Here is a 52,622-nt window from a genome sequence, read left to right on the forward strand (position 1 = left end):
CGCCGCCACAGCCATATTGGCGGCGTCAGTCCCGAGGCGTTTGAAAGCGCCGCGGCGTGAGGCTGGGAAATGTCTGCCAAACCGGGGGCAGTCCAGTTTTGGGAACCGGAGAGTTTTGATGGAGAGACGCAAGTTCAGCCGGGAGTTCAAGCTCGAGGCTGTCAGGCTGGTCAGGGAACGAGGGTTGCGGTGGCGTAGGCGGCCCGTGATCTGGACCTGCATCTTAACGTGTTGCGCAATGGGTGCGTGAACAGTCCGCCGATCCGCAGCAGCCCTTTCCCGGCCACGGGCAGATTAAGCCTCAGCAGCTCGAGATCGAGAAGCTGCGTCGCGAGGTTCCAAGTCGTTGCTGCCAATCACGACATGGGTAAACACGCTTCTTCTCCAAAACGGCTGGTTGCACACGTCAAAAACGAGTAGCACCGCGTAAACGCTCGAACGGACGGCCCGCGCCCTTTGGGTGTACAACTTGAATGACAGGCAAAATGCCGCACATTGACTGCGCTTTCCCGTGACCCCAGGGGAGGCAGACGGCTGATAAAGGGCGCAAGGCCGACTCCTATCCAATGCTAACTGATCCCTTAGGCGAAAATCAAGTCGCCTTCAGCAGCTCAGTAGAGCGGCGTAGGTGCACTCAGCTCTGGGTAGCCACGCGTCCCCGAACGGCGTGGGCACGACCCTCGTAAACTAACTCGCCCGAAGTGTGAGAGCCGCGAACGGTATCACGGATATTACTCAGTTGCCCGGCACTGAGCTTGGCAATGGGCTGCCCGATGCCTGGCGCGGAAATGGCCCTCTCCCAGTAGTTATCGAAAGATGGAAACACGCGCTGCGCTACAATTGTGCGGGTTGCGACCTCGACCAACCCCGCATCTGTCCAAAGTCGCTCAAGGGCGTCGAGATTCGCAACTTCGGACTGCGGTGGCAATATGGGGTCTACGCCCACGTTGCGCATGGCAACATGGACATCCTCGTACGGGAAACCGCCTCCCTCAATATCCCAGGCATAAGCGGCAACGGTGCCGCCGGGCCGAACGACGCGCCGCAGTTCCGCGACCCCTTTAGCCGGATCGGGAACGAAGAAAATGACAAGCGCCATGATGGCTACTTCAAATGCATCGGCTGGATACGGGAGCTGCAATGCGGAACCTAAGGTGAAGTTTGCCACACCCGAGCGATGGCGGCTTCGGGCAAACTCTAGCTGTGCTGGTGACGGGTCGATCGCTTCGACTGAAGTCGGCCTCGAACGCTCAGCAATTAACTCGGTGGAGGCACCATTTCCGCACCCTATGTCAGCCCACCGAGCGCCGCCCGGAACATTCAACCAATCGAGGAAGTCCGCTCCGATCAAGGCACTCCAGATGCCCATCATCGCCTCGTAGCCTTCGCCGTCGCTAAACCTCATTGTATCTGCCATGAGTGCCTCCTGTAGGCCTGGAGCTTAGCGCGATGGTAGGTTCGCCGGTAGTCAGGACCGTCGTTTTGGGACCGTAATGTCCTCTCGTTCGGCTTTCATCTTCGTGAGCGGGCACGCGCTCGTCTGGACCCTCGCGGGATATCGGATCTCGCCGCTGCCCGGCATGGTCGAAGGACTACTCACACCGCCCTCGACTCTAGCGGTCCTGAGGGGCGGCTACCGTCGATTCTGCACCACACGGATTCCCCCTCGTATACGGATGACCCCGATGACAAGTGACCTATTTCATGGATTTGAACCTCCCGCACCCCGCCGCGAGGACATGGCCGAAGGAGCCGTCCTGCTGCGCGGGAAAGCGCTTGAGACCGAAGACGAGCTTCTCGGGGCCTTGGCGGCCATTGAGGAAAAGGCGCCATTTCGCCACATGGTCACCCCCGGCGGCTTCGTAATGTCGGTGGCGATGACCAATTGTGGAGAAGCCGGCTGGGTGACCGATTTGAGCGGTTATCGTTACGACCGCACTGATCCACTGAGTGGAAGGTGCTGGCCGCCGATGCCGGCACCTTTCATGTCTCTTGCGGTCGAAGCGGCAACGGAAGCCGGCTATCCCGACTTCCGCCCCGATGCCTGCCTCATCAATCGCTATGAACCGGGTGCTCGTCTGTCGTTGCACCAGGATAAGAACGAGCGCGACTTCGCCAACCCGATCGTCTCCGTGTCGCTCGGCCTTCCCGCGATTTTTCAGTTCGGCGGCCTCAAGCGCACGGACCCGGTCAGAAAGTATGCTCTGCACCACGGGGACGTTGCCGTCTGGGGCGGCCCTTCCAGGCTCTTTTATCATGGAATTCCCGCCTTGAAGGAGGGCGTGCATCCCAAAGCCGGAGCCGCACGGATAAACCTGACTTTCCGAGGAGCTCTCTGAGCCTGGATCGATACTTTGTCGGTTTGAAAGCAATAACCCGAGTGCCAAACCGTCGCCAACGAGTGGAATGACCCGATGGGTATCGAGCAAGATATCCTGATCGCCACGCAGAATTTCAGAACCAGTGTCACGAGGCAGGCCGAATCCGTCCGACGCCGCTCTTGCTCAAGTACGTGCCGGGCGACTTTAATTGCCTGCATCAGGACCTCTATGGCGAACTTTCATTTCCGTTGCAGGTAGCCGTTCTACTCTCGGCCCCTGGTGAGGACTTCACCGGCGGCGAGTTCGTACTGACTGAGCAACGCCCCAGGATGCGGAGCCGGGATGAGGTCGTTCCCCTCAAGCAAGGCGACGCGGTCGCATTCGCTGTCCACAATCCCCGTCAAAGGCAGCAAGGGTAACCGATTTTCGCCGCTGTCGAGATCATCAACCTTTACAGCGCTGCGCACGATGTCGGAGGGAACAGCCGTGGATTTTCCTAGTCTTTCTGCGCTGCCCCCCTGGGCCATCGCCGCCTTCGTCATCGCGCTTGCTGTCATCTTCGCCTTCGATCGCTTTGGCGCTCGGAAAGGCCCGCGTCTGCGGTCGCGCCGACGGGAGCTGCGCAGGTCGCAGCCGTCATCATGGACTCAACGGCCCTGAACCACGCCACGGCCGCCGTAGAGGGGTGACGATGGCGGTGACAAGAAGCAACGTCATCGCACGCCAGCACGCGCTGGCCACCGATCGTTGGCCGAACAGGTCGAGCATTTGGGTGAGGGCCTGGATCGCCTGCGCGGTGAGGTCATCCGGTCGGCGGCGAAGAGCTAGAGCGGAAGGGCCATTGCCACCCACCATTTGTCGGCCTACCCATTGGCGACTCGGCGGGGGCAAAACTTCGTCGGGTCCCCTCCAAAGAACAGCCCGCTTTCTGCTCGAAGGCGAGCCCGGCCCCTAACCGCTCAAGCGGTTGGGGGCTCTTTTTTTGCGTTTGTGGATGTGATCCTTGTTCTAATTCTGTTCACGGTGCTAGAACCGGGCTCCCTTTGCCAGAGGAACCCGTCATGAACATCGCCATCAAGCCCGTCGCTGCGAACCAAATCCGTGCCATGGCGGAACGCTATCCCGATCTCAGTGCCAATGAGTTGGCAAAGAAGGGTGCGTGGACTTATGGACAGGTCACGTCAGCGTTGAGCAAGAGACGGCCCGACAAGCCGAAGTCGCGGGCGAGCTAGGTGGGCAATGAAACCGCCGGCACGGCTCAAATGGCGCAAAGTAGGATGGCCGGTTCAAGCCGACCCCGGCTGGCTGGAACCTAGCGGGGCGCTATGCGGCGATCTGGAAATCCGGTTCCGGCATCGCCACCGACGTCACACCGCACCGGCCTTATGAACACTGGGCCTTGCGTGAACTGAGGGGTAGTTTTCCAGAAGCGGCTTTGCGGAGACCAAGCAACTTGCAGCCGATCGGGCGACCGAAGAGTGGTGGAGGGCCATAGACACGGAACCCCGCGCGACGTCGATTTAGAAGCTGCGATGATCGCGGCGCGGGTCCTGGTCCGACCGATCGCTAATAGCCTTCTGGGTAAGGACGTGAAGTTCCTGCGGACGTCCTGTGGAACCTCAACAATATCTATGGTGAAGAGATCAACCGTGGCAACTGCCCGAAGCCGGCGCTGGTGGTCGTCGCTCGGCTTTCCAAGAGCTGTTTCGGCGTCGGGAAGCCGGTGAATATAAAGAGCGTGTGCCGATGGTTCCCCCAAACATGCGCCGGCGCCGGCGTTAGTTCGGCGCTGGCTGGCCGGTCGGGACGAAGTCCGCCGGCTCGACCATCAGGAACTCCGCTAGCCCGCTTACCAGGCTGGCCGCGCCTATGCGATTGAGCGTGACTAGTAGTGGGCCGTCTTTGGTTTCCATCCGCAAAACGCCTTGGAGCGGCAAAATGCTGGTGACGGTCATCGTCGTAGTTTCCAGCGAAGCGGGTAGGGGCTCATCAAGTGGAAAAGCTGTAGGTTCGTCGACCATCGCATCCTCACAACGGGTTGATTATCCGCATAGTTGTACCGTGCCCCACGCGGCATTCCGTCGTCGATACCGATCCGTAAAAGTGCTGACATTAAGGTGAATGCGAGGTTCTGCTGGCGTTCATGTGAGGTGTGCCCCAGTAATTGCCGGAGCCCAGTTCCATCTGGGAACGACCACCAGGGAAGCGGCACCCCGCCGCACGGTGTAACGCTTCCCTGCGTCGTCCTCCCCGCCCGAGAGATGCAGACTATAAAACCCCAGCCATTCCGCTAGTCGGGGCTCGAGTCGTATGCAGTGACCATGTCGTTCTCGTGCTGGACGGACACCCGTGCCGCGCGGCCGCCCGTGAACTCGCCGCCGTAACGGCGCTGTCGATGGCGACCTGCCGGCTGACATAGGGTCCCGTGCGTTGGCCGTCGACCAGAACCCACCAGCGCTTCTGGCGTTCGAAGACGAGGTATTCCGCCTTTGTCACTACAGCCTCCTGTTACCGGCGAGGTCGAACCCGCTAGAAAAAGGATAGTTGCTTAAATTTTTTCGGAGCCGCAGCAGCTGGCGGAGTTCCCTCCCAAGAACTCCGCCAGCCGGCGATGGTCCATCTAGTCCCGGACGGAACCCCTTTTCAAATCACTTTGCGGGACTGCCTCGGCCGCGGCATCGGCTCCTGGCCGGTCACCGCCGTATTGGTCCAGAATTTCGCGGGCTACTTGGACTCTCAGGCAGTGCTTCCGGGCGAACATAAACCGCTCATATGGCTGCCCGCCGGTTTGCCGACCGGCCGCTTCCGGCCCCCATTGCCGCCGATCCGGTCAACTTGGCCAGGTCCCGAAAGCAGACCTTACGGCTAGTGGCTATCCAACCTCGATATCGCGACCAAATTGTTTGCGACCTTTGGCGAAAGCCTACCGCGGGCCATAAGTTGAGCTATTTGCTCTGATGTGATTCAGAGCGGGGTCATTGAGCCCAGTGGAAAGCAATCGATGCGTGGGACGGTTGAATGAAGGGCATGCCGCAACAGATCAATGCCAAGCTCGTCCAGGCATTGCTGCATGAGCAGCACCCAGACTTGGCCGAGTTGCCAATCACCTTTGGTGCTTTCGGCTGGGACAATCAGATGTGGCGCCTCGGTGAAGATCTTGCTGTGCGACTTCCGTGGTCAACCGAGGGCGCCGACGAGCTACTTCTCAAGGAGTATGTAGTCCTTCCAGCCATGGCGTTGCGCCTCCCGCTCCCCATACCTGTTCCGGAGCGGCTGGGAAGCCCAAGCGTTTTGTTTCCTCGCACTTGGATCGTGACAAGCTGGGTCCATGGTGAACCTGCCGACCGGGCACCTGTGACGCGGGGCATCGAAGCTGCTGCCATGCTGGCCGCTTTTCTTGCCGCCCTCCATCAGGCTGCACCTGGCGATGCACCTATCAGCAGGGACCGGCGAGGCGGATCACTGGCAGCTATTCAAGAAGGCTTTTTGCGTTCCCTGCAGGAGGCGGTTGACCGCCAACTAATCCCCGACGCCGACGAAGTTCGTAGAGTCTGGGATGATGCGGTCGCCGCTCCTGCCTGGGCAGGACCACTCGTTTGGCTGCATGCGGATCTGCACCCAGCGAATGTCCTAACGAAAGAGGGCAACTTTTGCGGGATTATCGACTTCGGAGATATGTGTGCCGGTGACCCATCTTGTGATCTGAGTGCCGCGTGGCTGTTGCTGCCAGATGGCATGATGGATCATTTCCATGCGCGATACGCGCCAGCGCTCGACGCGGCCACTATACGCCGCGCTCGGGGTTGGGCACTCAGCAAGGCCCTAGTTTGTCTAGTTATCGGCGACAATGGCGTACAAGGTAAGCCGGGTGGGAAAGCTACATGGGGACCGCCTGGAAAAGCCGCAATACAGAGGCTCATTAGGTCTCAGATTTGAACCGGGGCCCGCCCAAAGGCCCTCCAGACAGCAACCATCTGTGGACGCCCCGTAAGACGCAAGCGGTATTTTGAAGGATTGCACGTGGTCGGATGCTGCCATCTGTCCGGCCTCTGATGCACCACCAGAGGCTGCGGGCCCGTAGGGGAGTTCGCGGACCCCGATCCATATCACCCACAGCGTGCTCAAAGCACAGTGGATTGCCCTAGTTTCCGACCCCGTCTCGCCGACTGTTGCGCCAAGCTGGCGGCGCACCTACTGGTGGTGAGGTGCTCAACGCCAACCTTGACGTTGCGGTCTGCTGCTAACCATTAAGCTCGTTGGGATGAGGCAAGGTCTTTCCGTCGGGGCTGTCGAGGCCAGCAATTTCCGACATGTCTTCCTCCGTCAGGGCGAAGTTCCAGACATCGAGGTTCTCAACTGCGCGTTCGGGTTTGCTCGATTTCGGCAAGACGACGAGATCTAGCTGAAGGTGCCATCGAACGATGACCTGCGCCGGTGACTTCCCGTGACGCTTGGCTATTCGGTCGATGATCGCGTCCTGCAGTAGCGCAGTGCCCTGTCCCCCAAGCGGGCTGTAGCTTTCCGTCACGATTCCGTGCTGTTTGTGCCAGTCACGACTTGCACCCTGTTGAAAGCGTGGGTGGAGCTCGATCTGGTTGACCGCAGGGGTAACGCCTGTCTCCCCGATGATGCGCTCCAAGTGCTCGGGCAGGAAATTCGATACGCCGATTGAACGGATACGGCCCTGCTGCTGCAGTTCGATGAACGCCTTCCAGGTTTCGACATATTTGCCGCGGGCCGGCGCTGGCCAATGGACGAGAAACAAGTCGAGTTGATCGAGCTCGAGCTTCTTAATGGTTTGATCGAAAGCGCGAAGGGCGCTGTCATAGCCCTGCAAGCTCGTTTGCAGTTTCGACGTTATCCAGATGTCGCGCCGGCGTATCTTGGCGAGCTTAACGCCTTTACCGACCCCTGCTTCATTTTGATATGCTTGGGCGGTATCGATGTGGCGATATCCTGCATCGATCGCTTCGCTGACCAGTCGCGGCGCTTCGCCGTCCGCAAGGCGCCAGACGCCGAGACCGACGCGGGGAATGGCGTTGCCATCGTTGAGGGCGATATGGGATGTCAATGTCACAGAAATCTCCTTGGCGCGTAACCCTCAACGAACATCGAGACGATTGGCTGCCACGCGGTCTCACCAAGCCGGCGCCGATCGGCTTATTCTCGACTGCTACACGCGTTGTGTCCATTGCGAGGGAGAGACTTATGTTTGGCTTCCGAAACAAGCGAGCGGAGGCAACGGATGAAGCCGCCTCATATCTGAGGTCAATGTTCGGTGGACTGCTCTAGATCAGGGAGGAGGGCCTGCCGGATCAGGTGTTCAGTGACCCTTACGTTGCAGGGTTTCTTCAAGTTCCAACAACCCACGCAGTTGCCACCGTTTATCCGTGGCGAATGCCAGACGCCACCACGATCAGCAAAATATTGGAAGACATCGGTTGGTGCCCGCGTGCGGAGCAACTGTCCGCAGAACTATCGAACAATATAGTGTTCCAACCCATATTCAGGACGCGAAGTATCTAGACGGTCGCCGTGACGGGTCTGAGCACATTCGGACCCTGCTCACCACTGACGACATCGTGCGGAACGCGCCATATCAATCATTCCAAAACTACGTGAGGAGACACCTTCTCTCAGCTTCTCCTTCGGCCCGATGGGCTGCTCGAAGCGGAACACGACGGCAGCATTTGGGGAATACCCTCGGCTGGCTAAATGGCCGAATGGGGCGCTAACGCTCCTGCCTGGACAAGTGATGCTGGTGCGTGGGCTGCGCAGGTCGCCGATTTAGCATACTGAGCTGATGCCGGTTTTGAGGACACCGAGTTAAGGTGTTTTTGGAACTGGAGCTTTGCCGCGGCCGGACCCGCCCCGGCATCAACCCTTTCATCTCTGTCTGGCACGAGGCCAAAGCGTCGTCAGAAACGCTGCAACTCGGTCCAGCGCGGCTTTTGCGCTGGGCAGTTCGTCCACCGAACGCTGGAACACGTGGTGCAAATCATCATAGATTTCTAACTTCACCAATCCGCCTTTGGCTGCGGCGCGCTCGGCATACCGCCGCGCATCGTCTAGCAGCAATTCGTCCGATCCAACCTGGATCAGCAATGGCGGGAGTTCGACTGGAATGGAATAGAGCGGGGAAGCTCGGCCATCGCGCGGATCGGCTCCGGCCAGATGAAGCGATGCGGCTGTTGCCAAAATTTCCGGCTGAAAGATTGGGTCGTGGGTTTCGGGATTAGAGAATGACGAACCGGCAAGTGCAAGATCGATCCAAGGTGAAAAGGTGACCACGCCGGCGACGCGATCCGCCTGTGTTTTGGCGAGCAGCGACAGCACGAGCCCCCCACCCGCAGAATCGCCGATCAGCGCCACCCGCCCTGCCTGCTGGTTCAGTAGCCAGTGATAGGCGGCCTCGACTCCATCCTGCGCGGCTGGAAACGGTTGCTCAGGCGCTAAAGGATAATCGGGCACAAAGGCGGCGACACCGGCCCTCACCACGATCTGGCTGGCAAGGCCGCGATAGGCCGATGCCGTACCCAACATATAGGCGCCCCCATGGACGAAGAGGATTGCCCGGTTAGCCAGGGCGATTTGTGGCCGAACCCACCAGCCGCGGACGCCATCGCGATCCACCTGCTGAACCGTCACGCCATCAGCGATTGGCGTCTGCGCGATCAGTGCGTCATAGGCTTCGCGCTGCGAGCCGGCAAAGCTGGCAAAGTGCGCACCGCTCGCGGCCAGCACCGCCTCTTCGGCCGCACGCTCGCTGGCGTCCAATGCATAGTGAAACGTGAATTCGGCATTGGTCACTTGGGGTGAAACATTGGGACTCATCGGTATTCTCCATCATGGTACGAACTAACTATCCATTCCATTTTGCCTTTTAAATGTGGCTCACTAGACTATTATCTATTCCATAATGGAAGTTTTGGAGAACGAGATGGACCGCGTTGATGCCATGCGCCTTTTTACTCGTGCAGTTGACATGGGCAGCTTTGCCGCCGCTGCACGCGATGCAGGCATTGGACAGCCGGCCGTAAGCAAGCAAATTGCCGGGCTCGAGCAGCATTTTGGCGCCCAGTTGATAAGACGGACGTCGCGCAGCATGGCGCTGACCGAAGCGGGTTTGCGCTTCTATGAAGCCGCGCTTCGCCTTATCGATGAATTCGATTCCCTCGAAGCCTCCATCAACTCCCAACAAGCTTCGCCTGTTGGTGTTGTCCGCCTCAGTACCGCGCCCGTCTTCGGCCGGTTGCGCATCGTGCCGCACCTGCCAGCGCTATTTGTCAGGTATCCCCGCATTGTCGTCGAAATTTCAGCGTCTGAGCGGCCGGTCAACCTGATTGAAGAAGGGCTCGATCTAGCGATCCGCGTAGGCGAGGTAGCCGATTCAACGATGACGGTGCGAAAACTCGGCAAGGCACCATTCGTTACCGTTGCCACCCCGGATTATCTGCGCACCCATGGCACTCCGACGACCGTGGCTGACCTTACCGACCATGTTTGCATAACTTTCATCAGCCGCGGTGAAATCCGGGCATGGGCGTTTGCAGACGCGACAGGCCCGATCCTACACCACCCCAATGGCAATTTCCGCAGCGCCGATGCCGAACAGATCCTCGCGGCCGTAGTGGCTGGTATCGGTGTTGCCCATGGTCCGGAATATATGTTCGCCGACGACATCGCGGTCGGCCGGCTGAACGTCTTTCTGGCGAACCTTCAACCGCCGCCCCTCGCCATCAGCGCCATCCACCCCGCCGGGCGCTTGCTCTCCGCCCGTGTGCGAGTCCTGATCGATTATCTGGCGGATATTTTGCGCGAGCCATAAAGGGGGCCGGAGAGCAAAAGATACCGCCGCTATCTGGCGGCGGCGTCGCGAGAAGATGGCTTTTGGGGCGGCCCGAGCGTAGGCGCTATCATCCGGCGCCAGACTGGCGAACAGCTCAGGCAGATTGAACGCCGCATCGTCGCATCCAGACCGAGAGCATCGTCCGCATCGCGGCACCCCTCGGCCGACCGCGCCGCTTCGCCATCCCTGGTATCCGTTCCCTGGGTCTTCCCCCTCACCGCCACCGCGCTTATCATCGACATGCACGAACTCGGATCACTCGAATACGGGCAGGCGGCTTCACTGGCAGCCCGGCTCAAATTTCGAGGCAGTCCGAAAGCTGAACCGGTCGCGCCTTCGTTGCGGCGGGCGCTGGAGTCCGCCAAGCGCTCAGTCGCTAAATGCGTTCGCAACCGCCTCGCAGGACGGGCTTGCTGCCAGGATCGCAGCGCTCATCAAGATTCGCGCCTCACGGATCAACGGCTGCTCAAAGTGCCCACGCGGAAACCATCATGGTGATGCCGAACATGCCGCCGATGCACTGAACCATTGAGTAACTAACGCCTGCAGGACCGCGTCTGACCTAAGTATCACGACTGGCAAATTCTTGGAGTATTCAGTTCAACAAGGCTTCGGGCAACTCCTTTGCAAGGAGATCCACGGTCATCTTCAGCTTGGCGCTGGGGTGATCCGTCGATTTCCTCAGCAGGTAGGTATCGATGGTAAACGGAATTTGGTCAGGGAGCACCGATATAAGCGCGCCTTCAGCAAGGGCAGGAGCCAGCAACCATTGCGGCAGCCAAGCTATTCCCAATCCGTCGCAGGCCGCGTCAACGAGACATTCGATGTCGTCAGACATGAAGCTCGTGGGCGGATCAACCTGAATGAGGTCGCCGGCGACTGGAAAGAACCATCTCCTAGGCCTGCGATCGCGGGAGTAGCGGACGGTCCTGTGGTTGCTAAGATCCTTTAGGTTGGCCGGTTGGCCTGCGCTGGCGAGATAACCAGGTGAAGCCACCAGGATTAGACTTTGGCGTGCGATGACACGGGCGATCAAGCTGGATTCATTGCCTGTCAAAGGGCCATTCCGTACGGCGATATCGACACCAGAAATAACCAGATCTTCTGGGTCGTCTGACAATCTTAGCTCTATCGTGAGTTCCGGGTGGGTACGCGCGAGATCTCTCAGAATAGGTGCGACGCATCGACGGCCCAAGGCCAGCGGTGCGGAAATGTGCAGAGGTCCGGAGAACATTTCGGCTTTGTCACTGACCCGATCCAGGGCATCGATACCTGCAATGACCGATCTGGCCCGTGCGAGAACGTCCAGCCCCACATCGGTTAGTGCTTGGCGCCGTGTCGTGCGCACCAACAACGACGCATTAAGCCATACCTCTAGTGCGCGGATGTGATTGCCGACCATTGCGGGAGAGAGTCCTGTGTCTCGCGCCGCCGCAGCAAGGCTGCCGAGGTCCGCGACGCGTACGAAGACCGTCAGGGCCTTGAGCTTATCCATTAGACAGTTATCCTGATTTATGTACGCACGAATGGCGGACTAAAAGTGTTCTATCGCAGCGGCTACCCTCCAAGAAGGAAATTCGAAGGAGACTTAAGTGAAAGCCATCGTGATTAGAGAGTTCGGCGACGCCAGCAAGCTATTGCTCGACGATCTGCCGATCCCCAACCCGGCCGCAGGTGAGATCAGTATCGAAGTGGCATATGCGGGTGTCGGCTTCGTCGATACGCTCGTTCGAGCTGGCAAGTTTGATTTTGCCACCCTGCCGCTCATTCCGGGAATTGAGGTGTCAGGCTATGTACGAGCCTTGGGCGACGGCGTCTCCGGTTTCGTGGCCGGTCAACGGGTTGCCGCCCTGCTCACCGATTTTTCCACGGGAGGAATGGCCGGATACGCCGAAGTGGTGAACGCTAAGGCCGCGTTGTCAGTGGCGCTGGGACCTGAGGACGATTTGGCCACGGTCGCAGGGATAATCGCAAACGGTGCCACGGCCTTTATGGCAATGGAAGGAATGACGAATGGAGCAAGCATCGCGATCAGCGGCGCCTCAGGGGGACTTGGGCAAGCGCTTATCGCTGCAGCAGTAGCGGCTGGAGCGAGGGAAATTATTGCTTTTTCCAGCAACAGGGCACGTTACGGCGCTTTGCGGGCGGCGGGAGCAACAGAGGTCGTGACTGGCCTGGACTTTATTCGGAATGACCTCGACGCAGCATTCGATTGCGTCGGAGGGGCTTTCCGCTCCTTGTTGCTCGGTAGCGTTAAACCCGGCGGGCGATTGCTGCTGCTGGGCAACGCAAGCGGCGAAGATACGGCACTTTCAGGGGATCGGATCTGGCTGAGTTCTGTGCATGTAGAGGGCCTTTCAACGGGCGGACTTTCACACCTGACACCTGGTAGGATTGCCACGGCAGCTGGCGCAGCTCTGCGGGCTGCTAGGAGCAGACCCCGCGCTTTCCAAGTTCTAGAACTGTGCGACGCCGCCACAGCCCATCAACTGCTGGAGGATCGCGAGGGCCCAGGAAAATTCATACTGAGGGTGGGCGGCCAAAGGTCCGAACCCGCCACCAACGCCACAAATCTCGAACGGTAGCGAGCCGCCACGTTTGGGCCGGAGGCGAACGACCGCTTTCTAATCGGACCGTCTAGTAGCGGATGGCGCGCTTCCAGCCAAGAAACTGCCATTTGGTCTATGTCCGCTTCTCAGTGACATACTCCCAATAGCGGACAGAAAGGAGAGCAACAAACTTCTCTCTAGTCTCGCAGGAGCAACTCGACGCTGTCGCTTTGCGGCTCAACCAGAGACCGCGAAAAATCCCTGGACTTCGAAACGCCCACCAATAGGTTACAGAGGGTTGCAGTGACCGGTTGAACCTACCGCCTGATCTCGGTCGTTTAGCCTCCGTAAGCGTGATCTGATAAATCGGCCCAGTCGCCGTCCAATTGGCATTCGTGCTGTGGAATCATGAAGGTTGCGACAGATCGTGGCACTTTGCGCCGATCGAGAAATCGCCACGGGGGCAGCTTAGCTGGCCGATCTTTTGGAAACCGGCTCCCTCTTTCCTGACCGCCGTCGTGGAAATGGCGACGCCCGGCCTTTAGCGCGAGTGACCGGCTAGACCTTCCGCTGCACTAGTTGCTGACCCAGCGTGACGCAGGCGACACCGACGGCGAGCAGGATCGCGGCAGGAATGATGGCGGGCGGCAGGATTTCTCCAAACCAAATGACGGCTAGCGGGGCGCCAAAAATGGCAGAGACCGAGCCGATTTGGCTGAAATAGATGGTCCCTGCGTAAAGCTGCAGCACAAAATACATGATGTACAGCGCCGTCATCATGGCAATCTGAACGGCGAGCGACAAAGCCGCATACCCATTTGCGCCCCGTGGGATTAGGCTCGTGTGGTCAAACACAGCTAGGAACAGCCCGAGCCACAGCGCAGCACCGCCGAGCATCAAGGGGGCTAGTTGTAGCGCGGTGGCGCCAGTAGGCCAGGCGCGGGCGCGGAACAGGTTGGCGCAGGCAACTATGACGGGTACCAGGAGCGGCAGGAAGACCCAGACCGGTTCGGCGGTGGCGAGATCGAGCTTTGACCAGCCCAGAATGATGACGCCGGCCATGCCGACCAGCACGCCCAAGGCGCGCAGCCAATGGAAGCGCTCGAGTTTGAGCCCAACGGCCATGATGTAGGTTATAATGGGTGGCAATGCCCCCACCAGCGTGACGAAGCCCGTGCCAACATGCGGGATGGCGACAAACAGCAGGCCGAACGGCGCAGCAACCGTCAGCAGGCCCGCAACAAGCCCATAACGCAGATGGGCGGGGCGGATCTGAGGCATTTGCCCAGCGAGTGTGGCCACGATCCAAAGCATCACGGCGGTTAGGGTTGCCGCAACGAAAAGAAAAACGAGCGGCGTGAACCCCTGCGCATAGGCATACTTAGGCACGGCGAGAGTAAGAGTGAGCAGCCCGGCGGTAAGCGCGAGCAATAGCGCTGAAAACAAGGCGCGTGAAGGCGCGCTAGCGACGACTGAGGTATCGGCCATGCTTGGCATCCTGGAGACGTGAGACTACAAAGATCCATCTATCTTGACGCAAACTATCTTAATGTCAAGATTCTTAACGGAGAGATATATGGCGTTCATGAACCGAGCGGCGCAGGCGGCCCAAATGTGGCATCGGGAATGGCCGGAACTCGAAGCCGAAGGCATGGCGCTGGTTGGTCAATTGAGCGAGGTCGTTCACCTGGGCGCAACGCATCACGCGACGCCAATGCTGGCCCAGCTCGGGATCAAGACTGGAGAGTTCGACGTCCTTGCGACGCTGCGCCGATCGGGTCGGCCCTATGCGCTGACGCCCACCGATCTCTATGCGGCGACGATGGTGTCTTCGGGGGGGATGACAGCGCGCATCGACCGGCTGGCGGCGCTGGGATTGGTCGTACGGCAGCCCAATCCGCAGGATCGCCGCGGCACGCTGGTTAGCCTCACAGAAAAAGGGCTGGGCACCGTAAACCTGATGATGCCGCAACACGCCGCCAACAAGATGCGGCTGGTATCTGGACTATCGCCCGCCGACCGCAAGACGCTGGCGGAACTGCTTGCGAAGTTGATTTGCACCGTGGATCCGGCATCGCCGGATTATATCGGGGGACCGCTCGAGCCGCCCTAGTCGGCAAAATAAGCGCAGGATCGGCCAGTCAACACTTTGTCTCGAGTCCACAGTGTCGCGAGAAGCACCGCATCCGGCGTCAAGAACCTCAACAGGCGCCACGGTAGATAGGTAGAAATATGATTCAGAAAATGTTCTTGTAACGGGCGCATCTGGAAGAATAGGCACTGCTTTTCGCCTCTTGGCATCGGATCGGTTTAGTTTGCGGTTATCGGATCGCGACATATCCGGTCTAGAGGGTGTCACGGGGGCCGACACTCTTTCCTTGGACGTGAGCGATTTGGAGGCTTGCCGAGCCGCTTGCTGCGGGATCGACACCGTTCTCCATCTGGCGGCCGATCCTTCGCCGGATGCGGATTTCTATGACTCGCTGCTCGAAACCAACATCAAGGGCACCTTCAACATTTTTCGTGCTGCTTCGGATGCCGGTTGTCGGCGCGTAGTGCTCGCTAGTAGTGCACAAACCGTTGAAGCTTATCCGACAGACCAGCAGATATCAGTGCGCGACCCAATTATGCCCAAGAACCTCTATGGCGTCACAAAGTGTTTCGGCGAGGCTCTTGGATCGTACTTTGCAACTCAGGAAAATATGTCAGTCATCGCGGTGCGCATCGCCAACTTTACTGAGCTATTGCGTGGAGAAAACTACTCGGTCCGCGACGTTAGTGCTTTTCTCAGTCATCGGGACGCAGTCCAGTTGCTGACCAGGGCGATAGATGTTGAGGTGGTATCATATGCAATCGTAAACGGCGTTTCTAATAATCGATATAAGCGGCTGAGGTTGGACGAAAGCCGGGACTTGTTGGGATTTGTCCCCGAGGACGACGCTTTTGAAATCCTCGGCATTTAGAGAACAGACTTGGTCGGAAATCGAATGAAGCTGCGAAAGTCCCGCGCTTTAGCAATGCGACACTCTTCCTAGTGCTCTTAACTCAAAACGCCCACTATCCTGACCCGGCGTGGCCTTCCTCGACGCACGACATGGTAGAGCTCGGAAATTTCAAGCAAATGGATTTGGACGAAGTTGGGCAGCACCTTCCGGATTCTGGACGTTGGTGCCGTGCCCGCCGGCCCGGTCTGAGGATAAGGCCCCTCTGGCATTAAGTTCACGCGCCGCCATCACTCTGATGCAGTTGACGATCGCGGCGAGCCTCTGTCGTACCGGGCACAGAAGTAGCACAGTGTCGTTGATAGCGGAGGAAGCTCAACGCAATAGCGCCGCTCGATGCCACGTATAGAATGGCGCCGTTGCCGCGCGCAAATTCGACGTTAGATGCACAACCAGATCAGTAGACCAACCATCAGCGGCCCTGACCTAGGGAGTGCCCGCGTTCGCGAGAATATCTGCCAGACCCCGCAAGCCTTGCATCATTCCATCCGCCATCCCGAGCCGTTCCATCAGTTGCCGCTCTGCCACGGTTTCGAATTGCGTGCGCAAGTCGACCCGGGTACCGCCGTCGACCTCGGCGAAGACGACAGTGTGAATCGCGTCATGACGTTGCAAGCCGCTCCATTCAGGCAGGTCTGCGACTGGAACGTCGGAGAATTTCAACACCCGCGGCGCTTCAACTGCGAGGTAAATGCCCCCGCTATGAAAGACGCGACCCGACCTGGCCCGCATGGTGATGGACCAATGGCCACCAACGCGCAATTCGATGGTGCAATCAACCACTACCGAGCCCGCGACGCCCCACCAGGTGGAGAGTAGCTCCGGTTCGGTCCAGTAGGCAAACACGAGCGAGACGGGATGTGGATAGGGGTAACTCATGGACATGATTTTGGAGTCAGACATCGTTGCTGCCACGACCCTGGTTCTTGGATAGTTGACGATCTAGATTGCCAAGGCGCTCGAGCCACAGCAGGCGATATCTGTCCAGCCAGTCGTCAACAGCCCGCAGCGGTGCGAACTGGATGAGACTTGGCCGGCGCTGAGCGTCACGCCCCCTAGTGACCAGACCGGCGGCCTCCAGGACGGCGATGTGTTTGGAGATGGCCTGGGTCGACATATGGAAAGGCTCGGCCAGTTCCCCCACATTCGCTTCTCCCGTTGAGAGCCGTTCAAGGAGCGCACGACGGGTCGGGTCAGCAAGAGCAAAGAAAACTAGCGAGAGCGGGTCGTCATGCATTCACATTCTCTCACGGATTTTCGGCAAAATAGCTTCTACACAGCGGCTTGACTACGCAAGTGAAAAACCAATAGGTTGCGCAACCAGTTAGTTTAGCAATTGCGAGGTTGCTCATGATAGAACATGGCGGGCAAGCGGAATCCAGTGACGGCTGCGTAATTAGCTATTCTGAATCAGGCAACGGGCCCACGGTGATCTTGGTGGATGGCGCAATGTGCTGTCGAAGCCTGGGGCCAAGCGAGGGGATGAGCCGCGTGCTGGCCGCCGAAGGTTTTCGCGTCGTCCGTTACGACCGGCGCGGTCGTGGCAAAAGCGGTGATAAACCGCATTCAACTATTCAGCAGGAGGTGATGGATATCGCCGCTCTGGCTCGACAGGCGGATGGTCCAGTCAGTCTTTGGGGGATGTCGTCTGGTGGCATCCTGTCGCTCATGGCAGCGGCCCAACTCCCTAAAATCCGCCGTGTGGCGACTTACGAAGTACCGGTTCTGTTTGATCGCTCCCATGCCTCCATGGCCAAGGACTGGGATCAGATCGCGTCATGCGTTGAACGCGCTGATTTAAGCGGTGCCGTGGCCTCCTTTCTGGCCATGGTCGGCATGCCGGCACCCATCAGAACCGTATTGAGGATACTGCCCCTATGGGGCAAGCTTTGCGCGATCGCTCCGACCTTGCGTCACGACCGCGACTTAGCCGCTCCCTTCCTCACAGCGTCAGAAGATTCGCTGCGGCTCTTGCCGCGCGTAGCGTGCGAGCTCCTGGTTACAGCCGGGAATCGAAGCCCCGACTGGCTCGTCTCGAACAACCGTCGACTGGCGGGGCAATATTCCCAGGCGCAGTACGTATTAATCGACCGTGACGACCACATGGTACGGCCTAAACACCATCGCAACGTCCTCAGCAATTTTTTTGGAGAACCATCGTGAAGCTTGACCACATCATTTGAAGGTCTCCAACCAAGATGATGCTTTGGCATTTTACACATCCATAATCGGCCTGCAGGTGTGTGAGGACGTGGAAATGGGACAATTCCGTTGGCTCACCCTCATCAGCGCCGACGACGGAGTGAAGCTGCTCATTGAGCCTGCTTTTCCACTGCCCACTGCCCGTGCGCAGGCGGCACTGTATGACAGTAACTTCCCCGCTCTCATCCTGACCAGCGAAGACATTGAGGCCGATGTCGGCCGCCTTGAATCCAACAGGGTTCAACTGCTCGGCCCGATCGCCGACTTTCCGGGTGGTCGTACCGTGTTCTTTGATGACGGGCTCGGCAATGTCGTGAACTTGACGCAGCGGATCTTACGGCACGGCGGAACTTCGCAGAAACTGTACTGAACACTGGGCGCGGCTGTGCGACCTTTGTCATACCACTGACGGTAGGGACCCTATGAAAAAGCTCGTTCTTCAAATGCAGATGTCAGTCGATGGCTTTGTTGGCGATGCTGGCCAGCGGAGTTGGCAAATCTGGAATTGGGGCACGGGCTGTTTATGGGACGCGGAGCTCAAGCGTGATTTCAACGCGGTTATCGCATCGGTCGACACGATCCTCCTCAGCCGGAAAATGGTCGAGGAAGGATACCTTTCCCATTGGGCCAACGCCGCGAAAAACTTCCCTCTGAACGACTTCTACGCTTTTGCGCAGCGGATTACGGATGTTGGCAAGGTGGTGTTGACCAGCAAGCTCGAAACGTCGATCTGGGACAGGACGGTCCTCGCAAAGGGAGAGATTTCAACCGAAGTCAACGCGTTGAAGCGCGGCAAAGGCGGCGACATCGTAACCTTTGGTGGTGCTGGTTTGGCCTCTTCGCTGATCGCCGCGGGCTTGGTAGACGAGTACCAGTTCTTCATCAATCCCGCTGCGTTGGGCAATGGTGAAAGGATTTTTGCCGAAGCCGGTTTTTGCAACTTGAGTTTGCTAGGCTCAAAGTCCTACAGCTGCGGCATTATGGTCAACCGATACGCGCCGGCACGCTAGATTTGTTGCCCTATTCAGCCCAACAAAATCACTGTTGCCTGGCTCTGAATCGCCACTGTGGCTTTGGGCCCGGTCATCTACCACGACTAGTGAAGCAGGTTTCGCAGTCGCCCGTCAGAACTAATTTTTTGTTCCGGTGCTAATCATCTCGGTCTCCAGTCGCCGCGGCGTTTTTACGTGAGACAGACGTGCCTGGGCCAATGGTCAACGGGCGATAGGACGCCTCGATTTTCGCCGTTGGCTCCTGCCTTTTCGATCCTCCACCCCATCATTTCAACATCCAACATTAAGGTCGCCTATGCGGCTAGTCCTGTTGTTCGCTGTTATGTATCGCCAACAAATTGGCTACCGCCTGTTCCTGGATCGCCATGGCGTCGCTGAGCACCTTATCGACCATGCCCAGTTCGGCCATTGAATACTTTTCTAGCATCTTGGCGCCGGCTGCGCCCAGCGGCAGGTAGACCTGCGCGGTCAATTCATGGGCGGATTCGGCGGCCTCCACCATAACCTTGCGCCGGTCGGTTGGATCGGCTTTGCGCCGCACGTAGCCGCGCTTTTCCAACCGGTCCACCAGGGTAGTCACGGCCGCGGGCGTCAGCCGGATTTCGCGCGCGATTGCGCTGGCGGTCTGCGGTCCCGGCCACAAAAAGCTAAGGCATAGCCGCTCGGATGCCGAGAGCCCGTAGATATGGCCCACCAGTTCATCGAACTTCTGCGTCGCGTCCTGCCAGCGCATCACCGTGCGACCCAGCGTTTCGATCAAGGCGGCCTTGTCTTCGCTTGACATAATTAGTTCGTCCATCTAATTATTAAATAATCTAATCATAAGGTGTTCGTACAATGTCTCCTATCCCTTTCGTCGCCACAAGCGAAAATATCGCCCCCTGGCGCATTGCCATCTGCGGCGCCGGCATTGGCGGACTGGTGCTGGCCATTCAGTTGCGCCAGGCCGGGCTCGACCCCGTCGTTTTCGAGCGCCGCAATGAAGCGCAACTGCGCAGCGAAGGCGTCTTCCTGACGTTGGCGCCGAACGGCGTCAACGCCCTACGCGCGCTTGGCCTGGCCGATGCGGTGGTCGAGGCGGGTCTGCTGACGCGCGGCATCGCCATGTTCAACGAGCGTGGCAAAAAGCTGGGCCTGATCGATTATCGCACCCACAAAGCCCGCTTTGGCGCGCCCTCGGTAACCATCGGGCGCGGGGTATTGCTGGGCCTGCTGCTCGATGCCGCACGGCAGGCCGGCGCGGATCTCCGCCTGGAGCAGGACATTGACGGCATCGCGGAGGGCTCCGACGGGGTCGGCCTGCGCAGCGGGGGCGCCCTGATGAGCTTCGACATGGCGATCGGCTGCGATGGCCTGCGCTCGAGCGTGCGTCGCTTAATCTTTCCGGAGCTGCCGCAGCCGGTCTATTCCGGGCTGATCGGCACCGGTGGCATGGTTGAAGCCCCAGGCGTTGCCAGCACCGATGGCATCATGAACATGACTTTTGGCAAACGCGCCTTTTTCGGTTACCTGCGCCTGCCGGGTGCTCCGGTGATGTGGTTCAATACCTATCCGGCGCTCGAAGGCGCAGTGGGAGCAGTCGCCAGTCCCGCCGCCTATGCCCGCCAAATCGCTGCCATGCACCGCGACGACCCGTTGGACAATGCCGCGATCATGTCCGGCGTCACCGCCATCGACCGCCAATACGCGGTTTATGACATGCCCGAGTTGCCGCGCTGGCACAGCGGGCGCGTGCTGCTGATGGGCGATGCCGCCCATGCCGTGGCGCCGCATTCCGGCCAGGGCGCGTCGATGGCAATCGAGGACGGCCTGGTGCTGGCGGCCTGCCTCGCAGCACCAGGCAAGATTGCAGCGGCATTCGAGCGTTTCGTCGGGCTGCGAAAACAGCGCGTGCAGACGGCCATCCGGATCGGCCGCGCCGCCGGCTCACAGAAGCATGCGCAAAGCTGGCTGCAGTTGCGCATCCGCGACCTGCTGCTGCCGCTGTTCATCCCGATGGGCGTCAAGGCGCAGGAGCGCATGTTCGGTTTCCGCGCCGACCTCAACCCATTGGCGCAACCCGCACAGTGAACCCCATGAAAGAGACAAAAATGAACAACCGCCCGCCGATGACGCCCGAACAAGAATGGAAATACGCCGAGACGGCTCTGCGCTGGCATGGCTGGGGTTCGCCCGTCGGCATGCGTTTGGGCCTAGTTTGCCTCGGCCTTGCCGCGGTGCTGGTCCGCCTGGCACTGTTCGGCTTTTTACGTTGAACCGTCTACTTCTCTCTTTCGAGCGAGGTTTGGGTCGGCCTAGCGGCATCCCGAATTGGAAGCGGCGGATTGCTTGAGTGTCAAGAACCCACCGTCAGACCAACTGCAACTTTTGCGCTCGAAGTTGTCCAGCTCAGTTCTAGCTGCGGATTGACCGCTCGTAGTGGGCATTGCGCTGACCGCGATAAGTGCCGAGATCGTCACAACGCTGGCAGCGCGTTGAATGGGTTAGCCAGTCGCCTTTGGGCGCCAAAATAATTCGACTTTTGGCTGTCGATTCGGTGGGATACCGTTCGACTGTCCGCCGTTAGCAAGTACCAACAACGGAGAAACGAAAATGCAGTACCTCCTGATGATTTACGCCGACGAGACCTATGGCATGATGACCCCCGAAGAGGGCCGGGCGATGGGCGATGCCTACGCCAAATTCACCCAGGAGATCGTCGCGAGCGGTCATCTCAAGGGTGGCGACCGACTGAAGCCGCCGAGTTCGGCTACCACAATCCGGCGTGGTGACGGCAAGTCCATGACGACCGATGGACCGTTCGCCGAAACGCGCGAGCAACTCACTGGTTATTACATGATCGAGGCCCGGGACCTCGACGACGCCATGGCCGTTGCCGAACGCATCCCGTTTACCGCCGGAGCGGTCGAGGTGCGGCCGATTGATAGCCTGGCGCGCCAGTACTGAGACGGTGCAGACACGCCTCGCTCGAGACGCCGTCGAGGCAGTCTATCGCGGTGAGGCGGATCGAGTGCTCGCCACTCTGATCCGCCTCCTGGGCGATTTTGAACTCGCTGAGGAAGGCCTGCAGGACGCCTTCTCGGCGGCGCTTGAGCGTTGGCCGGACGGTGGCCTGCCGGCCAATCCGCGCGCCTGGCTGGTCAATACCGGTCGATACAAGGCGATCGACCGGCTGCGCCGCAAAATCTCATTGCGCAGCAAGCTTAAGCAAGTCGGCGCTGAAGCCAACCTCGACCAGCAGCTCTGCATGCCAGTAGAGGAGGCCGCCGACGCCGCGGAAATCGAGGACGATCGGCTGCGGCTGATCTTTACCTGTTGCCACCCGGCGCTGGCCAAGGAAGCGCGGGTGGCGCTGACGCTCCGGGTGGTATGCGGCTTATCGACGCCCGCCATCGCTAAGGTATTTCTGGTAAGCGAACAGACTATGGCGCAGCGCTTGGTGCGTGCCAAGGGCAAGATCCGCGATGCCGGCATCCCCTATGTGGTGCCACCCCGGGCCATCCTGGGCGAGCGCCTCGCCGGCGTATTGGCAGTGGTCTATCTCGTTTTCACCGAGGGCTATGCGCCGAGCGCCGGCGAGGCCGCGATGCGCCCCGAACTCTGTGAAGAAGCCATCCGCCTCGGGCGGCTGCTCGACCAGTTGCTGCCCGGTGAAGCCGAGATTGAGGGACTGCTGGCCCTGATGCTGCTGCACGCGGCGCGGCTGGCCGGACGCACCGACGGCGCTGGCGACCTGTTGCTGTTCGATGAGCAGGATCGCTCCGTATGGGACCAGATGCGCATTGCTGAAGGCGCGGCCCTTGTAGAGCGAGCGCTGTCATTGCCGCGCGCGATCGGGCCCTATGCCATTCAGGCCGCGATCGCCGCGCTCCACGCTCAGGCACCGCACTATGTCGAAACCGATTGGCCTCAGATCGCGGGCCTTTATCAGGTGCTGCTGCGCATTCAACCGTCACCCGTCGTCGAACTCAACGCTGCCGCAGCATTGTCCATGGTCGATGGTCCCCACCGGGCGCTTGAGCTGGTCGATGCGCTTATTTTCCGTGGCGATCTCGGCGGCTACTACCCATTGCCCGCCGCGCGCGCCGATCTTTTAGCCAAGCTCGGACGTAACGATGAGGCCTTGGCGGCCTACCAGATCGCCATACCGCTCGTGCGAGTCGAGGCCGAGCGTCGGCTGCTGCACCGCCGGATGGCGATGCTCGAACCCCTGCCGGGTGTTCGGGAAACAGGGTAGTGTTACGGCAGGGCGTCTGCCCTGATGCTGATGATTGCTTCGCCAGCCCATTCCAATGTCTCCTGGACCCTCTGATTGGTCCCCACTATCGCGGACGGCCCGGAACGGACACCGCCTCGGCAATGGGGCCGCTACCCTATAATCTTGCGGGCGCGCAGATCATCGAATACCGCAAAGAACATTGCTGCGGTGTCGATGTGCTCATGGAAGCCCAGACGTCGGGCCTTCGACCCGTCGGCGAAGAAGTCGTAATTCCAGCTGAAGACCGCGTCGCCAAAGGGCCAGGAGGACACGTCGGCGTAGCTGACCTTCGCCAGCTCTTTGCGAGCCACCATGTCTACCCACAGCGGCCCCTTATCCGCCATGATGGTCGACAGGTTCATTGGCAGGGGCGGCGCCACATCCATTTCGAAATAGGCGGCGATTCTGGGCCACATTTCGCTCCAGCGAAACAAATCGCCATTGGTGATGTTCAACGCTTGGTTAGCACAGGCCGGCGAGGTGGCTGCCCAGACGGTGGCTCGCGCCAGCAACCCAGCGTCAGTCATCTCCAATAGGCTATCATACGCCCCCGGTTTGCCCGGAAAGCGCAGCGGCAGCCCGAGTTCCTTTGACATGCTGGCATAGATGGCAATCACCATGGCCAGGTTCATCGGATTGCCGAGCCCATAGCCAATGACGACCGAAGGGCGCAACGCGGACCAGGTCCAAGTCTGGCCCAACTGACGCCGTTCCAGAAACGCCTGCTGGTCGATGTTGAATTCGGGCGGCATATGGTTAGCGTCGCTTTCGCGGGCCGGTGTCTTGAACGGACCGAGATGGGCCCCATAAACCTTGTAGCCCTGCATCAAGCTGATGTGCTGCAGAGCGGTGGCGAGGGGCTCAATCGCGTCCACGACGTTGACGAGCATGGCGAGGTTCGGCGGCACCAGTTCTGCCCAATCGGGGCGATCCTGGTAAGCGGCGTAGAAAATATGAGTGACCTCTGACAGATCAGCGAGGGCGCGGTTCGTGGCTTCGCGATCGAGCAGATCGACAGCAACATAGCGCAGACGCTCGTTGGAGATGCCACCGCGGCGTGACAGACCGACAATGTCCCAATCTTCAAGTGTCAGCAGATGATCGATCAGATTGCCGCCAATCACGCCATTGGCGCCAACCACCAGGGCGGTCCTTCTAGGTTCGGACATGCTGTGCTCCTTGCGCCCGTGATGGGCATGAGCAGGATCATTCATTTGCTACCGGTGCGACAGGTCTCTAGATGTAGGATCAGTTATAAGGAAAACTTTGGGTGAATCGATGGATGTCTTGGCGGGCATGGGAGTATTCGTCCGCGTTGCCGAACTAGGGAGCCTGTCCGCGGCGGGCCGGGACTTGAATCTGTCCCAACCAGCCGTCAGCCAGAAAGTGACCGCTCTGGAGCAACATTTGGGCGTTCGGCTTATCAACCGGACTACCCGCCAACTGGCGCTGACGGAGGCCGGCCTGGCTTACTACGCGCGGGCTAAGCCAGTGCTCGCCGCGGTCAATGAGGCGGCCGAATTGATCGCGGGTACTGGCAGTCAGTTAACCGGGCATCTGCGAATCCAGGCGCCGACCGGCTTCGGCCAGATGTATGTGGCCGATATCGCCGTCGAGTTTCAGCAGGCGCATCCAGGGCTAACCCTAGAATTGATGCTGGATGACCGCTACGTCGACCTCACCGAACAGGCCGTAGATCTTGCCATTCGCTTCGGGAATTTGCGGTCCTCGGGTCTTGTTGCCCAGCGGCTCGGTACGCTCCAACGTATTCTGGTCGCCTCGCCGGGCTATCTTGCCCAGCATGGCACACCGGATACGCCAGAGGCGCTTTCGAACCATCGGCAGGTTCGGTTCAGTTGGGCCGCTCCGGACGATACCATGCCGCTGGTCGGTCCGAAGGGATCACTGCTGGTCCAGGTGCAGACAAGCTTCTTTGCCAACAATACATTCGTACTCACCAAGGCACTGGTGGCCGGGCTTGGATTGGGCGGTGCCCAGTTGCCCCAGATCAACGCCGAACTTGCCGCCGGCAAACTGCTGCGGATCATGCCCAACTACCATTACGCACCGCTCGACGTCCATGCCGTCTATCCGACTGCGCACTATGTCCCGGCAAAAGTCAGGGCATTCCTCAATCACCTTAGAACTGGCGTATCGAACATCATCTGACGTGCAGTTGGACCAGGCAAAATCCACTTAGAGGCGTCACTGCCCGGCGTGCAACCTGCGTTCGCCGTTCGAACCGGCGGCGCGGCAGTCGGTTCGTGCCCTGGGCGATCAATGTCAAATTCGGGTCGCTCCTGTTCCAAGAATGTAGTTTCGTGACGGAAACATGGGGACGATCATGACACTGCGCTTTTCGGGAATGCCAAGCGAACTTGCTGCTGGCTATCGTGCCGGCGCGCTGCGGACGCCAATGGGCAATTGCCCGAGCGCCACATTTCAGACGGTGGTATCCCATGCAGACATTGCCTGGGCATGGTTGCCGAGGGCGAGACCTGTTTGTTGCTAGCCTATAGACCATTTTCTGTGCCGCAGCCGTTTGCCGAAGTTGGCCCGGTATTTCTGCATGCCCAAGTATGTCCGGCTTACAACAACGATGTGCGGCCTCCGCGAGAGATACACGGCGATGGGCGGCATTCTTCGTGGTTACGACGCGCATGATCGCATCGTCTATGGGAGCGGGATTGTTGTGCGCCTACACATGAAATTGAAACGCGAGCGAAAGCTATATTAGCGCGTGACGCACGTAGACTATGTACATATGCGTTCGTCCACGAACAACTGTTTCACTCTTCGGATTGTGAAAGTTGAAGTACTTTGGACGCGTCTCACTGCTGCACTTTAATAGTAGTTAGCCGGTGCACGATCGAAGAGCGCCGGATCCCTTCTCCGCCCCTCTTTATCTAGAAATAAGCGGACTGCCAGATCTGCCTTACCTTTAAAGCGCGCTTGGCACCGGCCTGCCTACCGGCGGCGGCAGGATCATGCTCTGAGATACCCATTATAATTCTTCCCTTTGGCCGAAGCGGCCTTGAGAGAACCGATTGTAGCAATGTCACCGGGGCAGCACCCGACCTCAACTTGCTCAAAAGCTGCCGACAGTCGGCGCGTAACCCGCGATTGTGGAACGCCAACTTATCAGTCGCCTCAGGTGGTTCACAGCGGCATGCTGGCTGCCGACTTGAATAGGATGCCGCAATGAATGATCCTGCCCGCTCTACCGAAGGCCGCGCTCGCTTTGAAAACGTCCAGCGTGCCGTTCGCCTTTCGGCAAGGTTGAGTGATATTGGACTTGACGACCTTGATGGCCTCCTTGCTGGTTTTTCTGAGCTGATCGGCAAACCAGTTGGCGAACGGTTTTTGGTCATCCCGCCCTTCTCCACCGACTGCGGGCTCAACATTTCGGTAGGTGCAACGTATTCATCAACCAAGGGTGTCATTTCATGGATATGGGTGGCATCACCATTGGGAATGACGTGATGGTTGGACCCAAGGTCAACCTCATCTCAGCAGGACATCCAGTATCGCCAACTGAGCGCCAGAACATAGTCACGAATCCCATCACCATCGGAAACAACGTCTGGATCGGTGCAGCGGCGACCATTCTTGCGGGCGTCACCATCGGCGACAACGCCGTCATCGCGGCGGGGGCCGTCGTTAGTCGCAACGTCCCCGCCAACACAATGTCAGCGGGCGTTTCGGCCCGAGTCATAAAGCACATCTGAAACGACGACTTATCTTGGTGAATAAATCAAGATTTATGCGCCACTCGGCTCCCTGCTCGAGCCTTTCCGTCATGCTTTCCCATTTTGCGAACAGGGGCGGAAGTCCACGCTTTGCCATGTGTGGCAAATTCAGCCATGCGTTCAGGATTTAGCGGATAGCTGATCTTGTTCTGCGCCTTAGCGGCCTCGCCAATGATGAGTAAGTGCACATCTTCGTTGCTGTTGTTCAGAAAAGTATGCGCAATGCCGGTGCCGTGCGGAAAAGCTACCGCGTCACCCTCAAATAATTCGTAGAGATCGCCATCTACCCAAACATCAGGCGTGCCCTTTAAGACCAGAACGAACTCATCTTCATCACTCTCTGCATGTGGGAATGATGACCTGCAACCGGGTGGCGCAATTTCGTAATGGATGCCTATGCGGGTCAAGCCGAGTTCGCGACCGAGAGGGAAACCAAGCCCTTTAAGGTCATCAAATCCGCCGCTATCAAGCGGTCGCAATCGCTCTGAAATATTGGCGATAAAGTCGGGTCGTTCACGCGTAGACATAATTGGCTCGTCAATTGTCGATGCTCGGGCGATGATGAACAGCTTAATGCTGAAAGCAAGCAGCGCATATCTCAAAACTTATGCACTGCGTTGCAGTCGTGCAATCTCAGCTGTTTGGACGGCGCATAATCAGGTGCAATTGCAAAAAACCAAGATCGTGCAGGTCAACGTCCTGGAGTGACAAATCTAATGGCCGTTCACGACGGCGCGACGCGGCGCAGATTTAGAACATCCTTAGCTATGTTGGGCACTTATGGATTTGAGTGGCTCGTCCTGCAGGTGGGATTTGGCCGACCAGCTCCGTTCTCGAGTACAACATGCCTTCACTGACCACGCGTGCTGCGCAAGCTGCCTTTGTCGCATTCCTCTCGATCTTCGCAGTTAGTGAAGCGCTGGCGCAGTCAATGCCAATATCAGCAGCAGCCATCAACACTGCCAGCGTAACGGATTACATCGTCGCTGCTGCGCTCGCCCCTGCTGTGGTGCAGGTGGCGTCGACCGAAGCTCTGCAGCGTGAGCGCGTTTCCGCCGATCCAGCTCTTGCGCGCTTGCAGATACTGCTGGACCGAGCCGGAGCCTCCCCCGGCGTTATCGACGGCTTTGATGGCGATAACCTCCACAAGGCGGTACTTGCGTATCAGATGATGAACAGCTTGCCTGCAGACGGAAACCTGACCCTCGCGCTCGCAGCCCGGCTGGATGCGCCGGGCGATGCGATTGGTGTCTACACCATCACTGCCGAAGACGCGGCAGTGGTCGGCGGCCCTATCCCGACCGACTATGCGGAAAAAGCTGCAATGGACTACCTCGGCTACGAGAGCGTGGCAGAGTTATTGGCCGAGCGTTTTCACATGGATATCGGCCTGCTCGCAGCTCTTAACCCGTCTTCTGCGTTTGAGGTTGGAGAGATCGTCAACGTCGCAATGACAGGCACCAGCCGCCAAGGTGTCGTGACTTGGATCGAAGCCGACAAAACCCTTCGGCAGGTACGGGTCTACGGAGTTAATGGCGTTTTGCTGGCCGCATACCCCGCCACCATTGGCAGCGAAGACAATCCTTCACCCACGGGCACCTACGCCGTTGAGCGTGCCACTAAATTGCCGGGATACACCTACAACCCTAAGATCAACTTCCAGCAGGGAGAAAACGCCGACGTGCTCGCGATCCCACCCGGCCCCAATGGCCCTGTAGGATCGATGTGGATAGCTCTATCCAAGCCGTCCTTCGGCATCCATGGCACCCCCGAGCCCTCGATGATCGATAAAACCGGATCACACGGCTGTATCCGTTTGACGAATTGGGACGCAGAGGAACTTGCGGCGATGGTTACCCCCGGTGTGACCGTGGATTTCCTGTAGCAGTCTTACTATTCGCGACACGGCCAAGAGGCCCTTATTTTCTGGTTCAACTCAGCAACAGCATCTTCCGCATCGCTACGCGCATCTCTGTCAACGTTCCTATTTGGCCCCAAGAGCCTTCCGTGCAGCGGCTGTGGCACGTTGGACGATTGCGATCCGGCGCTCGTGTTCATCAACAGACCACATAGGATCAACCTTTTCTTCTCTCGATGCCTGTGCGGAAAGACCTGCCATCATACTGATCCTCCTTTCGGGAACACTGTCTCCGACATGTTTAGCCAAGGTTAGGCGCACGATCACGAATTTTGGTCTACATTGGCCGCGCGACTATAACAGCGTCTCCAGCGCGCATATTCCGATAGCGGATCGTCGTGTTGCATCATGCCCAGCCCCCTATGTGGCAATCTCATGATTACTCTGACGCCGAAACACGGGCTGCACATTTTTTGGTACGTGAAAAAAATTGATGCAACTTTGAACAAAGTTGAAGGCTTTACATGCATTGGAGTGGCAATGATGGCTGTTTACGAGCGCTTGCATCCGGGTTCTCGCATCCCGAGGGATGTTGTCGTGGTCACTGTCCGCCAGTCGCTTGGAAGAACCGTTGCTGACGTAGCGGCGGTGGACCAGATTGCCGACTTTCCAACTTCAGTTCCAAGGGCCCTTGAGCTGGCATCACACTGGTGCACGGAATTCGGTCTCTCTCGCATACAGGTCATTCTTGAGGATGAGCATTTATGGAGTTCCGATTGGGGTGCCCTAAGTGACGCTTCCAAGCCAGGAATCCCGTAGTTCAAATACAGTCGAAACTCGGTGCGCCCGGCGTGGCTAGCGACTTGAGCATCTCGGTGCTATTGCGCTGGCTTTCAGGTTGCCAAACATTCGGTGCCGTATATCCACAGTCGCATAATAGGTTCAGTCGAACACAGATTGAGCTGGAATTGCCGCCTTTGGTGGGACTGGTAGCACCCGTGGTTGCTTCTGACCGACAACCCGAGTGACAAAGACATTCACCTGCATTCTCTTACTCAAAGCCGGGACGGTCATCAGGGCAATTGGGGACCGGGTAAACGTTGCTTCCGCTATACTTGCATGCGAGAGCAGCCTACCTGTTTAGCAATCTCTGTGGATCCGACGCCCAAGCCGTGCAGAAGTCGAACTTTTTCGCGGTCCACCTTTCGCTGCTCCCTTTGTAGACGCCTTGCGCCTTGGCTTGCTGAATGGCTAGACAACGTCGCGCCCCGAATAATGGTCAAATCCGAGCTACCTATTCTCGGCTTGCGAACGGATGGCCCGGACCGAGCAATCGGAATTACTTACGGCTCCAGTGACTTGAGATATGCCACTATCGCTGCCGCCTGATCGGGGTCGAACTCGAACTGCGGCATTTCATCATGGGCAGTGACGATGCCTTCGACCAACGCCTCGCTGAGATTCTCAACGTCGTAGCGCAGGTGCAGATCGCGAAAACGGGGCGCTGTTGGGAACGGGCTGTCACCCGTAATCTCGGTCGCATGGCAGTCAGTGCAGTACATGGTGACCAAAGCATGCCCCGCTTCGACCGAGTCAGTATCTTGGGCCGTGGCAAACCCGCCCGTGGCAACGGGAGCTGCCAAGGCCGCCGCAATCAGTACGGCGCGTCTTGCGTGCTTCATGCTGCCAGAAACGTAGCTTTGACATTCACCATAGAACGCGACTTTGCTCATGATGCGCATGGAGGAACCTTCGTTGAATTAGCCCATTCTACACCCGCCGTGATAATCCGGTTTGATGCAGATCAATCAGCGCGGGCCTTTGGGAGCCTTCTCGAGGTTTTTCTACGCGATGGGAGTAACTTCGCGGTCGCCATCGCGCCGCTCTTGAGGGTGTCGTTGTTGTACGAGCCCGTGGCATCATTCGTGGCGCGGCCATTCCGGTTGACATCGACTATTTAGCCCATGCGAGCCTTAGGCTTTAGACCATGAGGTGACACATGGCCCGTACGCCCGCGTTAGCAGCATTGACCAGGATCTCGATCTACAAGTTGTCAAGCTCAAAGCCGAGGGCCGCGAGATCGTTCGTTCTGAGAAGGTGTCAGGCGGCAGCGGGGAGGGGCGCGTCGAGCTGGAAACCATGACTCAATTTTTGGGACCGGGCGACGAACTCATGGTTGCCCGCCTGGATCGGCTGGTTCGGGATACGCGCGACGTGCTCAATTTGATCCATGAATGCGAGCAGCGACAAGCCTTCGTCACGGTGCTCGACCCGCACGTTTCGACGAGGGGCGAAATGGGGCATGTCGTCCTCACCGTCCGTGGCGCAACAGTCGGCGAGACAGGGTCGGAAAACCAGGGCGATCCACTTTGCCTTGAGCACGCTGTGGGTGATATGGATCCGGTCCGCGAACTCCCATAGGGGCCCGCACCCTTTGGTGCTGCATCAGAGGTCGGACAGATGGCAGCATCCGACTATGGGCTTACCTTCAAAATACTGCTTGCGTCTTACGGGGCGTCCACAGATGGAAAGGCTAGTCCGGTTTCGGAATTCTTCGGGCCTAAGCGGTCCTCAGCCTCCCGCTTAGGCGTTTTTGAGGTAGCCGGATGCATCACCGGCCGTCACCGCACTGCAGGATTTCACCGATCTCAGTCTTGTCGACCTTGTTAATGAACTCCAGCATTGCTGACGCAAGGGCACTCGGCGCCTCCATGGCGACGTAGTGACCTGTGTCTGCAATTGTCTGCGTATTCAATTCGCCCGACGATGCGGCTGCAAAAGACTCAGCAGTGAAGTTCGAAGGGTTCCGGTCAATGGCCAGGGCGGGCATCATCAGCGGCTGCGCGGCAACAAGTTTTGTATACGCCTCGGCCTCATACAAATTGCTGCTGTAGATCGCCTGCGCGCCGTTCCAGCCACCCGCGCGGTCATAGCCGCGGATAAATTCGGTGATATCATCGGCGCCGATCGCCGTTGAGGTAGTCATGGGTGGAGTGAAGATGAATTCGCTCAGCAGTTCGGTCTCGCGCCCCTTGAAGAAGCGCTCGGCTGCACCCGGCTTTGCCAATGTACCAAAATACCAGGCGATCATCGGATTGGTCAGTATTTCCAGACCGAAGCCCGGCAAGCCAGTTTCTACGGCGATGAAGCTTAGCAAATCCTGCGGATGAGTCGCGGCGAGCCGGTATGCCAACGGGCCAGAGAAGTCCTGAGCTGCGAGATGCACCGGACCAAGACCGACATGGCCGACCAGTGCATGCAGATCTTCGGCCATGGTGGCACTGGTGTTACCGACTTGCGCTACATCTGAAGCGCCGAACCCGCGAAGATCGACGGCAAAGACGCGATGGAACTTTGCCAGAACCGGGATGACCTTGTGAAAGGCCCACCAGGTTTCCGGCCAACCATGCACCAGCAAGATCGGCGAGCCCGCACTGCCTGCAGAGACATAGTGAAGGTTGGTCCCGTTGAGCGCCACGCGATGATGCGTCACTCCGGAGATAGTAGCGTGTGTCATATCAATACTCTAGACAACCGAATTGTCTTTTAAAGATAGACCACCAGGTTGTCTATGTCAACGACATAGACATACTGGTTGTCCTTTTGCAGGAGATGCGGTAGCGAGATGCTATGGATAGAAAAGGCGCTGATCTCGCATTGCTTCTTCTTGGCGGCTTCCGGCAACTGGCCGGTGCGGCGGGCGATGAGCTGTTACGGCGTGGCTATCCGGAGCTCCGCCCCAGTCAAGAGTTTGCCATGCGAGCAATTGCGGGCGGGGCAAACAATGCGTCCGAATTGGGTCGCCGATTATCGATGTCTAAACAGGCAGCGGCCAAGGTCATTGGCCTTTTGGAGGAGCGGGGCTATGTGGCGCGCATGAGCGATGCGGCGGACTATCGGCGAAAACTGCTGATAGTCACGCCAATAGGGCAAGAAGCGATGCGGGAGGGCGAGGCAATCTTCGATGAGTTGCGCGCTGCCTGGGCTAAAAAAATCGGCGAACCAGCCTTGAGACGCATCGAGCGGGACCTCGCAGTGCTTGTTGGGGAGGCCGCGATCGATGACGATGCACTGACTTTGACAGGATTGGAGCAAGATTAGCCACTAGAATGGCTTTTCGGGAAATAGAGATCCGAGCGCAGATGTATTGAGTGGGTCATGACCGGCTGAGCACTCACGCTCTCCATAGCGACCATTCAGGTCGATTTCTCGATTACCAAAAGCAGGCACCCCTGTGTACCGACGACCAGTCGCTTATTGCCAACTCTGGACCATGCCTTCCAGCATCAAATGGTGCCTGACTTTTTGTCGGTGCGGTGACAAACACGACCTGCTGCGCTATGTGGCGACGGTAAGCTCGGCGTTCTTAAAGCCATGTCATCCCTCCGAAGCGGTGACCAAGACACGTCATTGAGCCACGCCATGACGACGCCGCGCCTCCTCGTTAATACGCGCCGACTCACCGCGCCGTAGCCTCTGCGGTATCCTGGGGACGTGTGTTGAACGCGATCGCCGCCTTCGGGGCGCCCTGGTGAATAGGGTTGACCACCTTCTCGAAGAACTCCAGGCCTTTGGGCGGGATGCGCAGGCCGCCACCGATCACGACGCAATCATAGGCCACCTTCGCCAGTTGTGCGGCCAATGCGGCGATGCCAGTGTCGTCGGGAGCGATCATGCACAGGTCGCCGTCCCAACGGCGCTCGGTCATTGTCGTCTTGGCGATGTTGATGCCCGCTTGGATCTTTTCAGCGTCGAACCCCGGTGGCAGGGAGGGGATCGGAAAAGTCGACGGTCTCGGCCTTTTGCCCTACAAACAATACGCGTGTCATGATCAAGCTCCTTTGAATGAATTTGGGGCCGGGGTCGTTGAGGCGCTGGCGCAGAAACTCGCCGATGGCGTTCACCGACTGCTCGGCCGCGCGAAACCGTCCGAGGGAGGACTGGAACACACCCGAAACGGTGATTGCGGCCCCGACCGTCCGCTATTGGCAGTTGAACTGAGCGAACCGATTCTTCCTCCGTTACGCGCGGACGCGCCACCTGCCAGGGCGCTATGCCGACGCGAACCGACGACCCTACGCGCAAGCAGAAGCAGAAGCAGATCTACGGCTCAGCGAAATGGCCATCGAACTGTTGCCGCTCATGGCCCACCTTGGCGCCTGGGGCAGCAAATGGCTGCCGGTCAGCGCCATCCTGCTCGAGCAGGGCGGGCGTGCAATGTGGGAGCAGTTCATGTCCGAGTTGCGCGCCGAACACCTAGGCGCCCCCCTGCTGGTCGTGCAGACGCACGGTTCGCGCTCAGTTGCAGGCCGGCTACCAGAATGTCATGGCCAGGAACACTTCGTTCACCTGAGGGCCGGCCGCGGGGGCTCTAGGAAACCGAAATGCTCATTTCGCAGCAGGCTCGTAATCCTGAAAAACCATCCACGGCGTGAAAAGCTTCGGTCCGCCTCCCCCAAGCTGCATCTTTTCGCTCGGCTTGCCCAGCACCTCGCCGGTCACCTCCGCCGTCGCCATCAGCGGCTCCATAAGCTGGCCGATATGGGCAAAATGCTCCATCGCCGCATCGATGTCGCGATAGCGCTCGTAGACGATCGCCTCGGTCTCATCTTGGTTGAAGAAAATCTCGTACTGCAGCGTGCCGGTATCCTGCGTCCTCACGATCTCCATCGCCTGCTCGCAGAGCCGCTTATATTCCTCCAGCTTGCCAGGCTTAATTCGGGCTCGGGCAATGCCCTTGATTTCATCCATGAGTATTGTCCTTTGAAAGGTTTGTGATGGGCCAACTTTGAAAATCGATCCAGCCGGTTGCGGCTGGACGTGTGAATGACTTGCGCAGGCGGTTGTTAAGAGGTGTGCAGGACGTCGTATCGCAGCAGCAGGACGCCGTTGTCGAAAGACCTCCCCTCGATGAGTCGAAGGGCCTGTTGCTCGGTAAACAGGCGCGTCCCGCTCCCTCGCGACGTCGGGCAGATTCGCATCTGAACCTCATCGACGACACCGGCCCTGAACATGGCCCTCATGAGCGTGAGACTGCCCCACAGCATGATGTCTTTCCCGTCCTGCCGCCGCAGTTCCTGCACGGTCTTGACGGGGTCGGACGTCACGGTCGCCGGCGAGAAGTCGCCCCAAGGAGCCTGTCTCAGCGTGGTCGAAGCAACAAACTTGGTGAGACTGTTTAACGTCTGCCCATACTCGCCCTGATCTTTTGCGTACGGCCAGTAGTCCTTGGACATATCGTAAGTGTTGGCCCCGATGATCATCGTATCCACGGTTCGGATAAAATCCATCACGCTAGTCTTGATGCCCAGATCGGTCGTCTGTTCATACGGCTGCGCCGACACAAAGCTTAGACCGCCATCATCCTCGGCTACAATATTGTCCACCGTGGCCCATTGTTGGACAATGAGTTTTCGCATAGCGGAAATCCTTCTTTATCAATATCGATTGCGCGGTTTTCGGCCGCAAAAGTGGTAAAGCGTCTCAGTGGTGCCGACGTTGCAGTGCCTGGACCAGTTCCTCCCGGTCAAAACCCAGATCGCGCAGGCGATGCTCGGGGGCGAAAAGGAGGCTCTGCAGCGTCGCCTTCCTTTTGTTCTCGGCGCGCACCTCAGCGATCCATCTGACAATGGCGCGGAATATTCCCGCGGGTGGAGAGTGGACGATGGTATCGACAGCGACATCAATGAAGACCATTTTGTATCTCGCGTGGTTCGTCTAGCGAATACGCAAGAACATATGACAGACTGGGCAGACATTTAATGACCAGTTGGGACGCAAACACTTGTCCAGTCGCAGCTTCGAACTCCTGATGAGCGTGGACCGGAACGGTCACGAATCCTTGCACGCACAGGTCGAACGGCAAATGCGTGATGCCATCCGGGGAGGCACACTGCGGCCGGGAAGCGAGGTGCCTTCGACACGCGACCTCGCCCGCCGTCTCGGCATCTCGCGGCCCTTGGTCATGGAGGCCTATGCCCAGCTCGCCGCCGAGGGCTATCTCGCACTGCGACAGGGAGCAGCGGCACGGGTGGCCGATACGGCGCCCTTGCAGCAAGTCCGGGACTTGCCGCCCGAGAGCTTCTCTACCGAAATCTTCCGCTATGACTTCCGGCCCGGCATCCCGGACCTGTCGACCTTTCCTTCCGCGCGTTGGCTGAAAGCGGTAGAGGCTGCGCTCAAGGCAATGACGCCGAACGACTTCGGTTACAGGCAACGCTTCGGCGTCTGGCCATTGCGCCAGGCCTTGGCGGAATATCTCGGGCGTGTGCGCGGCGTCAGCGCCGACCCGCGCCAGATCCTGATCACCAGTGGCTTCGAACAGGCTCGGACTTTGCTGGCAAGGGCATTGTCCCGCCGTGGCGTGACTCAGCTCGCGGTCGAAGAGCCGGGCTACGCCGACCGTGACGTCTGGATCGCCGCAGGCTTCACGTTGATCCCCGTTGCAGTAGATAAAGCCGGCATCGACGTTGCCGCGCTCGCTAGGAGTAAGGCGCAGGCGGTACTGCTGTCGCCGGCTCATCAATATCCTACGGGCGTGGTGATGAGTGGCCCGCGTCGGCTAGCACTGGCGAGTTGGTTGCAGGAGAGGAACGCCGTTGCCGTGGAGGACGACTACGATGCCGAGTTCCGCTATGATCGGGCTCCGGTCGGCGCGTTGCAGGGTCTTGCTCCAGAGCACGTCATTTACGCAGGCACCTCGAGCAAAACGCTGGCCCCGGCGCTGCGTCTGGGCTGGATGGTGGTGCCGCCCGAACTTCTGCTATTGCTCGAAGACGAACTGCGGCAGATCGACTATGGCCGCAGCCGCATCGACCAATTCGCTATGGCCCATTTCATCACCACCGGCGACTTCGACCGCCATCTACACAAGATGCGCGCCCTCTACCGGGATCGCCGCGAGGCGCTCCTCGTAGCCCTCCGGGCAGAGCTGCCCGAGGTTGAGGTCAGCGGCATTTCGGCGGGCCTTCACGCGGCCGTCCGTTTTCCTCGGCGCCTCAATGAAGAGGCCATCATCGAGAGAGCCAAGAAGCGCGACATGGGCCTGGGCTTTCTGCGCCGACACTATCTAGGCGGTGCGCCCGAAGAGAGCACCCTTCTGCTCAGCTATGCCAACATGCCCGAGTCCGCCCTTCGCTCAGGCGTGCGTACCCTGGCCACAATTCTTGACTGATAGCACGAGACAAAGGGGCTTTGGCGTGCACAAAAACCATCGTGGCGGTCTACCGGCATGTCCCGTGATGGGGTGAAGCTCAGTGGGACCAATGGCCGATATGGGCGCAGAGCAGCAATCCGCCACTCGCCGACGGCAGCTATCGGGGTACCGAATTTCGGGAGCGAATGGCAGATATGGTCGAGTAAGGACCGACCGGTTTCAGCCGGCAGCCGAAGGCCGACGCCTGAAGCTCTGTTGCATCGGGGCTCGAAGAATACGATGTCTTCTCGCTACGATCCAGAAGAGCAGACCTGTTTGAGCTCGCCCGCTTCCTCCCTTTAATCGGCCCTGGGATGCCAGCGCCATTCCTCGGCCTTCCGCGGCCAGGAGAGGTTCGTAGGTTGCGTTCATTGCCTTGCTCATGAGCACTCCTGGGGACACCAAGGCCGTGACCGCAGCATCGCCTCGGTTGATCCAGGTGCCAAGGTGAGGCCAATCGGTGGCCCGCACGGTTGAGGTCGAAACCTCAGTCTCGGAATCCAGTATCGTCAAGGCAGCGGCGGGATTTAAGCAGTTGCCGCGGCTTACCCTCCGGCGGCGGAAGAGGCTGCCGATCGCTCTCGGGAGGGGAGGGGCCTCGCCCATATTCAATCTAGGGTTCGAATGACCAAGCGATTTCAAGTTGTGGACTGTCGAACCGAACTCAACGCGTTCGCCGAGGTCGGGTTGATGGCAGACGCTCCGGAACACGCTGCACGGGCCGTTCAATTTTTCAGTTCGGATGACCAGGGAAAGTTGACGTACCGGTCGCGCGTATCAAAGCAGATGTTTCCATACATCTTGAGATAGGAATCGCGCCTGACGGGATCGGCAAAAGCGGCAGCTGGATCGGCCAGGTCAACTTGATATTGCGCGATATTGTCGGCCGTCAACGCGACGGGAAGGATGTCCATAGCCTGCGGCACGCTTTTGCCGTCTAGCCAGTCCGCAGCAAATTGCCCCATCGCGTAGCCAAACACCGGCGAAGATAGGGCGATGCTGGCCTTGTATGGACTGTCACCCTTGATGATTTCGGCCACCCCTGCGGCCTCACCGTCGATGCCGCCCAAAAACTGGTCTGGACGATCCTTTCCGGCCGCGCGCAGAGCATCAAGCGCACCGAGCACCACGGCATCGCCCCCCAGAACCACGTCGATATTTGGATTGGCCAGAAGGATAGTATTCATCGTCGCGAAGCCGCCCTCTTTGCTCACGGGATTTGGCGCTATATCGGCAACGATGGTAACGCCCGGCAGGGCGTTGAAGCCGTCCCGCATCGCCTCGAACCGCGGCGTCAGATATTCCATGCTGTCCTGCGTTAGCAGAACCACATTGGCTTTGCCGCCGAGGTGCGCATTGATGTGGGCGATAGCGGCGTCGGTGAGAGCTTTGCCGGTCGCATATTGCGGTGCATTGAGCAGCAAGGTCGCCGGAGGCGGAACCACCGTGCCGACAAAAATGCCCGCCCAAATGGCCTGCTGCAGGCTTTTGCTGATCGCAGCAGGATCCGAGGATGTGGCGACCAGGCCGCCGACCTTCGCCTCGCGAAACGTCGCTATCTGCTGCAGTGCCTTAGCGATGTCATCGTCGGTGACGCTGTGACGATACTCAAGACCACGATTCTTGGCTGCCATCTCCAGCCCGTAGCCAATGCCTTGCAAGAAATCACGCTGGTTTTCCTGCACATATGCCAGCACCCGCGAAACGCCCTTCGGCGGGGTGCACATTGGTGCAGAAGGATTGAAGGCCGGAAACACCGTGCGCTGCGTGATGCCAGGCGGCCCTTCTTGAGCGGTTGCGGCATTGACGCCGATCATCGTGGCGAGCACAAGCGCCATGGGCACGGCGAGGCGCCGCCGAACGCTTCGATACAATGACATTCGTCCCTCGCCGCTGCGCCGATGGCGCGTTTCTTCTGGCGGACCTTTTCACATATCCGGCGTGCCGGTCTACTCTAAGGCAGCGGACGAAGGCGATTTCGGAGTGAAACTCAAATGAGCGGCCGTGCCGGGCTGGCGGCCGCGGTATTCGATAGTTGCCGATAGGCTCATGCACATCGCTTTGACGATGCGGGTGCCGACGCCAGTCCCCTTGGCTGGTGCGCCCTCGGCGCGGCCAACACCGTCGTCTTCGACCGTCAGCTCGATCCGTTCGCCGCCTTTGCCGAGGCGAACGCGAACCTCGCCGACCCCGTCGGGATAGGCATACTTAAACGCGTTGGTCACCAGTTCGGTGATGATCACACCTAGGCTGATGCTCGCGTCGGTATCCAGGTGGATCGGCTCGATGGCAAACGACAAGGACACGCCATGTCCTTGGCCACGCAGCGAGGTGCTCAGATGTTCCAGCAACCCCGTCAGATATTCATCGAGCTGCACGGACCGCACATCGGCAGAACCATAAAGCCGCTTATGAACAAGCGAGATGGCGAAGATGCGCTCCTGCGTTTCGGCCAGTGCGTCCTTGGCCAACTGGTCCGCGACCGCCCGCGACTGCAGCGTTATCAGGGACGACACCAGCGACAGGCTGTTGGCCACACGGTGGTTGACCTCGGCCAGCAGGACTCCGGCCCGGTCTCGCTCGATCGCAAGGTCGGCCGTTCTTTTCGAGACACGCTGCTCAAGCTCGTTGTTGAGTGCAGTGACTTCGTTGCCGGTCTCGCGCAGCTCTCGCGTATATCGCGTAATACCATAGGCCGCCCCGCCGACCACTGCCACGATGACCAGCGCGCCGATCCCCGAGACAAGCCGAAGCCATGCTGCATTGGCGCTCTGCTCGGCAACGCCGGCCGTCAGGCGGCTGTCGGCCATCCCGATTATGCCGGCGAAAAAGACGTTGGCTTCGTCGGTCAGCGCCTTGCCGCTGTTCGTTCGGATGATGGCAATGACGTCGTAGTCCCGCCCATCCCGCTTGAGGGCAATAGTGCGATCAAATTCATCGTATTTTGTAGCGAGGATTTCCGACAGGCGGCTGAGTGTCGCGCCCGCATTGGGATAGGCTAGCAACAGCGATTGCAGAGCCAGCAGATATCGCTGTTCCTGCGCCTTGGCCGATTGATATGGCGCAAGGTAGATTTCATTGCCGGTAATGATGAAGCCGCGCTGGCTGGATTCCGCCGTCTGCATCGCATTGCGCAGTTCCACGGCAGCAACGCGCGTATCGCGGGCGCCCATGGCGTCAGCAAAATAGGCCTGCGCCCGTTCCCCCAGCCAGAAGTTCGTGCCGACGATCGCCATGAGGGCCACGAACCCGACAAGCAGGAACACGGATGTCGAGCGGATAAGCTGTCGGGTGGACGCGGGCATCAGGGCTTTACTGCCCTATTTCACTCATTCGCGCCATAGCTCAGTCTTCCACCCCATCTCGGTCATGCCTCACAGCCGCTAGAGGATGGCAGTTCTCTGGAAGGAGAACCGCAACCCACCGACGACAATTGGCATAAGGTGAGGGTGGAATGGCAGTTCCCGACCCCATTTCAGCCGTTCAATAACAGCTCGCACTGCCGAGCAGATCAGCCTCCAAGCTGCCACCGAGGCAGATCTAGCTCATATCTAAAGTGATTGATTGGCTACCCTGGGAGACGTTCCTCCTCGAACGGACTGGTAGAAGCAGCATGAACGCAGCTTGGCTTTTGGGAATAATTCTTACCACCACGTATGGCGCAACGGCTCTGGCTCAGGCTGCTCAGAGTGTAGATCTGCAATTCCAAAACGCTTTGACCGCGTGCAGTAGGGCATTTGAAGATCTTCTAGCGAGCGATGAGATTTGGGTGTCGGCAGATTTCTGCGAGCTTACGGTGCCCGATCTGGGCACGATCGAATTTGGTGTCACCAAAGGCGGCTCAAGCTTGTTCATGCAATCTGATCTTTTATCCTACTCTGCGCTCTACGCGCCGAGTGGCTTTTTTCTTCAGCCAACCAGAGACCCGGAAACCTATAGGCTTGGAGCCCGGACAGAGGGGCAGCCAGGCTTCGTGTACTTGCATAAGGAGTTCGGTGGCGTGTTCTCCTACGCCCATTTTGTCCAGGACCGCGCAACGTGGATCAGACGTAACCAGACACTTGCAGTTTGCGTCTAACCGATGACCTCCTTGAGGCGACCCCTGTTACGGATCGCTGGGGCAGGGAAATCAGCTGCAACCTGCGGTGGATCGTTTCCTTCCCCGTGCCCAGCGCTGACGGCCAAGTCACCTCCTACTTGCAAACCATTGTTCCGTTTATAAGCGAGTTCGCTGCGAGCAAAGCTGAAGATCTGATTTAGGATGTTTGCGTCTCAGTCAGAGGATTCCTGGTAATGAGCAGCGGAGTAAAGCTTATTCTCGCCCAGCAGCACGTTGCTGGGGCATATGTCTGGTTTCCAAGTTCGGGAACTATTAGCGGCCAGTCCCCTAGCCACCCCCTTTCGGGCATCGACCGCGTGGTGGCGAACGGCGTACGTTTTAACGGTCGCCCTTCAGGAGCAGGCAGGGCGCAGTAGCCCTCTTCCGTCGCGGGAATGGATTGACGGCTCGCAGGTCCAGTCTGAGGATCTATGACTTGGAGATAAGTTCGCGTACCCGCCTGCCGAAAGTCTCTGCCACAAAGGGCTTAGTCATCACGTGCATTCCTGGCGCTAGGTGCCCGTGGTTGAGCACGGCATTTTCGGCATAGCCCGTGATGAACAGGACCTGCAATCGCGGCCGGCCGGCCCGGGCGGCATCGGCGAGCTGTCGTCCGTTCATGCCATTAGGGAGGCCGACGTCGGTCACCAATAGGTCGATAACGCGGTTTGAGTTCAAGATCCGTAGCGCTTGCGGCCCGTCTCCTGCCTCGATGACGTTGTAGCCAAGCTCATCGAGGATCTCGACGGCGACCATTCGGACCAGGGGTTCGTCGTCTACCACCAGGATGGTTTCATGTCCGCTCGAGCGTGGCGCGGCGCTCAGGTCGGGCAGAATGTCCTGGGTTCCCATTTCTCCGGCATGGCGCGGCAGATAGATGCAGGCCATGGTACCCTGACCAAGCTCGGAATAAATGCGCACCGAGCCGTTGGATTGACCAGCAAAGCCATAGACCATGGAAAGGCCGAGCCCCGTTCCCTGACCTGTCGGCTTGGTGGTGAAGAAAGGATCGAAGGCCCTCGCCATGGTTTCGTCCGACATGCCCGTGCCTGTATCGCTGACGCAGAGCGAAACATACTGGCCGGGGGCCAAGCCACGTTCCTTAGCCGCGCGCTCGTCGAACCAGCGATTGGCGGTTTCAATAGTGAGCTTGCCGCCATCCGGCATAGCGTCGCGTGCATTGATGCAGAGGTTCAACAGGGCATTTTCCAGTTGGCCCACGTCGACGAATGTGGTCCAGAGCCCACCGGCACCTGCAACCTCAACCTCAATCTCCGGGCCGACGCTGCGATTGATCAAGTCGTGCAGGCCGACGACCAGGCGGTTTAAGTCAGCCGGTTGGGGATCGAGCGTCTGGCGCCGCGAGAACGCCAGGAGGCGTTGGGTCAAGGATGCCGCACGCTTGGCGCCGCCCAGGGCGCCGGTCAGATAGCGGTCCAGGTCGGATATCCGGCCTTGCGCCAGCCGCGTCTGCATGAGTTCGAGACTGCCCCCGATACCGGCTAAAATATTGTTGAAGTCGTGAGCCAAGCCACCCGTAAGCTGTCCAACGGCCTCCATCTTCTGAGACTGCCGCAACGTCTCCTCGGCCGCCATTAGCTCCTGGGTACGTTCGTTGACCTGGCTTTCCAAGGTAGAATTGAGGTCTGCCAGCGCCTGCAGGCTGGCCCGACGCTCCTCCTCGGACCGCACCCGCTCGATGTGGGCCCAGGATCGTTCCGTGACTTCACGGATTACCGCCAGTTCGTCGCGGGACCACGTATGGGGTGTCCGATCATGAATTGCCATCAAGGCCGTCAACCGCCCGTCCTTGACCAGTGGCATGCAGATGGTCGCCGCGATGCCGATATCCTGGAAGGTCTTCGCCTCGTGCGGTGCAAGCTCGACCAAATTGTCGTTGACTATCAGTGGCTCGCCCGCTCCCAAATTCCGGACTGCCAGTTCTCCGAAATCGGCGAGACTATAATGCCCGACGATCGATGGTGATCCTGGCATGGCCCAATCGCCGCGATGGTGAAGCCATCTTGGTCTTCATCCATGTCGGCGTAAGCGCAATTGGAGATGCCGAGGTGCTCCGCAACGGCACGCGTCGTGATGGCCAGGATTTCGTCGGCATCTTCGCTGCTGGCAGTTTGGCGCCCCAACCTGTCGAGAAAGGTCAATCGGGCCGCATTGGCGCGCAGGGTCGCCTCGGCCCGCCGTCGCTCGACGGCGGTTCTGGTCCGTTCGGCGACATCGCGGATAAAGGCCACTTCATCGGTTGACCACTCACGGGCATCTTCGTGGTTGAGATAGAGCAGCGCGACGAAATCGCCCTGTTCGGTGACCGGCATATTGACGAAGGAACGCGCGCTGATCGCCTCAAGTGCGCCCGCCATCTCCGCGGTGCGCGGGTCGGTTTCGGCGTCCTCGCAGATAACGGTGATGCCCCGCTTCAATTCCTCGATGTAGGATCCATAGTCACGGAACTTCAACACGCCGGCCAGGCTTTGGATGCCCGATGCATTCCAGTCCCGTTCGATGCTTATCGTTTCCGCGCGCGTGTCGATTGTGCCGTAGCCCGCGCGACTGACGTCAAACAGCTTGCCCAGTATCTCCGCAGTCGCATAGGCGAGAGCTTCCGGGTCTTCGATCGCCCTTAACCTGTCATTGAGTTCGACTAGCGCGGCCGCGCGGCGCTGCGACAGGTATCCTTCAGAGACATCGAAGCCCTCGCAGAAAATCCCGGATATCGTGCCGTCGTCATCATAGAGCGGCGCATAGATGAAGGTCAGGTATCGAGTTTCTTCCGGACCGTCGGGAGTACGGCGATAGCGGACCTGGGCTCCCTGGGCTTCAAACGTACGGCCCGTGGCATAGACGTCGTCTAGGACCTCAAAGAAACCCTGACCTTCGATGCTAGGGAACGCATCGCGGATGGTGCGGTCGATCCAGTCGGCGCTATTGAAGACCTCTCGGTGCGCGTCGTTGATGAATTCGACCACATGCTCGTTGCCGCGCATGATGATGATGAAGCCTGGCGCCTGCTCGAACAAGCGCCGCTGCCGCTCGGTCGCCACCCGCTCTCGCCGTTCTGCGGCGTAGCGGCTAGTGGTCTCTGTACAGACGCCGAACAGTCCTTCGACGAGCCCGCCACTAAGGACCGGATTGTAGGAGAACGAAAAGTGGGCCTCTTCAAGTTTGCCAAGCCGATCGAGCATCAGGCCGATATCGTCCATATGGACCGACTGCGCGGCAAAAACCTGATCGAACAGGGGTTGCAGGTCGGTCCAGGCCTCGGCCCATACCGTCGCACTGGGTTGACCGAGGGCCGAAGGGTGCTTTCTGCCCAGAATAGGGATGAAGGCATCGTTATAAAGCCAAATACGCTCTGGTCCCCAGCCTAGAAACATTGGCTGAGCGGAATTCAGCACAACATCGAGCAGAGTGAGGAGGGTGGAGGGCCAATGCACGCGTTCGCCGAGTGGCGTATTGCCCCAGTCGTGACTATCGATGAGGGCTCTCATCCCCACAGCGTTAGTGGATTTTGGATTGAATTCGCTGATGACTGCCCCCGTGCGTCGCCGTTTGCGCAACCGTTACAAACGCCTTTCCATGTATTTAGTTGCCCCGTCAACCGCCTGATCAACGGACCATTTCCCTAGCTTCGGGAGTGATGCGGCCATTGACGCGGTCGCGGCCCGCCGCCTTGGCGCCATATAGCGCTTGGTCGGCCCTGGATATCAGGTCGACGGCGGTCCGCTGGTGCTGGCCCTCACAATAGGAAGCAGCGCCGATGCTGACGGTGACGCGACCTTTCTCGCTGGCCCCATGAGGCAGGTTCGCGTCGCGGAGGCGTTTGGCGATTGTCAGCGCAATGTGGTAAGCCCCGTCTTCGTCGGTATCGGGCAACACAACGGCGAACTCCTCCCCACCATAACGGGCGGCGAGGTCCATGGGGCGATTGACTGCCTCCTTCATGCAACGTCCGACTGTGCGGAGACATTCGTCTCCCGCCGGGTGTCCATAGGCGTCGTTGTAAGCCTTAAACTTATCGACATCGATCATGAGGAGGCTGAGCGGCGTGCCACTGCGGTCGGTCCGGGCGATTTCCCTTGCAAGGACGGCGTCGAAGGTTCGCCGGTTTGGCAGGTCGGTCAACGCGTCCACCTCGGACAGGTGCTGGAGTTTCTCTGTCGTCGACCGCAGATCAAGTTCTAGGCTCTTGGCATCGGAGATGTCTGAGACGATGACGATGGCAGTTTCCTCGAGCGTTGGACGGGTGCGCAAGTTGAGCCAGCGTCCGTCGAACATTTGTATCTGTTCGTTCCCACCGTCCTTGAGAGCACCCATCGCCGCGTCGGACCAGGCGCTGCGATCGTCAGGCAATCCCAACTGCTCGCCAGTGTCCTGAACTGCCTGCAAGATGTCCCTTAGGTCCATGCCCGGCCGCCGGACAGCCTTGGTCAGCGGAAACAAGTCGCGATAGCGGTCATTCAGAAACATCAGCGTTCCCTCTTTGTGGAAGAGCGCTATGCCGTCAGCCATTTCGGTCATCACGTAGCTTAGCCGGTTGCGGCTTTCCCGAAGGTCGGCGGCGATCTGCTTGTCGCGGGTTATGTCTCTGGTCACGCCCGCGATGCCGATTACCTCGCCCTCATGACTGATGAGGGCCGTCTTGGACGTCGAATACCACCGGTCCTCACCGTTCGTATTCGTCATCATTTCCTCGACATCGGTGATGGAGCTACGGTGTTTCATGCTGTCCTGTTCGGCACCGTAAAGCTGGCGAGCGCGATCGGCGTCGGTGATGTCGAAATCGGTCAAGCCGACCATCTCACCTGGTTCCGCAAAGCCGTTGAAGGTCGCGGTCGCAGTGTTGACCGCCACGAACTGGCTCTTCCGGTTCTTGACGTAAGCGAAGTCAGGGGTCTGGACGAATGCGGCGGTGATGACCTCCCTCTCGGAGGCCTCTGCGCTGGCCGCGAGGATGAAGTATCCGGACACGAGCGTGGCGGCGAAACTGAGCAGACACACCGGCACTGCCACGGTCTGCCATGCGCTTTGGCTCGCGATGTCGGGGATAAGCTGAAGGCTGAGGAACGTGAATCCCGCGATGCCGCATGACAGCAGGATGACGCCCCAAAGCCTAACGGCTTTCCCCCGGAACCATAAATGACCCGCCAGTCCCATGAGAGAACTCGCGGCCAGCGCTATGCTGCCGGCCAGAGCCCCCTGGCCACCCAAGTAGAGGCGGTAGAGAAGGGGAGGCAGCAGGCTGAGAACCGCGACGAACGGCCCTCCGAACAACGCCGCCGTTCCGACTAATGAGGATCTCAGGTCAAAATAGGCACCGGGGTGTATCTCGATTGATAGAAGCATGGTCGCGACGGAGCCCGTGCCCAAAAGGCCGCCGAAAATGACTGTCTTTAGGGGAAGCAGTCGGTCGCCTAGGTGGCGTTTGATATGCACCCATATCGAAATCGTGAGGGCGCTGACGGCGAGATTGCCGATAAGCGAGTGCCAGATCAATTCCATTTGGGTCTCCTGCCCCAACTCTGGGCCTGGAGACTGACGATGGGGTTAATGATTGGAACAAAGTGATCGGCGCGACGAACTGATGGGTGCAGCCGGCAGAACGCTTCATTGAAATCAAGCTGGATGACTTAACCGGAGCGGGACATCTGTCTCAGAGCTATAACGATCTCGTCAGGGCTGTATGGCTGGCCAAAAAACTTGGCCTCAACGGGGAGTTCGTCGTGGTTGACCTTCCTAAGACCAGAAGTGATAACGATTTTGATCGGCGGCCAGCGGTTGCGTTGGCCTGCATTTATCAGGCATCATCGAGTTCGGGGGTCCGCGTGCCGTGGCACACGATTCCGAGACGCTTCTGTGTCGTCCCATTTTCGCTCAGGGATCAGCATTTGCCGATAATTGGGCGCAAACATGGCAATTCCCGACGCAGTACCAAGCCATGGCGTCTGAGGAGGCTAGTCCCGCAGACCGCCTGCGCCCAGCTCCGACCAGTCCAATTCCGCCTCAAGCGTTCTGAACGCCTCGTCGCCGATCTTGCCGGTAATGCGAAGCTGGTCGGATCGATTACGGGCGGCATCCAGTACTGCTCGCCGCAGGGAGTTGCCTGGCAGCTCATCCAGAGGCTTCTCCTCACCCGCGTTCGCGGGCTGCCTCATTTGGTATTCGCGGCGCACCTGCTCGGCTTCGTCACTGCTATCTGACGCGATGGCCGCAAGCCCCGCAGCATAAACGTCAGCCCGCGCCCAACTGACTTCGGTCGCCACCGGATCGTCGCTGGGAAGTTTTAGCGCCAGGATCAGCGGACCCAGCGTCAGGCCCTGTATCACCAATGTGCCCAATACCGTCACGAACGCGCACAGTAGTATTAGGTCGCGATAGGGAAAAGGTGTGCCGTCGACCAAGGTAAGCGGAATGGCGAAGGCAGCTGCGAGAGTGACGATGCCACGCATGCCAGCCCATGACAGAACCGCCGACCCTTTCAGCGTGTCCGCCATGCGCACGCCACGCTTAGTCGGATCAAGGCGCAGCGCGCGCACGATGATGCTGTAAGCGAAGATCCAAGCGAACCGGACACTCACGACACAGGCCAGCACCGCCACTGCCGTCAGCAGGCTCCCGGAGCGAGTTTCGGGCGGAAGACGTTCCCAAATTGGCCCGATCTGCATTCCGATCAACATGAAGGCAAAAGCATTGAGGACGAAGACGACGGTCTCCCAGACCGCAAAGGTCGGCACTCGCATGCGAGCGGCGGTGTTCAACCGTCCAAAGCGAGCCACTATCATGGCGTTGGCTACGATGGTCAAAATCCCCGACAATCCGAGATACTCAGCCAGCGTCCACAGCCCGAACGTCATGGCGAACTGGGAAATGACCGCTGTGGGTACATCCTTGAAGATGTGCCGCATGAAGCGCTGGAACAGGAAGCCAGCCCCACCACCAAGCGCGAGGCTGCCAACCACGGTAATGAGCAGCTCGGGAAAGAACTTCGCCGTTTCCATCCCGCCCGTCATCGCCGCGACAATAGCGAACCGGTATATCAACAATGCACTCGCGTCATTGATTAGGCTTTCCCCTTCCAACACCATACGCAGTCGATGCGGCATCGGCAGCTTGCGCAGCACGGCGGATGCCGCTGCTGCATCGGGCGGCGCGACAATTGCGCCCAAGGCAATCGCCACCGGCCAACTCATATCTGGCACGAGCCATTTGACCAGCACCGCAACTGAGATGGTCGATACGATAACGGCAAACAGGGCGAGACCAATCAGCGTTCGCCAGTTGCGCAGCAAATCCCGCGGCGACGAGTCATAGGCGGCGTCAAGCAGAACCGGGGCAACGAACAGCGTCAAAGCCAATCGGGGATCAAGGCTCCATTCCGGCCCGACTGGCAGGAATGCCAACCCGGCCCCACCCAACGCCAGCAGCGAGGGGTACGGCAGAGACAGCCTCGCGGCCAGCGCCGACAGCAAAGCTGCGCCCAGCAGCAGAATAATGACCCATTCAAAAATTTCCACGCTGTACCCATGAGTGTCGGTCCAGTGAGCATAGACGACCCGACCAACGAGCGCCAAGTGTCCGTTGAAAATCGATTATTGGCGACAGTGTAGCCTCAGGCTTTAGGTATGAGGTGACTTATGGGCCGCATCATACGAACCCTGAGATACAGATTGCCAAGCTCGAGCCGAGGACTGCGAGATCGTGCGGTTGCAGAAAAACTCGGGCGGCAGCGGCGAGGGACGGGTCGAACTGGAAACTGTGATTGAATTTTCCGACCGGGCGACGAACGTGGTTGCCCGGCTTGATCAGCTCGGGCGCGACAGCCGTGGCGCCCTCAAACTGATCCACGAATGCGAACAGCGGAGGCGTTCGTGACCGTGCTGGACCCCTACGTTTTGGCGCGGGATGAGATGGGGCATATCGTGCTAAAGGTTCTCGGCATGGTCGCGCAGATGGAGCGTCGTTTCACAAGGGAATGCGCTGCCGTGGCGCCTAATGGCAATGGAGGCAATGGCAGGCCGACACCCACACCGGTTTACATTCAACCGGATGTCGCTTTCCCACATTGGCATGCAGTGCTCGCATTGATCGCTCCAATCCAGAGTGGTGTGGTCCACCGCTAGTCATGACTCGGCGCTAGCGGCGGGTCCTGCAGGAGTTGCCGGTGCAGCCGCTACTTCGTGGGAACTCGGCTCAAGACCAAGGACTTCGGGGGACGACGGACGTCCGAACAGGTACCCTTGGCCAATTTCGCAGCCCAAAGCCGCCAAATAGTCGCGTTGGTGAGCGGTTTCCACGCCTTCGGCAACAACGGTTTTGCCCAGTCGCTTTGCCATCAAGATGATTGTTTCCACTATGGCCTCGTTATGTGTATCGGGGAGCGGGCGAACGAAGGCCTGGTCAATCTTGAGCTTGTCGATCGGCAGGCGTGTCAGATAGCTCAGCGACGAGTATCCGGTGCCAAAATCGTCCAGCGCAATGCTGACCCCCATGCGTCGAATCGTTTCCAACGCGCCGAGGATCGAGGGATCGTCTTTAATAAAAAGGCTTTCGGTAATCTCAAGGTCAAGGCGCCGCGCTGGGAATCCGGATTTGGACAGGGCGCTTGTCAGGCTGGCGATAACGTCTCCCAGTTGAAACTGCACCGATGAGACGTTGATGGACAGCCTTCCGTCCCATGACCAGAGTGCCACTTGGCGGCAGGCCTCATGCATGATCCAATCGCCTAGCCTGACAATCAGGCCGGTTTCTTCGGCCAGGGGGATGAAGTCGGCAGGCGAAATCGCCCCCAGCTCTGCGTTCTTCCAGCGGACCAGCGCCTCGACCCCGACCAACCTATTGGTCGCCAGGTCGATTTGGGGTTGGAACAGCAAGTAGAATTCGTCTCGTTCCAGGGCTTGCCGCAAGGCGATGTCTTTCAGGCGCCGCTGGGTTATCCTTTCACTTTGGTCAGCACTAAACGCCAAGGCTTTTGCGTTCTGGATCCGAGCTTCGCCCAGAGCGACGTCGGACTGCCGCAGCAATTCCGCAGCCGAATAGTCGCCATTGCTCACTGCAGTTGCGCCATAGCGCGTGTCGAGGATGATAACGTGGCCGTCGATAAGATACGGCTGGTCCAGCGCACTGGCGATCCACCGGCACAACGCTGTCAACTGCTCCGGATTCAGCGCGTCTGGGCGGCTCCAGGCAAACAGGTCCGAGCCGATCCGGGCCGGCTTGATAGCCAAGTGTTGCTCGAGACGTTGAGCCACATGGGCTGCGGCTTGTTCGCCGACGTCATGGCCAAGGCTAGCGATGGCCGCATCCAGCCGACCCAGATGCACCAGCACGACGCTGGCGGGCTTACCGCTTGTAAGCTCAGAATCCAACGCATCAACGAGCGCCTGACGCGAAATGGCACCAGAACTGAGATCATGCGTCGCGAGATAGGCCAGGCGCCCTTGCTGGCGTAGGAATTCGCGCCACCGCAACGCCCGTTCGTTCAACAGGCCCGACAATACCAACAGTCCGATCGAAAATTGGAACAGCGCTGTGGCGAGCACCGCCCCCTTTTCCCGAAGCGCCAGCCAAGCCAGGATTTCGACCAAAACGATGAAGCCGGCGCCGGCCGCGGCCAGAACACCGAGTGGCGTTTGGCGACGCCGCGCCTGCACGAATGCACCCGCGGCCAGAAGGGATAGCAGGAGAGCCGGCAGCGATCCCAAATCGGTGAGCAGACGCCCTGCCTTCAGTGTTTCCGTTGCCTCGAGCTGTACGAGCGGTCCGGGGATGACGCCAAAGCGAGGCACCTGAAAAAAGTCGCGCAGCTCGATGGCACTGGCGCCGACTATCACCTGCTTATTGGCGAACAGTGCTGGATCAGGGGTTCCCGAAAGCACTTCAGAAGCGCTGATCCGGGCGATCCTCTCAAGATCGATCCCGAAATCCATCATCAGGGTTGGGCCCGATGCCGGCGCCGCCGGAACCAGCGCTTGTGCCACAGACGGAATGCCGAGTTCGGGAAGCCCCGTAGGAACGGACTGCAGCAAACTGGTGCCATCGCCATCCACGTTGACCAGGACCGAGTTGGCCTGCGCTGCAAAGCGCGGCAATGGGCCGTTAAGAACAATTTCACCAGCGCTGGTGGTCTGCTGGAATGCGGCGAGGAACGCGTATCCCCCGGCCCGTTGTAGTGCCTGTTCTAGTGCCAGGTCACCCTGTGGCGTCGATGCACTGCTGAAGTCGATATCGAACACAACTTCAGCAGCGCCTAGGCTCATGAGCCGATCAAGAATTGCCGCATGGACTTGCCGCGGCCAGGGCCAGACGCCGACGTTCGTCAGGCTTTTTGAATCGATATCGACAAACAGCGTCTCGCCAGACGGCGCGCGGTCTGTGGCCTGAAAACGCCAGGTACGAATTGCCTGGTCGATCGGCGCCAGGCCACCCAAAAGAGAGGCTACCCACACCACAAAGACGCAGGCGAACGCGATGACGCCGCCACTGATTGCGTTCCAGTGCCGCACGGCAAGGGGTCTCACCACTTGCCCACCATTGCTGCGCCCACGTCCGTCGCCATCTTCGCAGCGGCCATTGCCATTACCGTTGGCGCTGAAGTTGCTGCTATTCTCAATCCCACTGCCGCTACCTTCGAGTGCGCTATTTGCATGTTTCCAGTTAGTCGAACCGTCTGAGGTCGTCCGCCGCGGAACCGCTTCACTTTCTTGCCTGCTGAAGTATTCAGCCGCCGAGCTTGCCAAAGCATTATCTCGGCTCTTCACAAAAACGGTCCGTCGCTATAACCGCCAATACGGTGAAGAGAGGGTTGCCGCCTTCTCCTCCTGGTTTGGTAGCTCATCATGCAGTTTGTTGGAGCCATAGAGCCTGACGCCCCGCTTCTAGACATCGGCGGTCAATCATGTTGGGCCGAAGTCATCCTGCTCCGTTTGCTCAAGGGGCTTCTGAATCGTGGCTGTGACCGCGGCCGTTAAGCTCGTGGAAACCATAATCAGAGAAGCTAACTTGGATCATAAGGGTGTTTTCATGCTTCGCTTGGTTCTGTCTATTGGTTGTTTGATGCTGGCCCCGATTGGAACCGCCTCGGCTGGATCGATGCCCACATTGCCGGAGCTTCCCCCATTGCCCACCAACTATGTGAGCCAAGGTCATAGCGGGGCTTACGCTGGTATCCTGTCGGGCTATTCTCGTGGTGCAGATAACGGGCTTGGCATCGGGCTGGTGATCGGCAACACCTTTTCGGCAGCAGATTTGCTTCTTGGGGTGGAAGCAGTGGCGTTTGCAGCAACTCGTGGCGAAGTCACCCTTGAAGGGGACATTCGGGCTGGCTTTGGTCTAACCGACACCATCAATGTTTTTGGCACAGCTGGCCTGGGCCATAGCTTCGATACGGATGCCTTTTTCTCGGTTGGAGCCACCTTAGAAGCCGATGTTGGTGATGGCTGGCTGGTTCGGGTCGATTACCGGTACAACCACGACCTGAGCGGGGACGCGGGCACCCATAAGGTGATGACCGGTTT

Annotated in this window: 48 protein-coding genes and 6 pseudogenes; 30 read left to right on the plus strand and 24 right to left on the minus strand. The window is 59.0% G+C overall.

Going from position 1 to position 52,622, the window contains the following annotated elements; all coding sequences use genetic code 11:
- Positions 1-118: 118 nt before the first annotated feature.
- Positions 119-338 (plus strand): annotated as a pseudogene (locus ABIB57_RS25445) (transposase); the annotation flags it as partial.
- A 296-nt stretch (positions 339-634) separates the two neighbouring features.
- Here the strand turns inward: ABIB57_RS25445 and ABIB57_RS25450 are convergent.
- Positions 635-1,417, minus strand: a complete 783-nt coding sequence (locus ABIB57_RS25450) for a class I SAM-dependent methyltransferase (RefSeq protein WP_354044174.1) — start codon at positions 1,415-1,417, stop codon at positions 635-637.
- Between the two features lie 268 nt (positions 1,418-1,685).
- On the opposite strand from ABIB57_RS25450, the gene alkB reads away from it, so the two are divergent.
- The 3 genes and pseudogenes from alkB (at position 1,686) to ABIB57_RS25465 (ending at position 3,553) form a co-directional block, all read left to right on the plus strand.
- Positions 1,686-2,339 carry a DNA oxidative demethylase AlkB gene (alkB, locus tag ABIB57_RS25455; RefSeq protein WP_354044175.1) on the plus strand — a complete coding sequence of 218 codons (654 nt, stop codon included), beginning with the start codon at positions 1,686-1,688 and terminating at the stop codon, positions 2,337-2,339.
- Positions 2,340-2,375: 36 nt separating this feature from the next.
- Positions 2,376-2,741, plus strand: a pseudogene (locus ABIB57_RS25460) (2OG-Fe(II) oxygenase); the annotation flags it as partial.
- A gap of 641 nt (positions 2,742-3,382) precedes the next feature.
- On the plus strand, positions 3,383-3,553 hold the full coding sequence (locus ABIB57_RS25465) for a hypothetical protein (protein ID WP_354044177.1): 171 nt from the start codon (positions 3,383-3,385) through the stop codon (positions 3,551-3,553).
- A gap of 546 nt (positions 3,554-4,099) precedes the next feature.
- Here the strand turns inward: ABIB57_RS25465 and ABIB57_RS25470 are convergent.
- Positions 4,100-4,276 carry a hypothetical protein gene (locus ABIB57_RS25470; protein ID WP_354044178.1) on the minus strand — a complete coding sequence of 59 codons (177 nt, stop codon included), beginning with the start codon at positions 4,274-4,276 and terminating at the stop codon, positions 4,100-4,102.
- 1,063 nt (positions 4,277-5,339) lie between these two features.
- Here ABIB57_RS25470 and ABIB57_RS25475 point away from each other — a divergent pair.
- Positions 5,340-6,257 carry an aminoglycoside phosphotransferase family protein gene (locus ABIB57_RS25475; RefSeq protein WP_354044179.1) on the plus strand — a complete coding sequence of 306 codons (918 nt, stop codon included), beginning with the start codon at positions 5,340-5,342 and terminating at the stop codon, positions 6,255-6,257.
- A 304-nt stretch (positions 6,258-6,561) separates the two neighbouring features.
- Here ABIB57_RS25475 and ABIB57_RS25480 read toward each other — a convergent pair whose 3' ends face one another.
- Both ABIB57_RS25480 and ABIB57_RS25485 read right to left on the minus strand, forming a co-directional pair.
- Positions 6,562-7,398 carry an aldo/keto reductase gene (locus ABIB57_RS25480; RefSeq protein ID WP_502914482.1) on the minus strand — a complete coding sequence of 279 codons (837 nt, stop codon included), beginning with the start codon at positions 7,396-7,398 and terminating at the stop codon, positions 6,562-6,564.
- Positions 7,399-8,207: 809 nt separating this feature from the next.
- Complete coding sequence (locus ABIB57_RS25485; protein WP_354044181.1) at positions 8,208-9,131, minus strand: alpha/beta hydrolase fold domain-containing protein; 924 nt, start codon at positions 9,129-9,131, stop codon at positions 8,208-8,210.
- A 130-nt stretch (positions 9,132-9,261) separates the two neighbouring features.
- Between ABIB57_RS25485 and ABIB57_RS25490 the strand changes: the two genes are divergently transcribed.
- Positions 9,262-10,149 carry a LysR family transcriptional regulator gene (locus tag ABIB57_RS25490; RefSeq protein WP_354044182.1) on the plus strand — a complete coding sequence of 296 codons (888 nt, stop codon included), beginning with the start codon at positions 9,262-9,264 and terminating at the stop codon, positions 10,147-10,149.
- 616 nt (positions 10,150-10,765) lie between these two features.
- Here ABIB57_RS25490 and ABIB57_RS25495 read toward each other — a convergent pair.
- Positions 10,766-11,665, minus strand: a complete 900-nt coding sequence (locus tag ABIB57_RS25495; protein ID WP_354044183.1) for a LysR family transcriptional regulator — start codon at positions 11,663-11,665, stop codon at positions 10,766-10,768.
- Positions 11,666-11,762: 97 nt separating this feature from the next.
- Here ABIB57_RS25495 and ABIB57_RS25500 point away from each other — a divergent pair, with 97 nt between their 5' ends.
- Both ABIB57_RS25500 and ABIB57_RS26905 read left to right on the plus strand, forming a co-directional pair.
- Positions 11,763-12,755: a quinone oxidoreductase family protein gene (locus ABIB57_RS25500; RefSeq protein ID WP_354044185.1), complete on the plus strand. Its 993-nt coding sequence runs from the start codon at positions 11,763-11,765 to the stop codon at positions 12,753-12,755.
- A 143-nt stretch (positions 12,756-12,898) separates the two neighbouring features.
- Positions 12,899-13,034: pseudogene (locus tag ABIB57_RS26905) on the plus strand (IS30 family transposase); the annotation flags it as partial.
- Positions 13,035-13,277: 243 nt separating this feature from the next.
- Here the strand turns inward: ABIB57_RS26905 and ABIB57_RS25505 are convergent.
- Positions 13,278-14,207, minus strand: coding sequence for a DMT family transporter (locus ABIB57_RS25505; protein ID WP_354044186.1), 930 nt, complete (start codon positions 14,205-14,207; stop codon positions 13,278-13,280).
- An 88-nt stretch (positions 14,208-14,295) separates the two neighbouring features.
- Here ABIB57_RS25505 and ABIB57_RS25510 point away from each other — a divergent pair, with 88 nt between their 5' ends.
- Both ABIB57_RS25510 and ABIB57_RS25515 read left to right on the plus strand, forming a co-directional pair.
- A complete protein-coding gene (locus ABIB57_RS25510; RefSeq protein WP_354044187.1) occupies positions 14,296-14,832 on the plus strand; it encodes a MarR family winged helix-turn-helix transcriptional regulator in 537 nt (178 codons plus the stop codon).
- Positions 14,833-14,977: 145 nt separating this feature from the next.
- Positions 14,978-15,682 (plus strand): annotated as a pseudogene (locus ABIB57_RS25515) (NAD-dependent epimerase/dehydratase family protein); the annotation flags it as partial.
- A gap of 465 nt (positions 15,683-16,147) precedes the next feature.
- On the opposite strand, the gene ABIB57_RS25520 reads toward ABIB57_RS25515, so the two are convergent.
- Positions 16,148-16,624: an SRPBCC family protein gene (locus ABIB57_RS25520; RefSeq protein ID WP_354044189.1), complete on the minus strand. Its 477-nt coding sequence runs from the start codon at positions 16,622-16,624 to the stop codon at positions 16,148-16,150.
- The gene (locus ABIB57_RS25525) at positions 16,617-16,958 is read right to left on the minus strand and encodes an ArsR/SmtB family transcription factor (protein ID WP_354044190.1); all 342 of its coding nucleotides are present in this window, start codon (positions 16,956-16,958) and stop codon (positions 16,617-16,619) included. The genes ABIB57_RS25520 and ABIB57_RS25525 overlap by 8 nt, the downstream gene beginning before the upstream one ends.
- A gap of 245 nt (positions 16,959-17,203) precedes the next feature.
- Here ABIB57_RS25525 and ABIB57_RS25530 point away from each other — a divergent pair, with 245 nt between their 5' ends.
- From ABIB57_RS25530 to ABIB57_RS25540, 3 genes are read left to right on the plus strand one after another with little or no spacing between them, the layout of a single operon-like run.
- Positions 17,204-17,884, plus strand: a complete 681-nt coding sequence (locus tag ABIB57_RS25530; protein WP_354044192.1) for an alpha/beta fold hydrolase — start codon at positions 17,204-17,206, stop codon at positions 17,882-17,884.
- Positions 17,885-17,900: 16 nt separating this feature from the next.
- Positions 17,901-18,293, plus strand: coding sequence for a VOC family protein (locus ABIB57_RS25535; protein WP_354044193.1), 393 nt, complete (start codon positions 17,901-17,903; stop codon positions 18,291-18,293).
- Between the two features lie 52 nt (positions 18,294-18,345).
- Positions 18,346-18,933, plus strand: coding sequence for a dihydrofolate reductase family protein (locus tag ABIB57_RS25540; protein ID WP_354044194.1), 588 nt, complete (start codon positions 18,346-18,348; stop codon positions 18,931-18,933).
- Positions 18,934-19,237: 304 nt separating this feature from the next.
- On the opposite strand, the gene ABIB57_RS25545 is transcribed toward ABIB57_RS25540, so the two are convergent.
- Complete coding sequence (locus ABIB57_RS25545; protein WP_354044196.1) at positions 19,238-19,720, minus strand: MarR family winged helix-turn-helix transcriptional regulator; 483 nt, start codon at positions 19,718-19,720, stop codon at positions 19,238-19,240.
- 53 nt (positions 19,721-19,773) lie between these two features.
- Between ABIB57_RS25545 and ABIB57_RS25550 the strand changes: the two genes are divergently transcribed.
- The 4 genes from ABIB57_RS25550 (at position 19,774) to ABIB57_RS25565 (ending at position 23,173) form a co-directional block, all read left to right on the plus strand.
- A complete protein-coding gene (locus ABIB57_RS25550; protein WP_354044197.1) occupies positions 19,774-21,006 on the plus strand; it encodes an FAD-dependent monooxygenase in 1,233 nt (410 codons plus the stop codon).
- 20 nt (positions 21,007-21,026) lie between these two features.
- Complete coding sequence (locus ABIB57_RS25555) at positions 21,027-21,191, plus strand: hypothetical protein (RefSeq protein WP_354044198.1); 165 nt, start codon at positions 21,027-21,029, stop codon at positions 21,189-21,191.
- A 337-nt stretch (positions 21,192-21,528) separates the two neighbouring features.
- Positions 21,529-21,882 (plus strand): YciI family protein, encoded by a 354-nt coding sequence (locus tag ABIB57_RS25560; protein ID WP_354044200.1) that lies wholly within the window; start codon positions 21,529-21,531, stop codon positions 21,880-21,882.
- A complete protein-coding gene (locus ABIB57_RS25565; protein ID WP_354044201.1) occupies positions 21,857-23,173 on the plus strand; it encodes an RNA polymerase sigma factor in 1,317 nt (438 codons plus the stop codon). The genes ABIB57_RS25560 and ABIB57_RS25565 overlap by 26 nt, the downstream gene beginning before the upstream one ends.
- 131 nt (positions 23,174-23,304) lie before the next feature.
- On the opposite strand, the gene ABIB57_RS25570 is transcribed toward ABIB57_RS25565, so the two are convergent.
- Entirely contained in the window at positions 23,305-24,363 is a 1,059-nt protein-coding gene (locus ABIB57_RS25570; protein WP_354044202.1) for an SDR family oxidoreductase, read from the minus strand.
- A gap of 97 nt (positions 24,364-24,460) precedes the next feature.
- On the opposite strand from ABIB57_RS25570, the gene ABIB57_RS25575 reads away from it, so the two are divergent.
- The 4 genes from ABIB57_RS25575 to ABIB57_RS25590 all read left to right on the plus strand — a co-directional run bounded on the left by ABIB57_RS25575 (position 24,461) and on the right by ABIB57_RS25590 (position 26,922).
- Positions 24,461-25,363, plus strand: coding sequence for a LysR family transcriptional regulator (locus tag ABIB57_RS25575; RefSeq protein WP_354044204.1), 903 nt, complete (start codon positions 24,461-24,463; stop codon positions 25,361-25,363).
- A gap of 309 nt (positions 25,364-25,672) precedes the next feature.
- Entirely contained in the window at positions 25,673-25,858 is a 186-nt protein-coding gene (locus ABIB57_RS25580) for a DUF1203 domain-containing protein (RefSeq protein ID WP_354044205.1), read from the plus strand.
- 537 nt (positions 25,859-26,395) lie between these two features.
- Positions 26,396-26,677 (plus strand): LbetaH domain-containing protein, encoded by a 282-nt coding sequence (locus ABIB57_RS25585; RefSeq protein ID WP_354044207.1) that lies wholly within the window; start codon positions 26,396-26,398, stop codon positions 26,675-26,677.
- Positions 26,641-26,922: a DapH/DapD/GlmU-related protein gene (locus ABIB57_RS25590; RefSeq protein WP_354044208.1), complete on the plus strand. Its 282-nt coding sequence runs from the start codon at positions 26,641-26,643 to the stop codon at positions 26,920-26,922. The genes ABIB57_RS25585 and ABIB57_RS25590 overlap by 37 nt, the downstream gene beginning before the upstream one ends.
- A 26-nt stretch (positions 26,923-26,948) precedes the next feature.
- Here ABIB57_RS25590 and ABIB57_RS25595 read toward each other — a convergent pair whose 3' ends face one another.
- Positions 26,949-27,470: a cupin domain-containing protein gene (locus ABIB57_RS25595; protein ID WP_502914484.1), complete on the minus strand. Its 522-nt coding sequence runs from the start codon at positions 27,468-27,470 to the stop codon at positions 26,949-26,951.
- 404 nt (positions 27,471-27,874) lie between these two features.
- On the opposite strand from ABIB57_RS25595, the gene ABIB57_RS25600 reads away from it, so the two are divergent.
- Complete coding sequence (locus tag ABIB57_RS25600) at positions 27,875-28,828, plus strand: L,D-transpeptidase family protein (protein WP_502914485.1); 954 nt, start codon at positions 27,875-27,877, stop codon at positions 28,826-28,828.
- Between the two features lie 408 nt (positions 28,829-29,236).
- Positions 29,237-29,620, plus strand: a complete 384-nt coding sequence (locus ABIB57_RS25605; protein ID WP_354044212.1) for a hypothetical protein — start codon at positions 29,237-29,239, stop codon at positions 29,618-29,620.
- 524 nt (positions 29,621-30,144) lie between these two features.
- Here the strand turns inward: ABIB57_RS25605 and ABIB57_RS25610 are convergent.
- The gene (locus ABIB57_RS25610) at positions 30,145-30,543 is read right to left on the minus strand and encodes a c-type cytochrome (RefSeq protein ID WP_354044214.1); all 399 of its coding nucleotides are present in this window, start codon (positions 30,541-30,543) and stop codon (positions 30,145-30,147) included.
- Between the two features lie 250 nt (positions 30,544-30,793).
- Between ABIB57_RS25610 and ABIB57_RS25615 the strand changes: the two are divergent.
- Positions 30,794-31,126 (plus strand): annotated as a pseudogene (locus ABIB57_RS25615) (recombinase family protein); the annotation flags it as partial.
- A 286-nt stretch (positions 31,127-31,412) separates the two neighbouring features.
- Here the strand turns inward: ABIB57_RS25615 and ABIB57_RS25620 are convergent.
- Positions 31,413-32,318 (minus strand): alpha/beta fold hydrolase, encoded by a 906-nt coding sequence (locus ABIB57_RS25620; protein ID WP_354044215.1) that lies wholly within the window; start codon positions 32,316-32,318, stop codon positions 31,413-31,415.
- Positions 32,319-32,431: 113 nt separating this feature from the next.
- Between ABIB57_RS25620 and ABIB57_RS25625 the strand changes: the two genes are divergently transcribed.
- Positions 32,432-32,902 (plus strand): MarR family winged helix-turn-helix transcriptional regulator, encoded by a 471-nt coding sequence (locus ABIB57_RS25625; RefSeq protein ID WP_354044217.1) that lies wholly within the window; start codon positions 32,432-32,434, stop codon positions 32,900-32,902.
- A 358-nt stretch (positions 32,903-33,260) separates the two neighbouring features.
- Here the strand turns inward: ABIB57_RS25625 and ABIB57_RS25630 are convergent, their stop codons facing one another.
- From ABIB57_RS25630 to ABIB57_RS25650, 4 genes are all read right to left on the minus strand, one after another.
- A complete protein-coding gene (locus ABIB57_RS25630; protein ID WP_354044218.1) occupies positions 33,261-33,509 on the minus strand; it encodes a hypothetical protein in 249 nt (82 codons plus the stop codon).
- Between the two features lie 680 nt (positions 33,510-34,189).
- Positions 34,190-34,552, minus strand: coding sequence for a putative quinol monooxygenase (locus ABIB57_RS25640; protein ID WP_354044220.1), 363 nt, complete (start codon positions 34,550-34,552; stop codon positions 34,190-34,192).
- 95 nt (positions 34,553-34,647) lie between these two features.
- Positions 34,648-35,220 (minus strand): dihydrofolate reductase family protein, encoded by a 573-nt coding sequence (locus tag ABIB57_RS25645; protein WP_354044221.1) that lies wholly within the window; start codon positions 35,218-35,220, stop codon positions 34,648-34,650.
- Positions 35,221-35,284: 64 nt separating this feature from the next.
- Positions 35,285-35,497, minus strand: coding sequence for a hypothetical protein (locus ABIB57_RS25650; RefSeq protein WP_354044222.1), 213 nt, complete (start codon positions 35,495-35,497; stop codon positions 35,285-35,287).
- An 88-nt stretch (positions 35,498-35,585) separates the two neighbouring features.
- On the opposite strand from ABIB57_RS25650, the gene pdxR reads away from it, so the two are divergent.
- Positions 35,586-36,974, plus strand: a complete 1,389-nt coding sequence (gene pdxR, locus ABIB57_RS25655) for a MocR-like pyridoxine biosynthesis transcription factor PdxR (protein WP_354044224.1) — start codon at positions 35,586-35,588, stop codon at positions 36,972-36,974.
- Positions 36,975-37,720: 746 nt separating this feature from the next.
- Here the strand turns inward: pdxR and ABIB57_RS25660 are convergent.
- Both ABIB57_RS25660 and ABIB57_RS25665 read right to left on the minus strand, forming a co-directional pair.
- A complete protein-coding gene (locus ABIB57_RS25660) occupies positions 37,721-38,833 on the minus strand; it encodes a sugar ABC transporter substrate-binding protein (protein WP_354044225.1) in 1,113 nt (370 codons plus the stop codon).
- A 111-nt stretch (positions 38,834-38,944) separates the two neighbouring features.
- A complete protein-coding gene (locus ABIB57_RS25665; protein WP_354044227.1) occupies positions 38,945-40,300 on the minus strand; it encodes a sensor histidine kinase in 1,356 nt (451 codons plus the stop codon).
- 308 nt (positions 40,301-40,608) lie between these two features.
- On the opposite strand from ABIB57_RS25665, the gene ABIB57_RS25670 reads away from it, so the two are divergent.
- Positions 40,609-41,073: a hypothetical protein gene (locus ABIB57_RS25670; protein ID WP_354044228.1), complete on the plus strand. Its 465-nt coding sequence runs from the start codon at positions 40,609-40,611 to the stop codon at positions 41,071-41,073.
- A gap of 450 nt (positions 41,074-41,523) precedes the next feature.
- On the opposite strand, the gene ABIB57_RS25675 is transcribed toward ABIB57_RS25670, so the two are convergent.
- From ABIB57_RS25675 to ABIB57_RS25690, 4 genes are all read right to left on the minus strand, one after another.
- Positions 41,524-43,089 carry an ATP-binding protein gene (locus ABIB57_RS25675; RefSeq protein ID WP_354044229.1) on the minus strand — a complete coding sequence of 522 codons (1,566 nt, stop codon included), beginning with the start codon at positions 43,087-43,089 and terminating at the stop codon, positions 41,524-41,526.
- Positions 42,999-44,600, minus strand: coding sequence for a GAF domain-containing protein (locus tag ABIB57_RS25680; RefSeq protein WP_354044231.1), 1,602 nt, complete (start codon positions 44,598-44,600; stop codon positions 42,999-43,001). Before ABIB57_RS25680 ends, ABIB57_RS25675 begins: the two co-directional genes overlap by 91 nt.
- 118 nt (positions 44,601-44,718) lie before the next feature.
- The gene (locus ABIB57_RS25685; RefSeq protein WP_354044232.1) at positions 44,719-46,611 is read right to left on the minus strand and encodes a diguanylate cyclase; all 1,893 of its coding nucleotides are present in this window, start codon (positions 46,609-46,611) and stop codon (positions 44,719-44,721) included.
- Positions 46,612-47,063: 452 nt separating this feature from the next.
- Entirely contained in the window at positions 47,064-48,623 is a 1,560-nt protein-coding gene (locus tag ABIB57_RS25690; protein ID WP_354044234.1) for a cation:proton antiporter, read from the minus strand.
- A gap of 184 nt (positions 48,624-48,807) precedes the next feature.
- On the opposite strand from ABIB57_RS25690, the gene ABIB57_RS25695 reads away from it, so the two are divergent.
- Positions 48,808-48,981, plus strand: a complete 174-nt coding sequence (locus tag ABIB57_RS25695) for a hypothetical protein (protein WP_354044235.1) — start codon at positions 48,808-48,810, stop codon at positions 48,979-48,981.
- The gene (locus ABIB57_RS25700) at positions 48,978-49,229 is read left to right on the plus strand and encodes a recombinase family protein (protein WP_354044236.1); all 252 of its coding nucleotides are present in this window, start codon (positions 48,978-48,980) and stop codon (positions 49,227-49,229) included. The genes ABIB57_RS25695 and ABIB57_RS25700 overlap by 4 nt, the downstream gene beginning before the upstream one ends.
- On the opposite strand, the gene ABIB57_RS25705 is transcribed toward ABIB57_RS25700, so the two are convergent.
- Positions 49,230-51,866: a putative bifunctional diguanylate cyclase/phosphodiesterase gene (locus tag ABIB57_RS25705; RefSeq protein WP_354044237.1), complete on the minus strand. Its 2,637-nt coding sequence runs from the start codon at positions 51,864-51,866 to the stop codon at positions 49,230-49,232.
- 187 nt (positions 51,867-52,053) lie between these two features.
- Between ABIB57_RS25705 and ABIB57_RS25710 the strand changes: the two are divergent.
- Positions 52,054-52,622 (plus strand): annotated as a pseudogene (locus tag ABIB57_RS25710) (hypothetical protein); the annotation flags it as partial.

Source organism: Devosia sp. UYZn731 (genome assembly GCF_040546795.1).
Lineage (GTDB): Bacteria > Pseudomonadota > Alphaproteobacteria > Rhizobiales > Devosiaceae > Devosia.

Excerpts from the sequence above, each read along its gene's own strand:
- alkB (WP_354044175.1), top strand. The coding sequence starts at position 1,686 with ATGACAAGTGACCTATTTCATGGATTTGAACCTCCCGCACCCCGCCGC.
- ABIB57_RS25645 (WP_354044221.1), bottom strand. The coding sequence starts at position 35,220 with ATGCGAAAACTCATTGTCCAACAATGGGCCACGGTGGACAATATTGTA.
- ABIB57_RS25570 (WP_354044202.1), bottom strand. The coding sequence starts at position 24,363 with ATGTCCGAACCTAGAAGGACCGCCCTGGTGGTTGGCGCCAATGGCGTG.
- ABIB57_RS25525 (WP_354044190.1), bottom strand. The coding sequence starts at position 16,958 with ATGCATGACGACCCGCTCTCGCTAGTTTTCTTTGCTCTTGCTGACCCG.
- ABIB57_RS25450 (WP_354044174.1), bottom strand. The coding sequence starts at position 1,417 with ATGGCAGATACAATGAGGTTTAGCGACGGCGAAGGCTACGAGGCGATG.
- ABIB57_RS25580 (WP_354044205.1), top strand. The coding sequence starts at position 25,673 with ATGGTTGCCGAGGGCGAGACCTGTTTGTTGCTAGCCTATAGACCATTT.
- ABIB57_RS25620 (WP_354044215.1), bottom strand. The coding sequence starts at position 32,318 with ATGACACACGCTACTATCTCCGGAGTGACGCATCATCGCGTGGCGCTC.
- ABIB57_RS25475 (WP_354044179.1), top strand. The coding sequence starts at position 5,340 with ATGAAGGGCATGCCGCAACAGATCAATGCCAAGCTCGTCCAGGCATTG.
- ABIB57_RS25550 (WP_354044197.1), top strand. The coding sequence starts at position 19,774 with ATGTCTCCTATCCCTTTCGTCGCCACAAGCGAAAATATCGCCCCCTGG.
- ABIB57_RS25495 (WP_354044183.1), bottom strand. The coding sequence starts at position 11,665 with ATGGATAAGCTCAAGGCCCTGACGGTCTTCGTACGCGTCGCGGACCTC.
- ABIB57_RS25470 (WP_354044178.1), bottom strand. The coding sequence starts at position 4,276 with ATGACCGTCACCAGCATTTTGCCGCTCCAAGGCGTTTTGCGGATGGAA.
- ABIB57_RS25520 (WP_354044189.1), bottom strand. The coding sequence starts at position 16,624 with ATGTCTGACTCCAAAATCATGTCCATGAGTTACCCCTATCCACATCCC.
- ABIB57_RS25665 (WP_354044227.1), bottom strand. The coding sequence starts at position 40,300 with ATGCCCGCGTCCACCCGACAGCTTATCCGCTCGACATCCGTGTTCCTG.
- ABIB57_RS25630 (WP_354044218.1), bottom strand. The coding sequence starts at position 33,509 with ATGACCGAGCGCCGTTGGGACGGCGACCTGTGCATGATCGCTCCCGAC.
- ABIB57_RS25555 (WP_354044198.1), top strand. The coding sequence starts at position 21,027 with ATGAACAACCGCCCGCCGATGACGCCCGAACAAGAATGGAAATACGCC.
- ABIB57_RS25585 (WP_354044207.1), top strand. The coding sequence starts at position 26,396 with ATGAATGATCCTGCCCGCTCTACCGAAGGCCGCGCTCGCTTTGAAAAC.
- ABIB57_RS25670 (WP_354044228.1), top strand. The coding sequence starts at position 40,609 with ATGAACGCAGCTTGGCTTTTGGGAATAATTCTTACCACCACGTATGGC.
- ABIB57_RS25530 (WP_354044192.1), top strand. The coding sequence starts at position 17,204 with ATGAGCCGCGTGCTGGCCGCCGAAGGTTTTCGCGTCGTCCGTTACGAC.
- ABIB57_RS25600 (WP_502914485.1), top strand. The coding sequence starts at position 27,875 with ATGCCAATATCAGCAGCAGCCATCAACACTGCCAGCGTAACGGATTAC.
- ABIB57_RS25465 (WP_354044177.1), top strand. The coding sequence starts at position 3,383 with ATGAACATCGCCATCAAGCCCGTCGCTGCGAACCAAATCCGTGCCATG.
- ABIB57_RS25590 (WP_354044208.1), top strand. The coding sequence starts at position 26,641 with ATGGATATGGGTGGCATCACCATTGGGAATGACGTGATGGTTGGACCC.
- ABIB57_RS25610 (WP_354044214.1), bottom strand. The coding sequence starts at position 30,543 with ATGCGCATCATGAGCAAAGTCGCGTTCTATGGTGAATGTCAAAGCTAC.
- ABIB57_RS25560 (WP_354044200.1), top strand. The coding sequence starts at position 21,529 with ATGCAGTACCTCCTGATGATTTACGCCGACGAGACCTATGGCATGATG.
- ABIB57_RS25490 (WP_354044182.1), top strand. The coding sequence starts at position 9,262 with ATGGACCGCGTTGATGCCATGCGCCTTTTTACTCGTGCAGTTGACATG.
- ABIB57_RS25675 (WP_354044229.1), bottom strand. The coding sequence starts at position 43,089 with ATGCCAGGATCACCATCGATCGTCGGGCATTATAGTCTCGCCGATTTC.
- ABIB57_RS25540 (WP_354044194.1), top strand. The coding sequence starts at position 18,346 with ATGAAAAAGCTCGTTCTTCAAATGCAGATGTCAGTCGATGGCTTTGTT.
- ABIB57_RS25595 (WP_502914484.1), bottom strand. The coding sequence starts at position 27,470 with ATGTCTACGCGTGAACGACCCGACTTTATCGCCAATATTTCAGAGCGA.
- ABIB57_RS25505 (WP_354044186.1), bottom strand. The coding sequence starts at position 14,207 with ATGGCCGATACCTCAGTCGTCGCTAGCGCGCCTTCACGCGCCTTGTTT.
- ABIB57_RS25640 (WP_354044220.1), bottom strand. The coding sequence starts at position 34,552 with ATGGATGAAATCAAGGGCATTGCCCGAGCCCGAATTAAGCCTGGCAAG.
- ABIB57_RS25685 (WP_354044232.1), bottom strand. The coding sequence starts at position 46,611 with ATGGAATTGATCTGGCACTCGCTTATCGGCAATCTCGCCGTCAGCGCC.
- ABIB57_RS25605 (WP_354044212.1), top strand. The coding sequence starts at position 29,237 with ATGATTACTCTGACGCCGAAACACGGGCTGCACATTTTTTGGTACGTG.
- ABIB57_RS25510 (WP_354044187.1), top strand. The coding sequence starts at position 14,296 with ATGGCGTTCATGAACCGAGCGGCGCAGGCGGCCCAAATGTGGCATCGG.
- ABIB57_RS25680 (WP_354044231.1), bottom strand. The coding sequence starts at position 44,600 with ATGAGAGCCCTCATCGATAGTCACGACTGGGGCAATACGCCACTCGGC.
- ABIB57_RS25660 (WP_354044225.1), bottom strand. The coding sequence starts at position 38,833 with ATGGCGCTTGTGCTCGCCACGATGATCGGCGTCAATGCCGCAACCGCT.
- ABIB57_RS25625 (WP_354044217.1), top strand. The coding sequence starts at position 32,432 with ATGGATAGAAAAGGCGCTGATCTCGCATTGCTTCTTCTTGGCGGCTTC.
- ABIB57_RS25650 (WP_354044222.1), bottom strand. The coding sequence starts at position 35,497 with ATGGTCTTCATTGATGTCGCTGTCGATACCATCGTCCACTCTCCACCC.
- ABIB57_RS25545 (WP_354044196.1), bottom strand. The coding sequence starts at position 19,720 with ATGTCAAGCGAAGACAAGGCCGCCTTGATCGAAACGCTGGGTCGCACG.